The organism is Limnohabitans sp. MMS-10A-192 (genome assembly GCF_003063335.1).
In the GTDB taxonomy this organism is placed as follows: domain Bacteria; phylum Pseudomonadota; class Gammaproteobacteria; order Burkholderiales; family Burkholderiaceae_C; genus Limnohabitans_A.
In genome coordinates, this window is record NZ_NERX01000001.1 from 444116 (window position 1) to 501786 (window position 57671).

Genomic DNA, 57671 nt, shown 5'->3' on the forward strand with positions numbered 1-57671 from the left:
ATACGCTGCGCCACTACACCCGTGCCACCCAGATGTTGCCCATCGATGGCATCGTGCGCACCACCGCGCTGGCCGCCACCAAGGGGGCCAAAACCGACGAGCAAAAAGCCCGCGCCATTTACGACTGGGTGGTGAGCAATGCTTTCCGCGACCCCAAGACACGCGGCTGTGGCGAGGGCGACATCAAGACCATGCTGGAGACCGGCAACTTGGGCGGCAAGTGCGCCGACCTGAACGCCTTGTTTGTGGGCCTGTGCCGCGCCGTGGGCCTGCCTGCACGCGATGTGTATGGCATCCGTTTGGCCCCGTCGGCGTTTGGCTACAAAGAACTGTCTGGTAATCCGGCCAGCCTGAAGGGCGCGCAGCATTGCCGCGCCGAGGTGTATTTGCAAGCCTACGGCTGGGTGGCCATGGATCCGGCCGATGTGGCCAAGGTCATGCGCCTGGAAACCGCCGAGTGGATCAAGAAGACCAACCACCCCGTGGTGGCCCCGGTGTACAAACACCTGTTTGGCGGCTGGGAAGGCAACTGGATGGCCTGGAACACATCGCACGATGTGAGCCTGCCGGGTGCCAAGGGCGGGCCTGTCAATTTCTTGATGTACCCCGTGGCCGAAACGGCAGAAGGCCGTTTGGACTCTTACACGCCCGACGCGTTCAAGTACACGATCACGGCCACCGAAATCAAAGGCTGATTCACAGCGTGAGCTGCAGCTGGCTTTCAAACACACGGGCTTGTCCCGTGTGCGGGTCGGTGAACTGCACCGACTGGGCCAGCAGCTGCAAGGGTTGGCTGAAGTCTTCCGGCGCATCCGGTCCTCGCAGCACTGTGGGGTAAAACAAGTCGCCCTCGATGGGCATGCCCAAAGCGTTCATGTGCACCCGCAGCTGGTGGCGTTTGCCGGTGATGGGTTCGAGTTGGTACAGCGCCCGAGCCCCCTCGGTTTTGAGAACACGGATGCGGGTTTCGCTGTTGGCCTGTCCAGGCACTTCTTGCGTTCTGAAAAACGGCTCGCCGGGCACCAGACGGCTGGCGTAAACGGACGGTAAATCACGGCCCAGCGGCGCAGCAGCGACCGCGTGGTAAATCTTGTGGATGTCTTTGTCCCGAAACAGCGCGTGGTAGGCGTCGCGGTCTTGCAGGCGTTTGCCCAGCAGCACCAGGCCAGCGGTTTCTCGGTCAATGCGGTGCAGCGGCACCAAATCGGCGCAGCCCGTCAGGCGCTTGAGTTGCACCAGCAGGCTTTGCTGCACATACCGGCCCGAAGGCGTCACGGGCATGAAGTGCGGTTTGTCGGCCACCAGCAAGTGATCGTCTTCGAACACGATGTGCGCTTGCACGGGCAAGACGGGTTCATCGGCCAGGTTGCGGTAGTAGTAAAGGCGCTCGCCCGGCTGGCAGGCTTGGTTTGGCAGTGCGCATTTTCCGTTGGGGTGCAGCACCAGGCCTTGTTGCAAGCGATCGGCCCACTCACTGCGGGCGATGCCGGGCATGCGCTGGGCCAAAAAATCGAGCACGCTGGGCCAGTGGCCTGCGGGTACCGACACCACACTGGCGCTCACGCCATCGCGCATGGGCAGCTGAACGGTGTGCCCTGATGCGTTCATGTCAGACCCGGCGGAACACCAGATCCCACACGCCGTGGCCGAGTTTCAGGCCCCGGTTTTCAAACTTGGTCAAAGGCCGGTAGTCAGGTTTTGTTGCAAAGCCGTCGGCGGCAGTGCTGGTGTTGACCAGCAAGGGCTCGGCGCGCAGCACCCCCATCATTTGCTCGGAATAAGGCTGCCAGTCGGTGGCCAAGTGCAGGTAACCGCCGGGCTTGATGTGCTGGGCCAAGCGCTGAATGAAGGGCGACTGGATCAGGCGGCGCTTGTGGTGGCGGCTTTTGTGCCAAGGGTCCGGGAAAAAGATGTGCACGCCGTCCAGGCTGTCCGTGCCCAGCATGTGGTCCATGACCTCGATGGCGTCGTGGCGCACGATGCGGATGTTCTCGATCTGCTCTTCGCCGCAGCGCTTGAGCAAAGCGCCCACACCCGGCTCGTGCACTTCGCAGCACAAAAAGTTGTCATCCGGGCGCACTTGCGCGATCTTGGCGGTGGCGTCGCCCATGCCAAAACCGATTTCCAAAATCAGTGGTGCAGTGCGCCCAAAGGCGCCCTGCACATCGAGCCGCTCGGCGCTGTAGGGCACGAGGAATTGCGGTCCGAACTGCTCAAACGCCCGCACTTGGCCCGAGCCCATGCGCCCGGCGCGCAGCACATAGGTTTTGATGGTGCGCATGAAAGGGGCCTCTGCGGGCGCGGTGGCAGATGCGGTCGTGGTGTCTTCTGGCGTGGTCATGGGGCGGTCAGTGTTTCGCGTAAGCCCTGATTATCGCGGTTGCCCGGCTGCGTCTGGGCCGAAATCTGACGGGTGCGGTGCCCAACGCGAAGCCCAGTCGGTGCGCCAATGGCTCAGGGCTTGATCGAGGGGCGTGTCGGCAGGCTGTGTGCTCAGCCCCAAAGCCTGCGCCGCCTGGTTCAGCGCGGCCAGGGGGGCGCTCAGGTCCAGCGCCTGGGCACCGTTTTGTTTGCTCAGTTTTTCACCGTTCGCACCCAGCACCAAAGGGGTGTGCAGGTACTGCGGTGTGAGCAGACCCAAGGCGCGTTGCAGCACGATTTGGCGTGCGGTGTTGTCGGCCAGGTCTTCGCCCCGCACCACATGGCTGATGCCTTGCGCCGCATCGTCCACCACCACCGCCAATTGGTAGGCCCACAGGCCATCGGCACGGCGCAGCACGAAGTCGCCCACGGCTTCGCCCACGTTTTGCATTTGGTCGCCCAGCCGTCGGTCGTGCCATTGGGTGAGGGCGGGGATTCCCAACGCTTGTTGAACCGCTTGCACATTCAATCGCCAGGCCCGTGCGGTTTTGTCCTGCAGGCCTTGGCGGCAAGTGCCAGGGTACACCGCCGCATGGTGCCTGGCCACCGCTTGGCTTTGCGCGGCCTCAATCTCTTTGCGCGAACAGCCACAGGGGTAGGCCCAGCCTTGGGCAATCAGCGAGTCCAGAGCCGCTTGGTAGGCGTGATGGCGCTGGCTTTGCCAGAGCACGGCGCCGTCTGGCTGCAGGCCGCAAGCGCTCAGCTGCTGCAAGATGGCCTGATCGGCCCCGGCCACACAGCGCGGGCTGTCCACGTCTTCGATGCGCACCCACCAGCGGCCGTGCTGAGCCCGGGCGTCCAGCCAGCTGGCCAAGGCCGCCACCAGTGAGCCCGCATGCAAAAGGCCGGTTGGCGAAGGCGCAAACCGGCCTGTGTAAACCTCGCCCATCAATGATCAGCGGCCTTTGAGGACCGACAAGGCCAGCTCCAGTCCCGAGACAAAAGCGTTTTCGACCCGATGGCCCAGGCACCAGTCGCCGCACAGGCCAATGCCCTGGTCCTTGAACCACAGGTGGCTCTGGCCCAGAGGCTGCGCTGTCTTGGCGTACAGCCAGCGGTGCACTTCGGCATGGGCCGGGGTGGCGCGGATACCGGTGATTTCGGCAAAGGCCTTGAGCAGTTTGCCGCTGATGCGGTCGGCTGAGTCGTTGATGTGCTCGGCTGACCAAGGGGCGCTGGCTTGCACGGTCCAACGCTCGATGCGTTCACGGCCGGGCTTGGACGACTCGCGCGCCATCCACGCAATGCGGTGGTGGGTGCTGCGCGCGGCATTCCATTGGGGGCCAATGGTGATGAGGCCGGGTTGCACCGCTTGGGGGTAAGCCACCATGAGTGTCCAGCAAGGGTCCACGCGCACATCCTTCAGGGGCTCGGCCAGGGCGCTCAGTTTGGACGCGTTCAGCAGATCCTTGGCCTGCGCGGGGGGGATGGCCAGAATGACTTTGTCGAAGCCGCCATAGACATGCTGTGCGCCGTCATCGGCCTCGGTGTGCAGCTGCCAGCCGTTTTTCTGGAACGGGTCGGCGCTGATCTGCGTCACACGGGTTTGCAGTTGCACATTGTTGTCTTCCACCAGCGGCTCGGCCCAGGCTTTGACCAGGCCGTTCATGCCCGGGGTGGCCACCCAGTGGCGTTCGCCGCCGGGCAGGCCCGCTTCGATCACACGGCCATTGGGGTCGAGCACGCGCACCGCATTGGCGCTCCAGGGCTTGCACAAGCCGGGCACGGTGCCCAAGGCCAATTCAAAGCGCGGGTCACGCACCGTGAAGTACTGCGTGCCGTGGTCAAAGCTGCCAAAGGCGCTGGCGCGGGTCGACATGCGTCCGCCCAGCCCCCGGCTTTTTTCAAACAGGGTCACGTTGTGACCGGCCTGGCGCAATGTCCGTGCGCAAACCACGCCGGCCATGCCGACGCCGATGATGGCGATGTGTTGTGTGTTCATGGCTCACACTCTACACGCGATGGACGGGTTGCAGCAATGCGTTGCGTGTGCTGTCGCGTTCCAGTTGTGACAGCCACCACAGCAGCGCTTGGCCGGCAGGGGTTTGTTTGCTGTCACGCCAGGCGTAGTGGCAGGTGCTGATGCGTGGCTTTTGCACGGTTTTGGCCACCAGCAAACCGCTTTCGATGTAAGGCCGGGCCAGACTTTCCGGCAGAAAGCCGCCACCCAGGCCACGCAGTTGAGCTTCGAGCTTGCTTTGCATGTCGGGCACGGTGAACACGTCTTGCCCGCCCAGCAGACCGATGGTCAGACCGGCGCCTCGGCTGACCGAGTCGGCCACGGCCACGGCGCGGTGTTGCTGCAGCAATTCGTCGGTCAGGGGCTCAGGGGCTTGCGCCAGCGCATGGTGGCTGGCCACCGCATAGACAAACGGGATGGGCCCCAGCACCGCATGGTGGATGTCAGAGCCCAGGCCGTGTTCCATCACCGCGCCCAAGGCCAGGTCGGCTTGGCCCGAGGTGAGGGCGGCCAAAGTGCCCGACAAGGTTTCGTAGCGCAGCTTCAAGCGTGTGGTGGCGCCCAGTGCCAAAAAGCTGGCGCACAGGTCCATCACCACGGTGCGCGAGACCACACTGTCCACCGCCACCGTGAGCACCGCCTCCCAGCCGGTGGCGACACGGCGGACCCGGTTGGCCACCGCGTCCATGTCGCTCAGCAGGCGGGCGGCTTCGCGCAACAATTCTTGTCCAGCGGCTGTGGGCTTGGCTTGGCGCGAACTGCGGTCAAACAGCAGCACGTCCAGCGCATCTTCGATTTGGCGCACCCGGTAGGTCAGGGCGCTGGGCACCAGATCGAGCGCCCTGGCGGCAGCGGCAAAGCTGCCTTTTTGGCCGATGGTTTGCAGCATGGTCAGGGCTTCGGGGGTGAGCCAGTCGCGGGGTGTTTGCATGATGGATGATTGAGCGTTCAATTTATTTGAATGATGCCAGCAAACGGCAACAACGCACAAGTGGGCGGTGATGGGTAAAGTTCAGACATGGCTTGAGGCATGTGTCCCAAGCGTTTGAAACAGGAGATCGCCATGCTGACCATCCGCAAATCCGCAGAACGGGGCTACGCCGACCACGGCTGGCTCAAGTCCTTCCACAGTTTTTCGTTTGCCAATTATTTCGACCCGGCCCACATGGGCTGGGGCAATTTGCGCGTCATCAACGAAGACCGCATCGCGCCGGGCATGGGCTTTGGCACCCACGGCCACCGCGACATGGAAATCATCAGCTACGTGCTGTCGGGCAATCTGGCCCACCAAGACAGCATGGGCAACGTCAAGGGCATTCCGCCTGGCGATGTGCAGCGCATGAGCGCGGGCTCGGGCGTGCGCCACAGTGAGTTCAACCACGCCAAGGGCGAGGAAACCCATTTCTTGCAAATCTGGATCGAGCCCAACGTGACCGGCATCGACCCGGGTTACGAGCAAAAGTCCGTTCCTGAAGCGGCCAAGCGCGGTCACCTGGCTTTGGTGGCCGCACCCGAGGCGGGTGAATACACGGTCAAAATCCACGCCGATGCGCGTCTGTACGCGGGCCTCTTCAACGGCGCTGAAGCCGCGCAGCTGACGCTGAACGCAGCCCGCAAGGCCTATGTGTTCTTGATCCGTGGCACTTTGCAAGTCAACGGCCACGCCTTGCAAGCGGGCGATGCGGCCATGCTGCAGGGCGAAGCCGCATTGGCCTTGACGGCAGGCCAGGACGCAGAAGTCCTGGTGTTTGATCTGGCGGCCTGATTCTTTTCTCTCTCTTTCTACTTGTCTTTTTTAAGGAGCTTTTCTCATGGCTAAAACGGTTGTTGTTTACCACTCTGGCTACGGCCACACCCAGCGCGTCGCCCAATTCGTGGCCCAAGGCGCCAACGCTCAAGTCATCGCCATTGATGCCGATGGCAACATCACCGAAGCCGACTGGGCCGCGCTGGACGCCGCTGACGCGATCATCTTCGGCTCGCCCACCTACATGGGCATGGCGTCTTGGCAGTTCAAGAAGTTTGCCGACGCCACCTCCAAGCGCTGGTTCACCAGTGCCTGGAAAGACAAGGTCGCAGGCGGCTTCACCATCTCGGCCAGCCCCAGCGGCGACAAGCTGTCGACCATCCAGTACTTCATCACTTTGGCCATGCAGCAAGCCATGGTCTGGGTGGGCCAGCCCGCGATGAACGACGGCACCATCAACCGCATCGGCTCCAACTCTGGCCTGATGGCCCAAGTCGGCCCCACCAGCCCGGCGGAAGACATCCCCCAGGGCGACCTGGACACCGCCAAAGCCTATGGCGAGCGCGTGGCCGCGGTGGCCGCCAAGCTGCGCGGCTGATGTTTGGGGAGATGGCCTGAAGGTTCTCCCGTACCAGACATGCCCTGCAAATCAAGCCAGACCTGCATCGGTCTGGCTTTTTTCATGGTCTGGGTCCAATGCGGCTTGGCTCTTGCTAGGATGAGGGCATGAAAATCCTGACGATGATGCCCTGGGGCGACTGGCTGGCGCTGGTGTCTTTTTTCAGCCTGTGGGTGGGCTATGCCTGGTTTGCCCGCGTGCGCGGTCAGCGTGACCAGAGCCTGATCGCCACGACCAATGCCTACCGCGTGAAATGGATGTTGCAGACCACGGCCCGTGACCCGCGCATGCTGGATGGCCTGATCACGCAGAACCTGTCGCACACGCCGTCGTTTTTCTCGTCCACCACGATCATCATCATCGGCGGTCTGTTTGCGCTGCTGGGCACGACCGACAAGGCGGCCGAACTGGTGCGTGAAATCCCGTTTGCACACCCCACGCCCATGCTGGTGTTCGAGTTCAAGGTGCTGGTGCTGGTGGGCATCTTTGTCTATGCCTTTTTCCGCTTTTCCTGGTCGATGCGCCAGTACACCTTTGTGGCGCTGATGATTGGTGCCATGCCGCCACCAGAAACCTTCGACGAAGGCCTTCAAGACCGCCAGCAAGTGGCCGAGCGGGCCGGGCGCTTGGTAGGGGCGGCAGCGGAAACCTTCAACGACGGTTTGCGGGCCTATTATTTTTCCTTTGCCGCCATGGCCTGGTTTTTTTCGCCGCTGGCGCTGGTCCTGGCCACGGCCTTGGTGGTCATGATCCTGTACGGGCGTGAGTTTCACTCGGAAGTGTTGCAGGTTCTGCGCGACTGAAAACACCCTCAAATTTGCCGATTTGAGCCCCTCGGCCTTCTACAATGGGAGCTATGTTTGCCCACCTGCGCCTCCACTCTGAATTTTCGGTCGTTGACTCCACTTGCCGCATCGACGATGTGGTCAAAATGGCCGCCAAGGACGGGCAGCCCGCCTTGGCCATCACCGATCTGAACAACCTGTTTGGCGGGGTCAAGTTCTACAAGGAAGGCCGCGGCAAGGGGGTCAAGCCCATCCTGGGCGCGGAAATCAACCTCGAAGGTCTGGGTGGTGATGCGGGTGCACTGTCCCGTGTGATCTTGCTGGTGCAAAGCCACCAGGGCTACCTGAACATTTGCGAGTTGCTGGCGCGGGCCTGGACCCAAAACGTTGTCAAAGGCGTCGCGGTCGTCAAGTTGGACTGGCTCAAGGAGTTGTCCGAAGGCTTGATCTTGCTGTCTGGCGCACAGGCGGGGCCGGTGGGGCAGGCGATCGTGCAGGGCGACACCGACAAAGCGGCCGATGTGGCGCTGCAATTGGGCTCGATTTTCACGCACCGTTTTTACCTGGAACTGCAACGCGCAGGCCGCCCCGAGGACGAGACCCAGGTGGCGGGCGCGGTGGCTTTGGCGGCACGTTTGCATTTGCCGGTGGTGGCCACGCACCCGGTGCAGTTCCATGCGGCAGAAGACTACGAAGCGCACGAGGCACGCGTGTGCATTTCCGAAGGCGAGATCCTGGCCAATCCGCGCCGCGTGCGCAAGTTCACGCGCGAGCAGTATTTCAAGTCGGCCGAGGAAATGTGCGCCTTGTTCGCCGATGTGCCCAGTGCCATTGCCAACACGCTCGAAATTGCCAAGCGCTGCAACCTGAGCTTGGTTCTGGGCAAGCCGCAGCTGCCCAATTTTCCGATTCCGCCGGTCAATGGCGTGGTCATGTCGGTGGACGATTATTTCCGCCATGTCTCGTTTGAAGGCCTGGAGGCGCGTCTTGCGCACCTGTACCCGGATGAGGCCAAGCGCAATGCCGAGCGCCAGCGCTATGTGGATCGACTGGAATTCGAGCTGGGCACCATTTTGAAGATGGGTTTCCCGGGCTACTTTTTGATTGTGGGTGACTTCATCCAGTGGGCCAAGGCCAACGGCTGCCCGGTGGGCCCCGGCCGGGGCTCTGGCGCGGGCTCGCTGGTGGCTTATGCGCTCAAGATCACGGATCTGGACCCGCTGCAATACAGCTTGCTGTTCGAGCGATTTTTGAACCCCGAGCGGGTGTCTATGCCCGACTTTGACATCGACTTTTGCCAAGGCAACCGCGACCGCGTGATCGATTACGTCAAGGAAAAATATGGCCGCGATGCGGTCTCGCAGATCGCCACCTTCGGCACTATGGCCGCGCGTGCGGCCATCCGTGACGTGGGCCGCGTGCTCGACATGAGCTACATGTTTTGCGATGGCATCAGCAAGCTGATTCCCAACAAGCCGGGCATGTCGGTCACCTTGCAATACCCACCGGCCACGCCCAAAGAGGGTGACAAGAACAACTACGCGATCGCCATGGAGCCGATCCTGGCCGAGCGCATCGAGCGCGAAGAGGATGTGAAGACCCTGATCGAGCTGGCGCAAAAGCTCGAAGGCATGACCCGCAACATCGGCATGCACGCCGGGGGCGTGTTGATCGCGCCGGGCAAGCTGACCGACTTTTGCCCGCTGTACCAGCAGCCCGGCAGCGAGTCGGCCGTGAGCCAGTACGACAAGGACGATGTGGAGGCTGCGGGTCTCGTCAAGTTCGACTTCTTGGGCTTGGCCACGCTGACGATTTTGGAGATCGCCCGCGAGTTCATCATGAAGCGGCACAAGGGCCAGGAGAACTTCGCGTTTGAGAACATCCCGATCGACGATGCGGCGACCTACAAATTGTTCTCGGACGGCAAGACCGAAGCCGTGTTCCAGTTTGAAAGCCGAGGCATGCAGGGCATGCTGCGCGACGCCCGCCCGAGCCGCCTGGAAGACCTGATTGCGCTGAACGCCTTGTACCGCCCGGGCCCTATGGACCTGATCCCCAGCTTTGTGGCGCGCAAGCACGGACGCGAGGTGGTGGAGTATCCGCACCCGGCCGTGGCCGACATGCTCTCAGAGACCTACGGCATCATGGTGTACCAAGAGCAGGTGATGCAGACCGCGCAGATTTTGGGCGGTTACTCGCTCGGTGGCGCCGACTTGCTGCGCCGCGCCATGGGCAAGAAAAAAGCCGAAGAGATGGCCGAGCACCGCGAGAAATTCCGTGCGGGCGCATTGGCCACCCACAACATCCCGCAGGACAAGGCCGACGAAGTCTTTGACCTGATGGAAAAGTTCGCGGGCTACGGCTTCAACAAGTCGCACGCGGCCGCGTATTCACTGCTGGCGTACCACACGGGCTGGCTCAAGGTGCACTACACCGCCGAGTTCTTCTGCGCCAACATGACGGTGGAAATGGACGACACCGACAAGCTCAAGGTGCTCTACGAAGACGCCTTGAAGTTCGGCATCACCTTTGACCCGCCCGATGTGAACCGGGGCCACTACCGCTTTGAGCCGGTCACCGACAAGGTCATTCGCTACGGTCTGGGCGCCATCAAGGGCACCGGCCAGCAGGCGATCGAGGCCATCGTGGCCGCACGCAACGAAGGCGGCCCTTTCACCAGCTTGTTTGACTTTGCCGTGCGCGTGGACCGCACCCGCATCAACAAACGCACGGTGGACGCGCTCATCAAGGCAGGCGCTTTCGACTCGCTGCACATGAACCGTGCCGCCTTGTCGGCCAGCATCGACCGGGCCTTCGAGTTTTCGAACGCCACCACGGCCAACGCCAACCAAGGCGGTTTGTTCGACATGCTGGGCGACGATTCGCACGGCTCCAGCACGCAAGAGCCTGACTTGGTGGATGTGTTGCCCTGGGGCATCAAGGAGCGCTTGCTGCTGGAAAAAACTGCCGTGGGTTTTTACCTCTCAGGCCACCTGTTCGACGCGGTGGAGCGGGAAGTGCGTCAGTTCGCGCGCCGCAAGATCGACGACCTGATCGACAGCCGCGAGCCACAGCTGATGGCCGGTATCGTGAGCGATCTGCGCATCATCAACGGCCAGCGCGGCAAAGTGGCCATCTTCAAGCTCGATGACAAGTCGGGCGTGATGGAAGCCACCGCCGACGAAAGCCTGATCAACTCGGCCAAGCACCTGCTGAAAGACGATGAGCTCATCATCGTCACCGCCAAGATGCAAGCCGACCGTTTTTCGGGTGGCTTTCGCCTCAAGATGGAGCAGATCATGGATCTGGGTCAGGCCCGTTGCCGATACGGCAAATACCTGCGTGTGGCCGTGAATGGCCGCGCGCCGGACATTGCCCGCCTGGTCAAAGAGTTCCCGGCACAGCGCGAGCAAACCGAGCAGGGCGAGCTGGTGCGCGGTTTGCCGGTGCGCTTGCAACTGGAGCGACGCAATGAAGCACTGGGTGCACGGGCGGAGTTGGCGCTGGGCGAACAGGCCCGGTTCTTCCCCTCGGATGCGGCTTTGGCCAGCTGGATGGCCCAGGCCGATCAGGGTCAGGCGCATATCGTGTACGAGGACAACAACCCCATCCTGACTTTGCGCACGGTGTCGCAATAAGGCGTTGGGGACCAAGCCCGGGCTGGGGTTCAGACCACCGGCCTGCAAAAGTCCGGCCGCAAGGGCGGGCCGTTGTTCCGCTCAGTCCTGCGGCCTGAAGCCCAACACAATGACCGAGGGCACGCGGCCATCGGTGTCCTTGGGGAAGACTTCGGTTTTGTCGATCGCGCGCAGCACAGCATCGTCCCAAGCGCGGTTGCCGCTCGTTTGCACAATGCGGCGGCTGAGGATGGTGCCATCCGGGCTGACCTTGACTTCCACCTCGGCGCGCGGGTTGCCCGCCACATCGCCCGGGTAGCTGATGTTGGGCTTGATGCGGCCAACCAGGCGACCGGCATAACTGGACGAGGGGCCCGATGATTTGAGCGCGCTGCCGGTGGCATTCTCACCACCCGAGGCACCGGCCAGACCCTGCATGCGCTTGAGGTTTTCGTTGCGCATGGCGTCCATGCGGGCGGCATCGGCTTTGGCATCGGCCGCCTTTTTGGCATCGTCCTGCTTGCGTTTCTTGGCATCCGCCTCGGCTTTCTCGGCGGCCTTTTTCTTTTCAAGCGCTTTGTCTTCTTGCGCTTTTTTCTCTTTTTCGGCCTTTTCTTTGGCGGCTTTTTCTTCTTTTTCACGCTCTTTGCGCTTGAGCTCGGCTTTTTCCTTCTCCAGCTTTTCGGCCTCTTTTTTCTTCTCCAGCTGCTTTTTCTTTTCGAGCGCTATCTGCGCATCGCGGCGCTCGATTTCCGGATCGGGCGTGGGCGGTGGGGTCGGTTTGGCCTTCGGTTCAGGCTTGGGTTCAGGTTTAGGGGGCTCGGGTTCGGGCTGCGGTGCAGGTGGCGGCTCTTGCAAGCGAGGCGCTGCCGCTTGCGGCGTGGCCGACCACAGCTCGGCTTCAGCTTGCACGACTTGGGGTTGGGTGCGCCACTGGGTGGCCAAGGCCAGGGCCAGGAAGAGGGCCGCATGCGCTGCGATCGCGATCACCAGCGAACGCTGACGCCCCTCCGGTGCAGGCGGTGCAAACTCCAGGTGCGGTGCGGGGCGTTGGCTCACAGCCGAATTCCTCATGGAGACTTCAAGGGGCCAACTGCACAGACAAGCCCACGCGTGCAACGCCAGTGCGTTGCAGGCTGTCCATGACCTTGACCACGGTTTCGTATTTCACCGTGCGGTCGGCACTGATGACGACGGCGGTGTTGCCGTCTTGACCGATCATGTTTTTCACACTGGCTGCCACGCTGCTCAGGGTGGCGCTGTCGGTTTTGCCCTCGCTGACCAGCTCGAGCCGTTCGTCTTTCTGAATCACGACCTGGATGACTTTGTCGGGTTGTTTGGCGGCTTTGCCCACGCTGGGCAGGTCCACCATGCTGGGTGTGATCATGGGGGCGGTCACCATGAAGATGATCAGCAAGACCAGCATCACGTCGATGAAGGGCACCATGTTGATTTCTGCGATGGTGCGGCGACCGCGACCCCGGGATGAAACGGCGGGCATGCGGTGCTCCTTTCAGTGGCCAGACGCCGAGCTGCTGGTACCGGCTGAGCCCAGGCTGCGCTGCAGGATGTTGGAGAACTCTTCGATGAAGGTTTCCATCTTGATGGCGATGCGGTCCACATCGTGCGAGAAGCGGTTGTAGGCCAGCACCGCCGGAATCGCCGCGAACAGGCCGATGGCGGTGGCGACCAAGGCTTCGGCAATGCCGGGCGCCACGGTGGCCAAGGTCACTTGTTGCAAGCTGGCCAAGCCGGTGAAGGCGTGCATGATGCCCAACACGGTGCCGAACAAGCCGACATAGGGCGAGATCGAACCGACCGAGGCCAGGAAAGCCAGCTGGGCTTCGGCCACATCCATCTCGCGCTGGAAGCTGGCACGCATGGCGCGGCGTGCACCGTCGAGCAAGGTTCCTGCATCGCTGATGCGGCGCTCTCGCAGTTTTTGGTATTCGCGCATGCCGCTGGCAAAAATGCGTTCCATGGGGCCGGCCATCTTGGCGTTTTGTGTGGCGGCGTTGAACAGCTCATTGAGGCTGGTGCCCGACCAGAACACCCGCTCGAATTCTTCGTTGAGGTTTTTGATGCGCTTGAGCGCAGACAGTTTGCGCGCGATGGCCGCCCAGCTGGTGACCGAGATGGTCAGCAAGATGGCAACCACCAGTTGCACCACGAAGCTGGCGTGCAGCAACAAGGAAACGATGGACATATCTTGGTTCATTTCAGGGCTTCCAGAACGGGGGCCGGAATGCGGCCCGGTTTCAAAGTTTGGCTGTCCACCCAGCCCAGGCGGATCGTGCCTTCGGCCAGGAGTCGGTCGGTTTTGCCCGGCGTGCGCAGATACGCTCGCTGGGCAATGGTGAGGCTCACGCGACCGGCGTCTTGCAGCTCGGCGGTGACCACCAGGGTGTCGTCCAGCCGGGCGGGTGAATGGTATTTGACGGTGGTTTCACTCACCACGAACATGCCGCCCGATTCATCGCGCAGCACCTGTTGACCAAAGCCCAATGCGCGCAGCCATTCGGTGCGTGCGCGCTCAAAGAATTTGAGGTAGTTGGCATAGAACACGATGCCCCCGGCATCGGTGTCTTCCCAATAGATGCGGATCGGGAACTGAAAGGGTGTCATGTCGCTCATGGCTTTAACCAGGCTTTCAGGCGGGCGATGGCAGTTTGCAATTCGGCCATCGAGTTGGCGGTGGAAAAACGCACAAAGCGAGCGGTTTGGTCGGTGCCAAAGTCGCGGCCCGGTGTGATGGCCACATGGGCATTTTCCAGCGCAGCAAAAGCGAAGTCCCAGCTGTCTTTCAGGCCCAGTTGTTGGCAGGCGGCGGTGCAGTCAGCCCAGGCGTAAAACGCGCCATCGGGCGCCACGGGCACGGTCAAGCCCAGCTCGTTCAGGGCCGGAATGAAGTAGTCGCGCCGGGCTTTGAATTCCGCGCGGCGGCGCTCGTATTCGGCCAGGCTCTCGGGTTCAAAGCAGGCCAGCGCTGCTTGTTGGGCCACGGTGCTGGCACAGATGAACAGGTTTTGCGCCAAGCGCTCGAGCACCGGCACTAGGGCATCGGGCACCACCAGCCAACCCAGGCGCCAACCGGTCATGTTGAAGTACTTGCTGAAACTGTTGATGCTGACGATGTCATCGCCCAAAGCGAGGGCGCTCTGGCCAAACTGCTCGTCGTGGCTCAGGCCCAGGTAAATCTCGTCGATCAGGGTGATGCCGCCACGGCTGCGCACCACCTCATGGATGCGCCGCAACTCGGCCGGCTCGATGGACGTGCCCGTGGGGTTGGAGGGCGAGGCCAGCAACACGCCACGTGTGTGGGGCCCCCAGGCGCCAGCCACTTTGTCCGCACTGAGCTGGAAGCGCTCTTCGGCGGTGGTGGGGATCAACTTGGCCACACCTTCTGCGGCGCTCACAAAGTGGCGGTTGCAGGGGTAGCTGGGGTCCGGCATCAGGATTTCATCGCCGCGATCGATCAAGGCCAGGCAAGCCAATTGCAAAGCGGCCGAGGCGCCTGCGGTGATGACGATGCGGTTGGCAGGCACCTGCACGCCAAAGCGAGAGCCGTACCAATCGCTGATGGCTTGGCGCAAAGGTTCCAGACCCAGAGCGGGGGTGTATTGGGTTTGGCCTGCATCGATGGCCGCTTGTGCGGCTTGCTGCACCAGGGGCGGGGCGGTGAAGTCGGGCTCGCCGATGTTGAGGAACACCACCGGGCGGTCGGTGTGGGCCACTTCGCGGGCTTTTTGCGAGGCGGCCTTGGCCACCTCCATCACGTAAAACGGCTCGATCCGCTCGGCACGCTGAGAGATGCGCATGTTCGGCGTGTGGCGTTACTTGATGCGACCGGCCTGGCGGTCGGCTTGCACTTCGGCGGCACGCAGCTCGGGGGCCAAGCCACCCAGCACGGCGTTGACGTATTTGTGACCGTCGGTGCCGCCAAAGTCCTTGGCCAGCTCGATGCACTCGTTGAGGACCACGCGCCAAGGCACGTCGAGGCAGTGTTGCAATTCGTAGACGCCGATCCACATCACGGCGTGTTCAACAGGCGAGATCTCGGCAAAACTGCGGTCCAGCTTCGGCGCAATCAGGGCGTCCAGGGCTTGCGCTTGTTCGGTGCAGCCGTAGAGCAGGGCGTCGTAGTGGGCCGAGTCGGCTTTGTGAAAGCCAGACAGGTCACGGGTGAAGACGTCGATGTCCGAGGCTTCGTTCTTGCCCACAATATGTTGGTACAGCGCCTGCAGCGCAAATTCGCGCGAGCGGCTGCGGGCTGGCTTGGCCGAGGACTTGCGCGTGCCTGCAGCGACTGTCGTGTCGCTTGTGGAGGTCTGATCGTTCATCAGGCGTTCTCTTCGTCGTCAAGTTCTTCGGCCAGATCGGCCGACAAGTCGTCCATGATGCAGGCCATCTCGACCGCCACGCGGGCAGCATCGCGGCCTTTTTCGGTCTGGCGCACGATGGCTTGTTCCAGGTTTTCAGTGGTCAAAATCGCGTTGGCGATCGGCAGGTTGTAGTCCAGCGACACGCGGCTCACGCCGGCACCGGATTCGTTGGCCACCAGCTCAAAGTGGTAGGTCTCGCCACGGATGATGCAGCCAAGAGCGATCAATGCGTCGTATTCGGCCCGCTCGGCCATGGCTTGCAGGGCCACAGGCACTTCCAGCGCGCCGGGCACCATGACGTGGTCGATGCTGGTCACGCCCAGTGCTTCGAGTTCGGCGATGCAGGCTTTGGCCAGGGCGTTGGTGATGTCTTCGTTGAATCGGGCTTGCACGATACCGATGTGCAGGAATTGCCCGTCGAGTTCTTGTTCTTGACCTTTGTTCGCTTCGAGCATGTTCATTCCTTGGGGATGTAGCCGGTGATTTCGAGGCCGTAGCCGGTCATGCTGGGCATGCGGCGGGGTTGACCCATGAGTTTCATTTTGTGCACGCCGCATTCGCGCAGGATTTGGGCGCCGACGCCATACGTGCGCAAGTCCATCTTGCCGCGCTCGGGTGCTTGGGCCGAGCGGGCGCGGCCTTCAAACTGGGCCAGCAGCTGGTCGGCCGATTCGCCGCAGTTGAGCAGCACGGCCACGCCGCAGCCTTGGGCGTTGATGTATTGCAAGCTGGTGTCCAGGCTCCAGGAGTGCATGGCGCGGTTGACTTCCAGGGCATCCAGCACCGACAGCGGCTCGTGCACGCGCACAGGCACTTCCTGGTCGGCCGACCATTGGCCTTTGACCAAAGCCAAGTGCACGGTCTGGCTGGGTTGGTCGCGAAACGCGTGGGCGGTGAATTCGCCGTGGGCGGTTTGCAGCGTGCGGCTGCCGATGCGCTCGACCAGCGATTCGTTGCGGCTGCGGTATTGGATCAGGTCGGCGATGGTGCCGATTTTGAGGCCGTGTTCGGCGGCGAAGATTTGCAGATCAGGCAGACGGGCCATGGTGCCGTCGTCTTTCATGATCTCGCAGATCACGGACGATGCGCTGCAACCGGCCATGGCGGCCAGGTCGCAACCGGCTTCTGTGTGCCCTGCGCGCATGAGCACGCCGCCATCCACCGCTTGCAGCGGAAAGATGTGACCGGGCTGCACCAGGTCGGTGGGCTGGGTGTTGCGCGCCACGGCCACTTGCACGGTCTTGGCGCGGTCGGCGGCGGATATGCCGGTGGTCACGCCTTCGGCCGCTTCGATGGAGACGGTGAACGCGGTGCTGTACACGGTGCCGTTGCGCGCTGCCATGGGCGGGAGCTTCAAGAATTCGCAACGCTCGCGGGTGAGGGTCAGGCAAATCAGGCCACGGCCAAAGCGGGCCATGAAGTTGATGGCTTCGGGCGTGACGTGGTCAGAGGCCAGCACCAGATCGCCTTCGTTTTCGCGGTCTTCTTCATCGACCAGGATCACGATGCGACCGGCTTTCATCTCGGCCACGATCTCTTCGACAGGCGAGATCGCCACGGGGGTCAGTGTCGCGGGGGCGTTCATGCGGTGTCTTTCTGGATCAGGCCAGCGCTGAGCATGCGCTCAACATATCTGGCCACGGTGTCGATTTCGAGGTTGACCCGGCTGCCTGCTTTGAGGCTACCGAGGGCGGTGTTTTCAACGGTGTGCGGGATCAGGTTGATGCTTATTTCACAGCCTTGCGCCAAATCGGCCACTTTGTTCACCGTCAGGCTCACGCCATTGACCGTGATGGAGCCTTTGTAGGCGAGGTATTTGGCCAGCGCATGAGGCGCTAGGATGCGCAGCTCCCAGCTTTCGCCAATTTGCTCGAAATGGCTGATTTGGCCTACACCGTCGACGTGACCGGACACGATGTGTCCGCCCAGACGGTCGTGGGCGCGCAGCGCTTTTTCCAGGTTGACGGTGCCTTCTTGGTCGAGACCGCTGGTCTTGTCCAGCGATTCGGCCGAGATGTCGATCGTGAATTGACGGCTCTCGGGGTGGAAGGTGGTGACGGTCATGCAAGCGCCGTTGAGGGCGATGCTGTCGCCCAAGCCCACATCGTCGAGGTACCCGGCGGGGGCCTCGATGGTGAGGCGCTTGCCATGGTGTAAAGAGCGACCCAGGTCGTGAATGGCGACGATTCGCCCCACGCCGGTGATGATTCCGGTAAACATAGCTGTCTATTTTCGCAGGGATTGCGCTGGAATCGGGCTGTACGGCAAGAAAAACCTTGATCGGTGCGTATTTCCCCGATGTCAGGGGTGGCTGGAAGCACTTATCAGGGTAAACCGCGTTTGCCCCGTTCCGGTGCATGCCTAGAATGTGTTGCAGTGCAGCACAATGTTCAGCTGCCTGTGCTTTTCTTGGAGCCTTTCTGTGCCGAACCCGTCTTCTTCTCGCGATAAATCGTCTGAGTCCACTTCGGCGGCTTCTGTGCGCACGATCAAAAAATACCCCAACCGCCGTTTGTACGACACACAAAGCTCGAGCTATGTCACCTTGGCCGAGGTGAAAAAGCTGGTGATGGACGCTACGCCCATGGTGGTGCGCGATGCCAAAACTGGCGAAGACCTGACCCGGTCGATCTTGCTGCAAATCATTTTGGAGGAAGAGACGGCAGGTGTGCCCATGTTCAGCGAGGCGGTCTTGTCCAACATCATCCGCTTTTATGGCCATGCCATGCAGGGTTACATGGGCTCTTATTTGGAGAACCATGTCCAATCCTTCATGGATTGGCAATCCAAATTGGGGGCCAACAGCCAGCCTCTGAGCCCAGAGGTGTGGGCGCAGTTCATGCAGTGGCAAAACCCGATGATGCAAAACATGTTCTCTGGTTTGGCCAATCCCTCCCAGAACATGGTCGCGCAAATGCAAGAGCAGATGCAAAAACAGATCCAGAAGAACGCCGAGCAGATGCTGGGCGTGCTGGGTTTGAGGACTTGATGGGCGTTGGATGCCCTTTTGTCACAGCGCAGTCGTTTTTGCGCGGACAATCGGGGGATGAGCGAAACGATTTCCACACCCGCCCCCAAAGTGGGCTTTGTCAGCCTGGGTTGCCCCAAGGCTTTGACCGACTCCGAGTTGATCCTCACGCAATTGAGCGCTGAGGGTTACCAGACCTCCAAAACTTTCGACGGTGCCGACCTGGTCATCGTCAACACCTGCGGCTTCATCGACGACGCAGTCAAGGAAAGTCTGGACACGATTGCCGAAGCCCTCAACGAAAACGGCAAAGTGATCGTGACGGGCTGCCTGGGCGCCAAGACCGGCGAGGGCGGTGGCAACATGATCCGCGAAATGCACCCCAGCGTGCTGGCCGTCACGGGCCCGCATGCCACGCAAGAGGTGATGGACGCTGTGCACACCCATTTGCCCAAGCCGCACGATCCTTTCATGGACTTGGTGCCGGGTGGCTTTGGCGAAGCCGGTTTGAAGCTCACGCCGCGCCACTATGCGTATTTGAAAATCAGTGAAGGCTGCAACCACCGCTGCACGTTTTGCATCATCCCATCCATGCGCGGCGATTTGGTTTCGCGCCCGATTGGCGATGTGCTCAAGGAAGCCAAGGCTTTGTTTGAAGGCGGCGTCAAAGAACTCCTGGTCATCAGCCAGGACACCTCGGCCTATGGGGTGGATGTGAAATACCGCACGGGTTTTTGGGACGGCAAGCCGATCAAGACCCGCATGTTGGAGCTGGTGCGCGCTTTGGGCGAGATGGCCCGCGAGCACGACGCCTGGGTGCGTTTGCACTATGTGTACCCGTACCCCAGCGTGGACGACATCATTCCCTTGATGGCCGAGGGGCTGGTCTTGCCTTATCTGGATGTGCCGTTTCAGCACAGCCACCCCGATGTGCTCAAGCGCATGAAGCGGCCCGCCAGTGGCGAGAAGAATCTGGAGCGCATCCAGCGCTGGCGCGAGCTGTGCCCCGAGCTGGTGATTCGCAGCACTTTCATTGCCGGCTTCCCTAGTGAGACCGAAGAAGAGTTCCAGCATTTGCTCGACTTTTTGCGCGAAGCGCAAATCGACCGCGCCGGTTGCTTTGCCTACAGCCCGGTCGAGGGCGCCACAGCCAACGAGTTGCCAGGCATGCTGCCCGATGAGGTGCGTGAAGCGCGCCGAGCCCGCTTCATGGCCGTGGCCGAAGAAGTGTCGATTGCCCGCTTGCAGCAGCGTGTGGGCTTGACCATGCAAGTGCTGGTCGATTCGGCGCCAGCGATGGGCCGACGCGGTGGTGTGGCACGCAGCTACGGTGATGCGCCCGAGATTGATGGCGTGGTGCGTTTGTTGCCGCCCGAAAAAATCAGCAAGACATTCAAGGTGGGTGAACTCATCCGCGCACGCATCGTGGCCGTGGAAGGCCACGACCTGGTGGGAGTGCCGGTTTGATTGGCGGCCTGATGCCGATCAGCCGCAAGGCTGACGGCGCGGGCCATCGTTCATCGCTTTGTGAAATGGGCAACAAAAAAGCCGTTGATCGGAAATCAACGGCTTGCAATGCATCTTATTCGATAAGAATGGTGCCCAGAAGAGGACTCGAACCTCCACGATGTTACTCGCTAGTACCTGAAACTAGTGCGTCTACCAATTCCGCCATCTGGGCATCTCAGGAAGCTTTGAATTATAGGGCATCCACATCGTCTCTTCGGGCTGGACGTGAAGAAAAGTGCAAATTTATCGCGGCAACAGTCAGACGCAAAAACAAAAAAGCCGATGACTTGCGTTCATCGGCCGATATGGGTTTGTGTTTGTTTAAGATGGTGCCCAGAAGAGGACTCGAACCTCCACGATGTTACTCGCTAGTACCTGAAACTAGTGCGTCTACCAATTCCGCCATCTGGGCATCTCAGGAATCAAGGATTGTATATTAAAAAATTAGCTCCAACCAGCGGGATGCTGGATGAAATCGAAGGTCAGGTGCAAGGGCACCGTGATGGCCATGGCTTCCTGATTCGTGACAATGGCGAGTCGGATATTTACCTTTCGCCCAACGAGATGCGCGCGGTGCTTCACCGCGACCGGGTCAAGGTGCGCATCGTGCGCCAGGACCGCAAAGGTCGGCCCGAAGGGCGCATTGTCGAAATCGTTGAGCGACCCGAGCAGCCCATCATTGGCCGCTTGTTGCAAGAAGCTGGTTTGTGGCTGGTGGCCCCTGAAGACAAGCGTTACGGCCAAGATGTGATGATCCCCAAAGGCGCCACGGGCACGGCCAAGCCGGGCCAGGTGGTGGTGGTCGAATTGACCGAGCCGCCCGCCTTGTTCGGACAGCCAGTGGGCCGCGTGAAAGAAGTGCTGGGCGAGATTGACGATCCAGGCATGGAGATCGAAATTGCGGTGCGCAAATACAGCGTGCCGCACGAGTTCTCTGCAGGCTGCCTCGAACAGGCCAAGGGCTTGCCCGACAAGGTGTTGGCCAAGGACCGCAAGGACCGTGTGGACTTGCGCGATGTGCCGCTGGTCACGATCGATGGCGAAGACGCCCGTGACTTTGACGACGCGGTGTATTGCGAGCCGGCCAAAGTGGGCCGAGGCAAGGGCTGGCGTTTGTTGGTGGCGATTGCCGACGTGAGCCACTATGTGCAAACCGGCAGTGACATCGACATCGATGCCTACGACCGTGCCACCAGTGTTTATTTTCCGCGCCGGGTCATCCCGATGTTGCCGGAGAAACTCTCTAACGGCTTGTGTTCCTTGAACCCGGATGTGGACCGCTTGTGCATGGTGTGCGACATGCTGGTCAACGCCAAGGGCGATGTGCATGCCTACCAGTTTTACCCGGCGGTGATGCACAGCCATGCGCGCTTCACTTACACCGAAGTGGCTGCCATTTTGGCCAACACCCGTGGGCCAGAAGCGGCCAAGCGCAAGGCGCGCGTGACCGACCTGATGAACTTGCAGGACGTGTACAAGGCTTTGCTCGCTTCGCGTGCGGTGCGCGGTGCGGTGGACTTTGAAACCACCGAAACCCAGATCGTGTGCGACGAAAGCGGCCGCATTGAAAAAATCGTGCCACGTGTGCGCAACGAAGCGCACCGCCTGATTGAAGAAGCCATGTTGGCGGCCAACGTTTGCAGTGCGGATTTCATCCAGCAGGGCAAGCACCCTGGTTTGTTCCGGGTGCACGAAGGTCCCACGGCCGAGAAAAAAGACATCCTGCGCAATTACCTCAAGGCCCTGGGGTTGGGCTTGAGCATCAGCGACGACCCGCACACCAGCGAGTTCCAGAAGATCGCACAAGCGACCAAGGACCGCCCGGACGCGCAGCAGATCCACACCATGCTGCTGCGCTCCATGCAGCAGGCCATTTATACGCCGGTGAACAGTGGCCACTTTGGCTTGGCTTACGAGGCCTACACCCACTTCACCAGCCCCATCCGGCGTTATCCGGATTTGCTGGTGCACAGGGTCATCAAGTCCATTTTGTTGGGTCGTAAATACCAGTTGCCCCAATTGCCGGTGCCAGGCGAGGCGCATGCCAAGCTGACCAAGCGGCTGGAAAAAAACAAGGCCGCTAAAGGCGCTTCTGACGCGAATGCCCCTCGCGTGCGCATGTCGGCCGCCGACCAGCAAGCCTGGGAAGCCGCAGGCCTGCATTGCAGCGCCAACGAGCGCCGAGCCGACGAAGCCAGCCGCGACGTGGAAGCCTGGCTCAAGTGCAAATACATGCGCGAGCATTTGGGTGAGGAATACGGCGGTGTCGTGTCTGCTGCGACCAGCTTCGGTATTTTTGTGACCTTGGACGCTCTGTATGTGGAGGGTTTGGTGCACATCACCGAGCTGGGCGGTGAGTATTTCCGCTTCGATGAATTGCGTCAGGAGCTGCGCGGAGAGCGCACGGGTATCCGCTATGCCATTGGCACGCGGGTGCAGGTGCAGGTCAGTCGGGTGGATCTGGATGGTCGCAAGATCGACTTCCGACTGGTGCACCCCGGTGATGATTTGCTGCCGCGCGCCATGCGCGACAAAGGGTTGTCGGCACCAAGCTCTCCTGAAGGCGTGCATGGCAAAAAGCATGGGGGGCCTGCCCGAGGCGATCGCGCCGCGGACCGCCGCATGGCCGATGCGGAGCGCAACCGCTCGCCGATTCAGGCGCTCAAAGCTTCGGTCAAAAAGGCTTCTGCCAAGAAAACCAGCGCCAAGAAGAAGGGCCCTCGGACCAGCAAATCGCGCCGTTGAGCCGATGGTGCCCTGAAGCGGCCATGCACCGAGGTGCATGGCCGTTTTGCATGGTGCGTTTCAGTACAAGGCCCGAGCCAGTTGGCTGGCCGTGAGCGACTGGCCTGCAGGCCAGTCATCCGCCACTTGGCCGTGTTGGTGCACAGCGGCGCAAGCGGCATCAAAGGCGCTCAGGCTTTGTGCCATGCGAGCGCCAATGAGGCCGGCCAGCACATCGCCTGTGCCACCGATGGCCAATTTGCCGTTGCCGGTGGTGTTGATGCGCGGGGTCTGCCCGGGTGCTGCGATCACGCTGCCTGAGCCTTTGAGCACCACAACACAATCGAACAATGCCGCCAGATCTCGGGACGCTTGCAAGCGATTGCTTTGAATGCTCGCGGTATCGGTTTTCAAAAGCCTTGCAGCTTCCAGGGGGTGTGGTGTGATCACCGTGGCCTGTTGGAGGCCACGGCCGCGCAAGGCCTTGGCCAGTGATTCGTCTTGTGCCACCGCGTTCAGCCCATCGGCGTCCAACACCAGTTGCGCGCTGCGTGCCAGCACTTCGGCAAGGAGGGGCTGGATGGCTTGTCCGCCACCGCAGCCACACACGACATGCAGTTTTTCCAGGTCCAGTTGCGTCCAGGGGCGTTGCATCAGATCCGGCGGTACCGACACGGCGGACTCACCCAGCAGACTGAGCATCACCCGGCCAGCGCCTGCGTGAAGCGCGGCCGTAGCGGCCAATACAGCCGCGCCGCTCATGCCCATGCCATGCAGGGCCATCGGTTCGCCGCCGATGATGGCAACATCGCCGTGACTGCCCTTGTGGCTGGCGTGGGCCTTGGGGCCTTGTTCGCCAGGCGTGTTGAGCCAAGCCTGCGGCTGAAGACGGACGGGCTCTTTGGCGTCTGAATCGAGGCTTTCCAACCAGATGTCTCCGCAGACATCTCGGCCATGACCCATGAACAGTCCCGGTTTGGCCGCAACAAAAGTCAGTGTGTGATGGGCTCGTACGGCCCGCGACGGTGTCTGTGCATCCGCGCCCAGAAGTTGGCCAGACTGCGCATCCAGCCCTGTGGGCAAATCCAGCGCCAGAACTTGTGCCCGGGACTGGTTGATGGCGTCGACCCAAGTTTGGATTTGAGGGCTCAGTGGCCGGGATGCGCCCAAGCCCAACAAGGCGTCGATGCACAGGTCTTGCGGACCCATGCCTGCGATCCAGTCCTGCGGTATCTCGGTTTGTACCGTGAGCCCTGCTTGCAGTGCTCTGGCCAGTGCCGCTTGTGCATCGGCGGCTTGTTGGTCCCGGTCGATCAGCAGGCTGACCCGCACCGTTTTGCCTGCCAGGTGCAAGTGCATGGCAGCCTCCAGGCCATCGCCTCCGTTGTTGCCGGGGCCTGCTGCGACCCAAATGCGCTGGGCATGCGGGGCCACGGCAAGGGCCAGTTGTGCCGCGGACAGGCCTGCAGCTCGCATCAAGGGCGTTGGACTGCGGGCCTGAAGTTGTCGCTCCAGGCTTTTCAGTGGGTCGCGTTGAAAAACAGGCCAGTTGGAGGTGGGGGCCAAGCGTTGCATGGTGTTCAGGCTTTTTGAAGCAGGGGCTCGAGCAGCAAGGCCAGCTGAAGGATGGTGTCGTCGTGCATGGCACCGTGCCAAGCCATCAGGCCCACGGGCAGTTCACCCGGGGCGTGGCAGGGCAGACTGATGCCGCAGCCATCCAGCGTATTGACGGCGGCGGTGTTGCGCAACAACAGGCTATTGACCCGGAAGAATTCGGCATCGCGTTCTGGCCCCGGTGCTACATCGCGCAAGAGTGGCGCCACGATGGGGGTGGTGGGGGAGAGCACGGCATCGTGCTGGCGCAAGGCGGCTTCGACCCGCTGTATCCAATCGGCGCGGGCATGCAGCAGGTCGATGTATTCGTGGGCCATCATGCCTGCGCCAATGCGGATGCGTTGTGCCACCCGTGGGTCGTAAAGTTCAGCGTTTTGGGCCAGGTGTTGCCGGTGCCAAGCGTAGCTTTCCGCTGGGCTGAAGCCGCCGGTGCGCATCATGGGGCCGATTTCAAGCAGCTCGGGTAAAGCGATTTCTTCAATTTGAGCGCCTGCCGCACGCAGTGTTTGCAAGCTGCGCTCAAAGGCACGGCTCACCGGGGCGTCCATGCTGTCTTGCATGAAGTCTCGAACCACCGCAAGCCTGTAGCTCGACAAAGGCTTGTCGGTTTGGGGTACCCGGCGGCCCGACAGGATTTCGTGTGCCAGGATGGTGTCGCGCACCGTGCGTGTCATGGCGCAGACGGTGTCCAGTGTGGTGGACAAGGGCAGGGTGCCCTGTGTGGGGACCCATCGGGCCGTGTTTTTGAAACCCACGATGCCGTTGAGTGCCGCCGGAATGCGGATGGAGCCGCCGGTATCTGATCCCAGGCCGATGAAGGCCGCGCCAGTGGCCACGGAAACGGCTGCGCCAGAGCTGGAGCCGCCTGGCACCCTCGGGTCTTGGGCATCGCCAGCAGCTGTGTCGGTCAAGGCATCCCAGGCAGCAGGGGTGCCGTGGTGCGGGTTGACACCCACGCCAGAGAAGGCGAATTCGACCATGTTGGTGCGTCCGATCAAGCCAGCCCCAGCAGCGCGCAAGCGCGCCACGGCTTGCGCATCCTTTTGTGCCAGCGGCTGATCGCGCAAAACCACCGATCCGGCGGCGGTGCGTTGCCCTTGCACATCAAACAAGTCCTTGACCGAGACCGCCAGACCGGCCAAAGGACGGGTCTGGATGGCGACCTGACTGGCCGTTTGCTCAAATGTTTCAGGGGTCAACAGCAAGAAGGCGTCGCGGCATTGCGCCCCTTGCGCGATGTCCAAACAGGCTTCGGCCACGCTTTGCGGATGGATTTCGCCATTCAAAATGGCTTGACGGGTGGCGATCAGGTCTTTTTTCATAAGAGGCGGCTGTGTTCAGGAGGTGTCAGGATGCTATAATCCTAAGGCTTTGTACAGCGCGATGGCTGTCTCTTGGGTAGCTTTCCCAAAGGGCAGATCGGCCGCGTTGTCAGAGCACATCCGCAAACCCGCCCCATCAAGGTGTTGCGCCGACTCGTTGGCGTGATCAGTGGGCTGGATTTAAGACACAACCTTTGGAGTACTTTATGTCCGTTACCATGCGCGAAATGCTGGAAGCCGGTGTCCACTTCGGTCACCAAACCCGCTTCTGGAACCCCAAGATGGCCCCCTTCATCTTCGGCCACCGCAACAAAATCCACATCATCAACCTGGAAAAATCGCTGCCGATGTTCCAGGATGCGATCAAATTCGCCAAGCAGTTGTCTGCCAACCGCGGCAACATCCTGATGGTCGGCACCAAGCGCCAAGCCCGTGAGCTGGTGGCTGCTGAAGCCCAGCGCGCTGGTGTGCCTTTCGTTGACCAACGCTGGTTGGGCGGCATGCTCACCAACTTCAAAACCGTCAAGACCTCGATCAAGCGTCTGAAGGACATGAAGGCTCAGCAAGAAGTCGGCCTCGACAGCCTGAGCAAAAAAGAGCAGCTGATGTTCAAGCGCGAGATCGAAAAGCTCGAAAAAGACATCGGTGGTATCCAGGACATGGCCACTTTGCCTGATGCGATCTTCGTGATCGACGTGGGCTACCACAAGATTGCCATCGCCGAAGCCAAGAAATTGGGCATCCCATTGATCGGTGTGGTGGACTCCAACCACTCGCCTGAAGGCATCGACTACATCATCCCCGGCAACGACGACTCGGCCAAGGCCGTGGCTTTGTACGCCCGTGGTATCGCTGACGCCATCATCGAAGGCCGTGCAAACGCCGTCAACGACGTGGTCAAGGCCGTGACTGAAGGCGCTGACGAGTTCGTCGAAGAAGCCAACGCTTCTGCTTGAGTCCCCAAGACTCGATGAAAGGGGCTTTGTGGCCCCTTTTTTTTAATCTGACTTTTAGACTGAATACGGAGAAATCAAATGGCTGCAATTACCGCAAGCATGGTCGCTGAACTGCGCGCAAAAACCGACGCCCCCATGATGGAGTGCAAAAAAGCCCTGACCGAGGCCGATGGCGACATGGCCAAGGCGGAAGAGCTGCTGCGCGTCAAGCTGGGGACCAAGGCTGGCAAGGCCGCATCCCGCGTGACCGCTGAAGGCGTGGTGACCAGCTTTGTCAATGGCACCACAGGCGCCATGATCGAAGTCAACTGCGAAACCGACTTCGTGACCAAGAACGACAGCTTCCTGGCTTTGGCCAACGCCGCCGCCAAGCTGGTGGCTGAGCACAACCCTGCCGACATCGCTGCTTTGGGCGAGTTGCCTTACAGCCAAGACGGTTTCGGCCCCACGCTGGAAGAAGTGCGCAAAGGCCTGATCGGCAAGATCGGCGAGAACATGAGCTTCCGCCGCTTCAAGCGTGCCGCTGGTGGCGCCAAGATCGCCAACTACCTGCACGGCACTCGCATTGGCGTGTTGGTCGAGTACGAGGGTGACGAAACCGCTGCCAAAGACGTTGCCATGCACGTGGCCGCGATGAAGCCTGTGTCCTTGACCAGCGCCGAAGTGCCTGCCGAGTTGATCGAGAAAGAGCGCTCAGTGGCTGCTGCCAAGGCCGTTGAGTCGGGCAAGCCTGCCGACATCGCCACCAAGATGGTCGAAGGCTCGGTGCAGAAGTACCTGAAAGAAGTGTCTTTGTTCAACCAGTCTTTCGTCAAGAACGACAAGCAAACCGTGGAGCAGATGCTCAAGGCTGCAGCCACCACGGTGAGCGCATTCACCCTGTACGTGGTGGGTGAAGGCATTGAGAAGAAAGTCGACGACTTTGCCGCTGAAGTGGCCGCCCAAGTGGCTGCTGCGCAAGCTGCAGCTTAAGTTGAACCCATCGCGTCATCCCATCGTTCGTTCCCATATTGAAGGAGTCCATCATGTCCCAAGCCAAGCCAGCCTTTAAGCGCATCTTGCTCAAGCTGTCCGGCGAGGCCCTGATGGGGGATGATGCTTTCGGTATCAATCGCGCCACCATCGTGCGCATGTCGGAAGAGATCGCGGAAATCACGCGTCTCGGCGTCCAAGTGGCGGTGGTGATCGGTGGCGGCAACATTTTCCGGGGTGTGGCGGGTGGCTCGGTCGGTATGGACCGTGCAACCGCCGACTACATGGGCATGCTGGCCACGGTGATGAACTCTTTGGCCCTGGCTGACGCCATGGACAAGGCCGGTTTGACAGCGCGTGTCATGTCGGCCATCGGGATCGACCAAGTGGTCGAGCCCTATGTTCGCCCCAAGGCTTTGCAGTACCTCGAAGAAGGCAAGGTGGTCGTTTTTGCAGCGGGCACTGGCAATCCTTTCTTCACCACCGACACCGCGGCTGCCTTGCGTGGCGCAGAGATCGGTGCCGAAATGGTGCTCAAGGCCACCAAGGTGGATGGCGTGTACACCGCTGACCCCAAGAAAGACGCATCGGCTACCCGCTACAGCAAAATCAGTTTTGACGAAGCCATTTCGCGCAACCTGGGCATCATGGATGCCACCGCTTTTGCCTTGTGCCGCGACCAGAAGCTGCCGATCAAGGTGTTTTCGATCATCAAGAACGGCGCCTTGAAACGCGTGGTGATGGGTGAAGACGAAGGCACCCTGGTTTATGCTTGATCCTGTTCTGACGAGGAGAACCCCATGACGATTGCTGACATCAAAAAAACCACCGAAACCAAGATGGATCAGTCCATCGCGGCATTCAAGAACAACCTGACCAAAATCCGCACAGGCCGTGCCAATCCGGCTTTGCTGGACACGATCCATGTCGATTACTACGGCTCACCCGTGCCTTTGTCGCAAGTGGCCAACGTGTCTTTGATGGATGCCCGCACGATCAGCGTTCAGCCTTGGGAAAAAGGCATGGGCGCCAAGATTGAAAAGGCCATCCGCGAGAGCGAATTGGGCTTGAACCCCGCCTCCATGGGCGATCTGATCCGTGTGCCGATGCCGCCCATGAGCGAAGAGCGTCGCAAGGAAATGACCAAACTGGCCCGTACCGAAGGTGAGAATGGCAAGATCGCCATCCGCAACCTGCGCCGCGATGCCAATGAATCGGTGAAAAAGCTGGTCAAGGACAAGCTGGCCTCTGAAGACGATCAAAAGCGCGCTGAAGCCGATGTGCAAAAATTGACCGATAAGCGCATGACCGAGATTGATCAACTGGTGGCCGCCAAAGAACAAGAGATCATGGCGGTCTGAGTTTGCACACGATGCCGTGGCCATCCACGGTCTGAATGGCCGCCCTTTGGCGGCCTTTTTTTCTGGAGAACGCATGCTCAAGCAAAGAGTCATCACTGCACTGGTCTTGCTGGCCTTGTTGCTGCCCGCCTTGTTTGCGGTCAATCCCTGGCCCTTCATGGCTTTGACGGTGGTGTTGATTGCTGCTGGGGCATGGGAGTGGGGCCGCTTGAATGCCATGGGACCGCTGTGGTCATGGGTGGGGGCGCTCGTTGCGCTGGCCTTGTGTGGTCTGGCGCAGCGCTGGGGCTGGGTACAGGCGAGTCCTCCGCAGGTTTGGTTGCTGGCAGGCGCGGGTTGGGTCTTGTTGGGGGCTTGGATGATTGGTCGTGGTGTTGCGGCATGGGCCTTGTGGCCGAAGACCTTGCGTTGGGTGGTTGGTTTGTGCCTCCTAGTTATCGCTTGGTTGGCCATGGCGCAAGCCCATCAGCGCGGTGTGAATTTCTTGTTGTCGGTATTGGTTCTGGTGTGGGCGGCTGATGTGTTTGCCTATTTCTTTGGGCGTGCTTTTGGGGGGCGTCTGGTGGGCGTGAAACTGGCACCCAGCATCAGTCCCGGCAAAAGCTGGGAAGGTGTGTTTGGCGGCATGCTGGGGGTGATGCTGGTGGCACTGGTTTGGACTGAAGTCGATCGCCGTTGGGCGCTGCCCAGTCAGAGCTTTTATTCCTTGCTGTTTGCCAAAGGCGCCTGGGTGGCTTGGCCCGCTTTGCTGTTCATGTGCGCCCTGAGTGTGGTGGGTGATCTCGTGGAGTCGCTGGTCAAACGCAGCGCAGGCATGAAGGACAGCTCGGGTTTGTTGCCAGGGCATGGCGGCGTGCTCGACCGTGTCGATGCTTTGCTGCCCACCTTGCCATTGGCCATGATGTTGGTGACCTGGATTTGAAGGCCGATCGATGAACAAGAAGCAAAGTATCACCATTTTGGGTTCTACCGGTTCCATCGGGACCAGTACCCTGGACGTTTTGGCACGTCATCCCGAGCAGTTTTCGGTCTATGCCCTCACGGCTTCCAGCCAGGTGGACCTGATGTTGGCCCAGTGTGCGCAGTTCAAACCTCAAATCGCCGTGATGGTCCGTGAGGACGCTGGGCGTTTGCTGGCAGATCGGGTGAAGGCCGAAGGCTTGCCCGTGGAGGTGCGGTGGGGCGCACAGGCCCTCGATGAGGTGTCGTGTGCGCCTGAAGTCGATGCTGTGATGGCGGCCATTGTGGGCGCAGCAGGTTTGTCACCCTGTTTGGCTGCAGCACGTGCGGGCAAGCGATTGCTGCTGGCCAACAAGGAAGCCCTGGTGGTGGGTGGCGAGGTCTTTTTGTCGGCTGTGCGCGAGGGTGGGGCAACGCTGCTGCCCATCGACAGTGAGCATTCGGCCATTTTCCAGTCTCTGCCCGAAGACCCCACAACCTGGCAGCGTCGTGTGCACAAGATCATCCTGACGGCTTCAGGAGGGCCGTTTCGTGGTCGTGATCCTTCTACCCTCAAGGATGTGACCCCCGAGCAGGCTTGCGCCCACCCCAATTGGGTCATGGGGCGCAAAATTTCGGTGGATTCCGCCACCATGATGAACAAGGCGCTGGAGGTGATCGAGGCGCGTTATTTGTTCGGCATGTCCCCGGATCAACTCGAAGTGGTCATCCATCCCCAGAGCGTGATCCACTCGATGGTTCAGTACAAGGACAATTCGGTGGTCGCTCAGTTGGGCACGCCAGACATGCGTGTGCCCATTGCTTACGGCTTGAGCTGGCCTGAGCGCATGACGTCTGGCGCCTCGGCGCTGGATTTTCACGCGCTGGCGGCCATGACTTTTGAAGCCATGGACGGACATGGCCATCCGCAGCGTTTTCCAGGCATCCAACTGGCGTGGGAGACGCTCAATGGCGCACCTGGCAGCTGTGCCTTGCTGAATGCGGCCAATGAAATTGCGGTGGAGGCTTTTTTGAATCGGCAAATTCGCTTTGATCAGATCCACGTGGTGAACCGGGCAACGCTGGATGAGCTGAGCTGTCCTGCACCGAAGGATTTGCAAGATTTGATGACGCTTGATCGTCAAGGTCGTGAAATGGCCCGATCCATTGTTTTGAGATTGGCTGCTTAACAAACAGTCTTTTACCCCGATGGCGTCTCTTCTTGTCTTGGGTGTGCAGATGTCTGAGATATGATCTTTGCAGCCTTGTTGCAGGCTTGCCCGTCATGAGTTCTGCATTCCCATTTTCAATGGATCATCCATGAATTTTTCTTTTCTTCCATCGCGCATGAACCAGACTGCATTGGGTCTGCTGGTGTCTGCTGTCGTTTGTTCGCCTGCCTGGGCCGTCGACCCTTTTACAGTTCGGGATATTCGCGTGGAAGGACTGCAGCGGATTGAGCCTGGAACGGTCTTTGCGTCTTTGCCATTTCGTGTTGGTGACCAATACACCGATGACAAAGGCGCGTCAGGCATTCGTGCCTTGTTTGCCTTGGGCCTCTTCAAAGACGTTCGCCTTGAGACGCAGGGCGATGTTTTGGTCGTCGTCGTGGAAGAGCGTCCTTCTGTGGCTGCGGTGGAATTCATTGGCTTGAAAGAGTTTGACAAGGATGTTCTGCACAAGGCACTCAAGGAGGTGGGCCTGGCAGAAGGGCGGCCTTACGACAAAGCCTTGGCAGACAAGGCTGAGCAAGAGCTCAAGCGCCAGTACATCAGCCGCAGTCTCTATGGTGCTGAAGTGGTCACCACCGCCACGCCCATTGACCGAAACCGCGTCAACTTGTCTTTCACCATCACCGAGGGCGGTCCTGCCAAGATCGCCAATATTGAGATCGTCGGGAACAAGACTTTTTCAACAGACACCTTGCGGGATCAATTCAATTTGGATACCGGCGGTTGGATGAGCTGGTACACCAAGTCGGATCGTTATTCCCGCACCAAGCTCAACGGTGATCTGGAGGCTTTGCGCTCTTACTATCTGGCACGAGGATTCTTGGAGTTCCGCATCGACTCCACCCAAGTGGCCATGTCACCAGACAAACAAAAAATGACCATCACCATCAACATCCATGAAGGTGAGCGCTTCGTGGTCTCGGGGGTCAAGCTGGAGGGCAACTATTTGGACAAGGAGTCTGAATTCAAGCCACTCGTGAAGATCGCCTCGGGTGAGCCCTACAACGCTGAAACAGTGGCTGAAACCACCAAGGCCTTCACGGAATATTTCGGCAAATTCGGCTTTGCTTTTGCCCGCGTAGAGGCCAAGCCCATCATCGACCGTCAGAACAACAGGGTGCAGTTCGTGTTGGTGGCGGAGCCATCGCGCCGAGCTTATGTCCGACGCATCTTGTTGGCGGGCAATAACCGAACCCGAGATGAAGTCATCCGCCGAGAGTTCCGTCAGCTGGAGGCGGCTTGGTATGACGGCGACAAGATCAATCTGTCGCGCGATCGGGTGAACCGTTTGGGTTATTTCACCGATGTCAATGTGGATACCCAAGAAATCGCAGGATCTCCGGATCAGGTGGACTTGCTGTTCACCGTCGCTGAAAAGCCGACCGGCAGCGTGTCTTTGGGCGCTGGTTTTTCCTCCACAGAAAAAGTGGCCCTGACTTTCGGTATCCAGCAAGAGAACGCATTCGGGTCGGGCAATTATCTCGCTGTGCAGGTCAATACCAGCAAATACAACCGCAATTACGTGGTGAGCACAACCGACCCGTACTTCACTCAGAACGGTATCTCACGCTCGATTGATTTGTTTCATCGGACCACACGGCCTTATTTGGGTGATTTGAATGCCTACAGCCTGGTGAACTCTGGCATTGGCTTGCGCTTTGGCGTACCTGTGACCGAGACAGACCGCGTGTTCGTCGGCGCTAATTTCGAGCAGACGCAAATTGTTGCCGGCACAGGTTTGCCCACAGCCTATAAAGACTATGCGGCTAAATTCGGTTCAACCAGCACAGCCTTACCATTGACATTGGGCTGGGCGAGAGACGGCCGTGACAGTGCTTTGGTGCCGACGAGAGGATCTCTTCAAAGCTTCACGGCGGATGTGAGTGTTGCCGGTGATGTGCGCTACGCCAGATCCAACTATAAATTCCAGCAATACATTCCTTTGAGTAAAAAATACACCTTTGCTTTCAATACCGATTTGGGTTGGGGTCAAGGTCTGAAGGGTCAGGAGTACCCGTTGTTCAAAAACTTCTATGTGGGTGGCTTGGGCAGTGTGCGTGGTTTTGAACAATCAACCCTTGGTCCAAAGTCTGATGGCGTCTATCTTGGCGGTGCTAAAAAGATGGTCTTCAATGCTGAGTTCATCACGCCATTTCCTGGGGCAGGTAACGATAAAACTTTGCGCATGTTCGGCTTCATGGACGCCGGTTACGCTTTCAAGGACACAGAAAATGTTTCATTCAGTGCGCTCAGGGCATCTGCAGGTATCGGTTTGAGCTGGATCTCACCCATGGGCCCATTGCGCTTTTCATATGCTGTGCCGGTCCGTCAACAGACTGACGATAGAATTCAAAAACTTCAATTCCAAATCGGAACTTCTTTCTAATGAAAACGCTTCCTCAACATTTCACACTTGCAATGATTGCTGGTGTCGCCGCTTTTTCTACCATGGCTCAAGCTCAGGAGTTCAAGCTGGGCTTTGTGAATACCGAGCGGATCTTCCGCGAGGCTGCAACAGCCAAACAGGCACAAGCCAAGCTTGAGCAAGAGTTCTCGCGCCGCGAGAAAGAGTTGGTGGATGCGGGCAACGCCTTGAAGCAAGTCTCGGAGAAGTTTGAGCGCGAAGCGCCCACTTTGGCCGAGTCACAGCGGACCGCTCGTCAAAAACAGCTGATTGAACAAGACCGCGAATTTCAGCGCAAACGCCGTGAGTTCCAGGAAGATCTGAATGCTCGCAAAAATGAAGAGCAACAAGTTGTGGTGGAGCGCGCCAACCGTGCGGTCAAGCAAGTTGCTGAATCCGAAAAATACGATGTGGTCTTCCAGGAAGCCGTGTACATCAACCCCAAGCACGACATCACTGAAAAAGTGATCAAGGCACTCAACGCCTCTGCAGGCAAATAACAGGTTCTGACCTGTTGGAAATGGTGGCATTGAAGCTTGGATCAATTGTTGAGGCACTCGGTGGCCGCTTGTTGGGGCCAGCCGAATTGCAGATCGCCGGCCTAGCACCTTTGCAAACGGCGCGTGCCGATCACATCAGCTTTCTGAGCCATCCCCGTTATCAAAACCAGCTGGCCAACAGTTTGGCTGGCTGCGTCATTGTGGCCCCCGCGTTCGAGGCGATGGTGGCAGATCGCCAAGCCGCCATCGTCACCGATGATCCCTACCTTTATTTCGCACGCTTGACCCGTTTGTGGAAGAGCGCACAGCACCCTTCCCGTGGACCGCGCATTCACCCCAGTGCCGTCATCGATCCTGATGCCTCGGTCGCGGCTGATGCTGTGATTGGGCCTTTGTGTGTGGTCGAGCGTGGTGCTCGGGTTGGCTCGGGGTCTGTGCTCAAGTCACGTGTCACGCTGGGTGAGGACTGCCGCATCGGCGATCGCTGCATTGTTCATGCTGGCGTAGTCATCGGTGCGGATGGTTTTGGCTTCGCACTGCACAAAGGGCAGTGGGAAAAAATTGAGCAACTGGGTGCAGTGCGCATTGGCGATGATGTGGAAATTGGCGCCAACACCTGCATTGATCGCGGGGCATTGGACGATACGGTCATCGAAGATGGCGTCAAGCTCGACAACCTGATTCAGATTGGCCACAACGTTCACATTGGCAAACACACGGCCATGGCCGGCTGTGTCGGGGTGGCTGGCAGCGCCCACATTGGTGCGCACTGCACCGTGGGCGGTGGTGCGATTGTGTTGGGTCATTTGACGGTGGCCGACCATGTGCACATTTCTGCCGCCTCTGTGGTCACGCGCTCGATTGCTCAGCCAGGGCAATACACGGGCATGTTTCCGCTGGATACCAATGCCAATTGGGAAAGAAACGCCGCCAGCCTCAAACAATTGTCCCGATTGCGTGATCGCATCAAAGCGATCGAGACCCGTATTCAAGATAACAAGGAAAATTGATCATGATGGACATTCACCAAATTCTCAAACAGTTGCCACACCGCTATCCCATCTTGCTGGTCGATCGCGTACTGGAACTCGAAAAAGGTGTGCGCATCAAGGCCCTCAAGAATGTCTCCATCAACGAGCCGCACTTCCAAGGGCACTTTCCGCATCGTCCCGTGATGCCGGGCGTGCTGATGCTCGAAGCCTTGGCCCAGGCGGCAGCCTTGCTGGCTTTTGATACTTTGGGAGAGACGCCTGATGACCAGACGGTGTACTACTTCGCCGGCATCGATGGCGCCCGCTTCAAGCGTCCTGTGGAACCCGGTGATCAACTGATTTTGGAAGTGGAGTTGGACCGCATGAAGGCCGGTATCTTCAAATTCAAGGCGCGCGCCAAGGTGGGTGACGAGATCGCCACAGAAGCCGAGTTGATGTGCACCATGCGGAAAATCCCTCAGGCCTGAACACCATGAGCAAGATCCATCCAACGGCCATCATCAGCCCTGGCGCTGAGCTTGACAGCTCGGTGACTGTCGGACCTTACACCGTGATCGGTCCACATGTGCGCATGGGCGCGGGCACGACGGTGGCCAGCCACTGTGTGATCGAAGGCCACACCACGATCGGCCGTGACAACCGGATTTTCCAGTTCAGCTCTTTGGGCGCCGTGCCACAGGACAAAAAATACAACAACGAGCCATGTGAACTGGTCATTGGAGACCGCAACACGATCCGCGAGTTTTGCACCTTTAACATCGGCTCGCCAGGTGACCGCGCCGTGACGTCGGTGGGCAATGACAATTGGATCATGGCGTATGTGCATCTGGCACATGACTGCATGGTCGGCAACCACACCATCTTTGCCAACAACACGCAATTGGCAGGCCATGTGGTGGTCGATGACTGGGTCATTCTGGGCGGCTTCACGGTGGTCCACCAGTTTTGCCGCATCGGTGCGCACAGCTTCACGGCCATGAACTCCTTGCTGTTCGCGGATTTGCCGCCTTTTGTCATGGCGCAAGGGCAACCTGCCCAAGCGCGTTCGATGAACTTTGAAGGCTTGCGCCGCCGTGGGTTCACACCTGAGCGCATCAGTGCGGTCAAAGCCATGCACAAGGCGCTTTACCGCGACGGCTTGTCTTTGGCCGATGCCATGGCACGCATTGCCGGTTTGACCGAGAAGACCCCTGAGGCGGCAGACGACGTGAAGATGATGATGGATTTCCTGTCGACCGCATCCCCTCAACGCGGCATCGTGCGTTGATCCTTTATGGTTGATCTGGTCGCTCATGCACAGCAGGCCCCTTCGGGGGCCTTGTCCTTTGGCATGGTCGCCGGTGAAGCTTCGGGCGATTTGCTGGCGGGTCTGCTGATTCAAGGTTTGCGACAACGTTGGCCACAGGCCCAGGGCTTTGGCATTGGCGGCCCACGTATGGCTGCCTTGGGCTTTGATGCCTGGTGGCCTCACGAACGCCTGGCGGTCCGGGGCTATGTCGAAGTGCTGCGCCACTACCGTGGGATTGTGGCCATTCGTGAACAACTCAAGCAGCGCCTGTTGGCATCCCCGCCCGACGTGTTCATCGGGGTGGATGCCCCTGATTTCAATCTGGATCTGGAAGCCCATCTCAAAGCCGCAGGCATTCCCACGGTGCACTTTGTGTGCCCCTCCATCTGGGCGTGGCGACCCGAGCGCATTGAAAAGATTCGGCGCAGTGTGGACCACATGTTGTGCATTTTTCCATTTGAACCCGAGTTGCTGGCATGCGCTGGCATTGATGCCACTTATGTGGGGCATCCTCTGGCGCAAACCATTCCCATGACGCCAGACCGTATGGCCGCACGCCAAAGCTTGGGCCTGGATCAGGATCGTCCGGTGGTCGCCTTGTTGCCCGGCAGTCGCCAATCCGAGATCGAGCATTTGGTGCCGCGTTTCATTCAGGCCGCGCACATCATGCAAAAGAAGCAGCCCCTTCTGCAGTTCGTGTTGCCTGCGATCCCGAGCTTGCAAGCGGTGGTTCAAAGCCTGGTCGATGCGCAAGGCGGTTTGAGCGGACTGCATGTTCTCAAGGGTCAATCGCATCAGGCTTTGGCGGCCTGTGATGTGACCTTGATCGCCAGTGGCACTGCCACGCTGGAGGCTGCTTTGTTCAAGCGCCCTATGGTCATTGGTTACCACATGAATTGGCTCAGCTGGCAGATCATGAAGCGCAAGCAGTTGCAGCCCTGGGTAGGCTTGCCCAATATCTTGTGTCAGGATTTTGTGGTGCCAGAGTTCATCCAAGATCAATGCACGCCTGAATCCCTGGCAAAGGCCACACTCGAATGGCTTGCGCAAGCTGACCGTGTGGATGCGTTGCAAACCCGTTTCAAGCTGCTGCACCAGACCTTGCAGCGCGATACCGCAGATTTGGCGACCCATGCCCTCGAAAAAGTCCTGGGCGCTTGATCAGGCGCCATTGAATTTTGATGTGCCCGGCCTGATGGCCGGTGTGGACGAGGCTGGTCGCGGCCCTTTGGCGGGGCCCGTCGTGGCTGCGGCCGTGATTCTGGATGACTTGCATCCGATCGCCGGTCTCAATGACTCGAAAAAGCTCAGCGCCAAGCGCAGAGAAAAATTGTTCGATGAAATCAAAGCCAAGGCCTTATGCTTTTCGATCGCCGAAGCCACAGTGCAGGAGATTGACGAGATCAACATCCTGCAAGCCACCATGCTGGCCATGAAGCGGGCGGTGGAAGGTCTGCGCCTCAAGCCCGTGAAAGTTCTGGTGGACGGCAACCGTTTGCCCGCCATTGACATCCGCGCAGAAGCGATTGTTCAAGGCGATGCCTTGGTGCCCGCTATCTCGGCGGCATCCATCTTGGCCAAAGTGCACCGTGATCGGCTTTGCGAGCAAATGCACGCACAGTACCCGCAATACGGCTTTGACCAACACAAGGGCTATGGCACGGCTGTCCATCTGGCGGCGTTGCAAGCCCATGGCCCCGCCGAATGCCACAGACTGACTTTTGCCCCGGTGGCCAGGAGTGTTCGATGAATCTGATCACCTCGCGTGACAACCCTTTGGTCAAGTCCATACGCCGCTTGGCGCAAGACAGCTCGGCCTACCGCAAGGCCGGGCAATTCTGGCTCGAGGGTGATCATTTGTGCCGCGCAGCTGTGCAACGCGGTGTACGGCCTTTGCAGGTGGTGCTGACGGAGTCCTTTTGGCAAGAGCAAGGCGCCCAATGGGCACTGCAGGGCGACCAGTTGATCGTCATGCCGGATGCTTTGTTCGCCACTTTGAGCGGCCTGGAGTCACCCGCCCGCATGGGCTTTGTGGTGGCCTGGTCGGACCAAGCGGCAGTCTTGCCTGATGCATCCACGGTCATCCTGGACCGTTTGCAAGATGCAGGCAATGTCGGCGCCATTTTGCGTTGCGCATCTGCTTTTGGTTATCGGCAGGTTTTGGCGATCAAAGGCACCGCTGCACTGTGGTCGCCCAAAGTCCTTCGGGCGGGCATGGGTGCTCACTTTGGATTGCATTTGGTGGAGTCGGCGAGCGAGGCTGATGTGGCCGCCTTGGCGGTGCCTGTCCTGACCACCAGTTCCCATGCAGGTTCTTTTTTGCACGAGCTTTTGAAAAATGGGCAGTTGAAATCCCAGTGTGCCTGGCTCTTTGGCCATGAAGGGCAGGGCGTCAGCGAGGCTTTGATGCTGCATGCTCGGCAAATGGTTCGCATTGCACAACCGGGGGGCGAAGAGTCGCTGAACGTGGCGACCGCGGCGGCCATTTGTTTGCATGCCAGTGCGACGGCTTAAATTTGATTATTTTTGTGTACGTGTAGCGGGTTTGTGGAAGGTGCATGTCAGGGTTTTCGAGATGCTCCTCGGCTATAATAGGAGGCTTTCCCGCATCAACCCGTACGCCACAGTCCATCCCAGGCCCAATCCTCGAACAAGCAGCCAAAAAGAGACCCGATCTCTGATGCGCGCTGAGGCGTACCCGAACTATTCCGGAGAACCCAGTGCTTTTGTCTCTTCAGGGAACCTTCCCGCCCGCCATCTTGGCGCTCGCAGACGGCACGGTCTTTATCGGCAACTCGATTGGAGCCACCGGCTCCACAGTCGGCGAAGTGGTGTTCAACACCTCGCTCACCGGCTATCAGGAAATCCTCACTGACCCCAGCTACTGCCAGCAGATCGTCACTTTGACGTACCCGCACATCGGTAACTACGGCGTCAACGTGGAAGACATCGAAGCTGACAAAGTCCATGCTGCTGGCTTGATCATCAAAGACTTGCCTTTGGTTGCAAGCAACTTCCGCTCTAGCCAAACCTTGTCGGCCTATTTGGCTGATGCAGGCACCGTGGCCATTGCCAACATCGACACCCGTCAACTCACACGCATCTTGCGCACCAAAGGCGCGCAAAACGGCGCCATCGTGGGCTTGGCCAAAGGTCAAGAAGTCACACAAGCTGTGATCGACCAAGCGGTGGCAGCAGCCAAAGGCGCACCCAACATGGCTGGCCTCGATCTGGCGCAAAAGGTCACCGTGTCCAAGTCGTATGAGTGGACACAAACCGAGTGGACCTTGGGCAAAGGCTACGACACTTTGACCGAGCCCAAATTCCATGTGGTCGCGTACGACTTTGGCGTCAAGAAAAACATCTTGCGCATGTTGGCCGAGCGCGGTTGCAAGGTCACTGTCGTGCCCGCCAAAACGCCTGCGGCTGAAGTGCTCAAGCACAAGCCCGACGGCATCTTCTTGTCGAATGGCCCAGGCGACCCACAGCCTTGCGATTACGCGATTGCAGCTGCGGCCGAGTTGATCGAAACCGGCATTCCCACATTTGGCATTTGTTTGGGACACCAAATCATGGCCTTGGCCAGTGGTGCGAAAACTTTCAAGATGAAGTTTGGCCACCATGGTGCGAACCACCCCGTGAAAGACCTCGACTCCGGCCGCGTGTCCATCACCAGTCAAAACCACGGTTTTGCGGTGGACGAAAAATCATTGCCTGCCAATTTGCGTGCCACGCACGTGTCTTTGTTTGACGGCACCTTGCAGGGCTTGGCCCGCACCGACAAGCCCGCGTTCTGCTTCCAGGGTCACCCCGAAGCATCGCCTGGCCCCCACGACATTGCTTACCTCTTTGACCGCTTCATCCACCTGATGGAGGCGAAATAACATGCCAAAGCGCACCGACCTCAAAAGCATCCTCATCATTGGCGCAGGCCCGATCATCATTGGTCAGGCTTGCGAGTTCGACTACTCTGGCGTGCAGGCTTGCAAAGCTTTGCGTGAAGAGGGCTACAAAGTCATCTTGATCAACAGCAACCCAGCCACGATCATGACCGACCCGGCCACAGCCGATGTCACCTACATCGAGCCCATTACTTGGCAGACGGTTGAGAAGATCATTGCCAAAGAGCGCCCAGATGCCATCTTGCCCACCATGGGTGGCCAAACCGCACTGAACTGCGCTTTGGACTTGTGGCACAACGGCGTGCTCGAGAAGTACAAGGTTGAGCTGATCGGCGCGACGCCTGAAGCCATCGACAAAGCCGAAGACCGCCTGAAGTTCAAAGATGCCATGACCAAGATTGGTCTGGGTTCCGCGCGCTCGGGCATCGCCCACAGTATGGAAGAAGCTTGGGATGTGCAAAAGACCTTGGGTTTCCCAACAGTCATCCGCCCCAGCTTCACGCTGGGTGGTACGGGTGGCGGCATCGCCTACAACCCTGAAGAATTCGAAATCATTTGCAAGCGCGGCTTGGAAGCCTCGCCCACCACCGAGCTGTTGATTGAAGAGTCTTTGCTCGGCTGGAAAGAGTACGAGATGGAAGTGGTGCGCGACAAGGCGGACAACTGCATCATCATTTGCTCGATTGAAAACCTGGACCCCATGGGCGTGCACACGGGTGACTCGATCACCGTGGCCCCTGCACAAACCTTGACCGACAAGGAATACCAAATTTTGCGCAACGCCTCTTTGGCTGTGTTGCGTGAAATCGGGGTGGACACGGGTGGCTCGAACGTGCAGTTCTCGATCAACCCCAAAGACGGCCGTATGGTTGTCATTGAGATGAACCCACGCGTGTCGCGTTCATCGGCATTGGCTTCCAAAGCCACGGGTTTCCCGATTGCAAAAGTCGCGGCCAAGCTGGCTGTGGGATACACGCTCGACGAGTTGCGCAACGAAATCACAGGTGGTGCCACCCCCGCGTCGTTCGAGCCTTCGATCGACTACGTGGTCACGAAGATCCCACGTTTTGCGTTCGAAAAATTCCCGACGGCCGACAGCCGCCTGACCACCCAAATGAAATCGGTGGGCGAGGTGATGGCCATGGGCCGGACCTTCCAGGAGTCCTTCCAGAAAGCCCTGCGCGGCCTAGAAGTCGGCGTGGATGGCATGAACGAAAAAACCCAAGACCGCGAAGTGCTCGAAAAAGAACTGGGTGAGCCTGGTCCTGAGCGCATCTGGTACGTGGGCGATGCATTTGCCATGGGTTTGAGCGTGGACGAGGTGTTTGCCTTGACCAAGATCGACCCTTGGTTTTTGGTGCAGATCGAAGAGATCGTCAAGATCGAACTGGAATTGGAAACCACGACGCTCGAAGCCATCACGGTAGACGAGTTGCGTGCGCTCAAGAAGAAAGGCTTCTCGGATCGCCGCTTGGCCAAGTTGCTCAAGACCACCGAGCATGTGGTGCGTTCCCGTCGCCATGCCTTGAACATTCGTCCCGTCTACAAACGTGTGGACACCTGCGCGGCCGAGTTCTCCACCGACACCGCCTACATGTACTCGTGCTACGAAGGCAACGGCGACGGTGAGTGCGAAGCCGAACCCACGACCAACAAGAAAATCATGGTCTTGGGTGGTGGTCCGAACCGCATTGGTCAAGGCATTGAGTTCGACTACTGCTGTGTGCACGCCGCTTTGGCCATGCGCGAAGACGGTTACGAAACCATCATGGTCAACTGCAACCCCGAGACCGTGTCGACCGATTACGACACCTCGGACCGTTTGTACTTTGAACCCGTCACCTTGGAAGACGTGCTTGAAATCGTCGACAAGGAAAAGCCAACTGGCGTGATCGTGCAATACGGCGGTCAAACGCCTTTGAAATTGGCGCTGGATTTGGAAGCCGCTGGCGTGCCCATCATTGGCACCAGCCCCGACATGATCGACGCGGCCGAAGACCGCGAGCGTTTCCAGAAATTGCTGCAAGACCTCGGTCTGCGCCAGCCGCCTAACGCCACGGCCCGCACCGAGCCAGAAGCCTTGGAAAAAGCCGCCGCCTTGGGTTACCCCTTGGTGGTGCGCCCCAGCTACGTGCTGGGTGGTCGCGCCATGGAAATCGTGCATGAGCAACGTGACCTCGAGCGCTACATGCGTGAAGCGGTCAAAGTCTCGCACGACTCGCCCGTGCTGCTGGACCGTTTCCTGAACGACGCGATCGAGTGCGATGTGGACTGCCTGCGCGACCCCGAAGGCAAGACCTTTATCGGTGGCGTGATGGAGCACATCGAACAAGCGGGCGTGCACAGCGGTGACTCGGCTTGCTCTTTGCCGCCTTACTCTTTGTCGTCTGCCACGGTGGATGAGCTCAAGCGCCAATCAGCGGCCATGGCCGGTGCTTTGAACGTGGTCGGTTTGATGAACGTTCAGTTCGCGATTCAAAACATCGATGGCAAAGATGTCATCTATGTGCTGGAAGTGAATCCCCGCGCTTCCCGCACCGTGCCTTACGTGTCTAAAGCCACTGGTATCCAGTTGGCCAAAGTGGCTGCACGCTGCATGGCGGGCCAAACTCTGGCATCGCAAGGCATCACCAAAGAAGTCACGCCCCCTTATTTCAGCGTGAAAGAAGCGGTGTTCCCGTTCGTGAAGTTCCCAGGCGTGGACACCATTCTCGGCCCAGAGATGAAGTCGACCGGAGAAGTCATGGGCGTGGGCAAGACCTTTGGTGAAGCTTTTGTGAAGAGCCAAATGGGTGCAGGCACCAAGTTGCCGCGTCCTTCCAAAGCCGACGGCACGCCTTCGGGCAAGGTGTTCATTTCGGTCAAAAACAACGACAAGCCTCGCGCCATTGAAGTGGCTCGCCAATTGGTGGCCCAAGGCTTTGAATTGATCGCGACCAAAGGCACGGCGGTGGCGATCAATGCCGCTGGCGTGGCCTGTGCCACAGTGAACAAGGTGACCGAAGGTCGCCCGCACATTGTGGACATGATCAAGAACAACGAAGTGGTGCTGGTCATCAACACGGTGGAAGAGCGCCGCAATGCGATCGCCGACTCACGCCATATCCGCACCTCGGCTTTGCTTAACCGCGTCACCACCTTCACAACCATCGCAGGCGCGGAAGCGGCTGTTGAAGGCATGAAGTACATGGACCAGCTGGACGTGATTTCTGTTCAGGAAATGCACGCTCAATTGACGGCTTGATGCCCAAGCCCTGCAAAACATCGCAGGGCATAATGGCAAATACCACCGCCGAGAGATAACTCTCGGCGGTTTGCTTTTGGAGAACCCCTTATGTCGACCATCCCAATCACCAAACGCGGCGCCGAGAAGCTCAAAGAGGAGCTGCACCGCTTGAAAACCTCGGACCGTCCTGCTGTGATTCAGGCGATTGCTGAGGCACGTGCGCAAGGTGACTTGAGCGAAAACGCCGAATACGATGCTGCTAAAGACCGGCAAGGTTTCATTGAAGGTCGAATTCAAGAAATCGAAGGGAAGCTGTCGGCTGCACAGATCATTGATCCTGCGACAGTGGATGCTGGTGGCCGTGTGGTTTTTGGCACAACCGTAGAGCTGGAAGACGAAAGTACGGGCGATGCCGTGACCTACCAGATCGTCGGTGAGGACGAGGCCGATTTGAAACTTGGGCTGATCAACATCAGCAGCCCAATTGCCCGCGCCTTGATTGGCAAAGAAGAGGGTGATGTGGCAGAAGTGCAGGCCCCAGGTGGTGTGCGCCGTTACGAAATCGTTGGTGTTTCCTACATCTGATTGCCATGAAAAAAGCCTGATTCTCCGTAGGCAGAATCAGGCTTGAGGGTTTCAGGCAAGCCTGGTGGCTTGTCTGCAGTTCAATCAGTCCAGGCGGCCTTTTTTGACCGACTTTTGCTTGGGCTTGGCGCGTTTGATCTGTCCGCCAGCGGTCAGGCGCTGGTTGCCCAAAACGCGCAGGGTTTTGACTTCCGGACGTTGGCCTCCGCGCTTGCTGTATTTCAGGATTTTGAAGTCACGTGGACCCGCTTTACGATCTTCGTCAAATTCCTTGGCTTTTTCGGCTTGTGGTCGCCACAGGATCAGCAGTTTGCCGATGTGTTGGATGGGGGCCGCATTGAGTTGATCTGCCAACTGTATGAACATGGCTTCGCGGGCAGCGCGATCGTCGCCCAGAACCCGGATCTTGATCAGGCCATGGGCATTGAGCGCCGCTTCGGTTTCCTTGATCACGGCGGCCGACAGGCCATCGCCGCCGATCATGACGACGGGATCAAGGTGGTGTGCATCTGCGCGGTAAACCTTACGCTCTGCTGGAGTGAGTTGAATTTGAGGCATAGCGCTATTATCCTCGCAAGGACGGACAGGAATGAAAGTAAAAACACAAAGTAAAAAGGTCAATAAAGCTTGGTTAAATGACCATGTCAACGATCCGTATGTGAAGTTGGCCCATAAAGAGGGCTATCGGGCGCGTGCCGCTTACAAACTCAAAGAGATCGATGAGACCATGGGCTTGATCCGTCCGGGGCATCTGGTTGTGGATCTCGGTTCTGCCCCGGGGGCTTGGAGTCAGTACCTGCGACGTCGCATGTCGCCCGATGGCGCTGCAGTTGGCGAGCTCAATGGCACGATTGTGGCGCTGGATCTACTGCCGATGGACCCGATTGAAGGCGTGCAGTTCATTCAAGGAGATTTTCGAGAGGAAGAGGTTCTGGCGCAGCTGGAGACGGCCATGGCTGGTCGCCATGCCGATGTGGTTGTATCCGACATGGCCCCTAATTTGTCGGGTATCGATTCCACCGATGCAGCCCGCATCGCTCATTTGATTGAATTGGCTTTGGACTTTTCACAAAACCACCTCAAGCCTCAAGGGGCGCTGGTGGTCAAACTCTTCCATGGCAGTGGCTACAGCCAGTTGGTCAAGCTGTTCAAAGCCACTTTCAAAGTGGTCAAACCGATCAAGCCCAAATCATCTCGTGACAAGTCATCTGAGACTTTTTTAGTTGGTGTCGGCCTGATCTCACCTCGGGCAGAGTAATTCCCGTGTTTTACAGGGTCAAAACACCGTCTGGCGCAAGGAAACGTCAGTGCACAGGCCTAAAATGACAACAGTACTTTTTTTAATTGGAGCCTCGCTTGAATAACCCCTGGTTTTCCAAGATTGCCGTTTGGATGGTGATTGCCATGGTGCTGTTTACTGTGTTCAAACAGTTTGACGGCCGTGGCGTTGCGGGCGCGAATGCCGTCGGGTATTCGGACTTTCTAGAAGAAGTGCGCGGTAACCGCATCAAGACCGCGACCATTCAAGAAGGTCCTGGCGGGACAGAAATCCTTGCGACCACCAACGACGATCGACGCATCAAGACGACTGCCACCTACCTGGACCGTGGTCTTGTGGGTGACCTCATCAACAGCGGTGTCAAATTTGATGTCAAGCCTCGTGAAGAAGGCTCTTTGCTCATGAGCTTGCTCGTCAGCTGGGGTCCCATGTTGTTGCTGATCGGTGTCTGGGTGTATTTCATGCGCCAGATGCAAGGCGGCGGCAAAGGTGGTGCCTTCAGCTTTGGCAAGTCCAAGGCGCGCATGCTCGACGAAAACAACAACCAGGTCACGTTTGCGGATGTGGCTGGTTGCGACGAGGCCAAGGAGGAAGTCAAGGAGGTCGTGGACTTTCTGAAAGATCCCCAAAAGTTTCAAAAGCTCGGTGGTCGTATTCCCCGTGGTTTGTTGCTGGTTGGCCCGCCGGGTACAGGTAAAACCTTGCTGGCCAAGGGCATCGCCGGTGAAGCGAAGGTGCCTTTCTTCAGCATTTCGGGTTCCGATTTTGTGGAAATGTTCGTCGGTGTGGGTGCCGCCCGCGTCAGAGACATGTTCGAAAACGCCAAAAAGAATGCGCCTTGCATCATCTTCATTGATGAAATCGATGCGGTCGGTCGCCAGCGTGGTGCCGGTTTGGGCGGTGGCAACGATGAGCGTGAGCAAACCCTCAACCAGATGCTGGTCGAGATGGACGGTTTCGAGACCAACTTGGGTGTCATCGTGGTCGCTGCCACCAACCGCCCCGACATCCTGGATGCCGCTTTGCTGCGTCCAGGTCGTTTTGACCGTCAGGTGTACGTGACGCTGCCCGATATCCGCGGCCGTGAGCAGATTCTGAACGTGCACATGCGCAAGGTGCCGATTGGCCAGGACGTGAATGCCGGTGTGATCGCACGTGGCACCCCCGGGATGAGCGGCGCTGATTTGGCCAACCTGTGCAACGAAGCGGCCTTGATGGCAGCTCGACGTAACGCGCGTGTCGTCGAAATGCAGGATTTCGAAAAGGCCAAGGACAAAATCCTCATGGGCCCCGAGCGCAAGAGCATGGTGATGCCAGAGCATGAGCGGCGCAATACCGCCTACCACGAGGCGGGTCATGCCCTGATTGGCAATCTGCTGCCCAAGTGTGATCCGGTTCACAAGGTCACCATCATTCCTCGTGGGCGCGCCCTGGGTGTGACGATGAGTCTGCCTGAGCAAGACCGCTACAGCTATGACAAGGAGTTCATGCTGAACCAGATCAGCATGTTGTTCGGTGGCCGCATTGCCGAAGAAGTCTTCATGAACCAGATGACGACCGGCGCCAGCAATGACTTTGAGCGTGCCACATCAATTGCCCGTGACATGGTGATGCGCTACGGCATGACCGATGCGCTGGGCCCTATGGTCTATGCTGAAAACGAAGGGGAAGTGTTCCTGGGCCGTTCCGTGACCAAGACCACCAACATGAGCGAATCGACCATGCAAAAGGTGGATGCCGAAGTGCGCAGCATCATCGATGCGCAGTACAAACTGGCTCGCCGCTTGATTGAAGAGCACAGCGTGCAGATGCATGCCATGGCCAAGGCCTTGCTGGAGTGGGAAACCATCGACAAGGACCAGCTTGATGACATCATGGCCGGGCGCGAGCCGCTTCCGCCCAAGGACTGGACACCTCGCAACCCGCCTTCGGGTGGTGGTTCTGCGGGCGGTACACCAGCGGTTCAAGCAGAACCTGCCACCACAGCTGTTTGATTCACAACAAGCTGCATGCAAACGGGGCCTTGTGCCCCGTTTTGCATGGTGGGCAAGAAATCAAGGAGTTTTTCATGGACATGCGTTGGCAAACCACACGTTTTGATCTCGATTTGTCCCGCCCACAGGTGATGGGCATTGTGAATGCGACGCCAGATTCTTTTTCTGATGGTGGCCGTTACAAGGACACGCGGGCTGCACTGGAGCATGCCGAGCAATTGCTGAAAGACGGTGCCGCCATTCTGGACGTGGGCGGTGAGTCCACGCGGCCCGGTGCCGACGTGGTACCTGCCGAGCAAGAGTTGGCTCGTTTGACGCCTGTTTTGAAAGAGCTGGTTCGTTGGCAGGTGCCGATTTCTGTAGACACCTACAAGCCCGAGGTGATGCAAGCCGTGCTGGATTTGGGCGTGGACATTGTCAACGACATCTGGGCTTTGCGCCAACCAGGCGCCGAGGCCGTTGTAGCAGCGCATCCGACCTGCGGGGTGTGCTTGATGCACATGCATCGCGACCCCCAAACCATGCAATTGCACACAATGGACGGCAATGTGATGGAGGTTGTCATAGCGTTCTTGGCGCAGCGATTGCAGAGCCTTCAGGCATTGGGCGTGGCTGCGCAGCGCGTGGTTCTGGATCCCGGCATTGGTTTTGGTAAAACGGTGGCGCAAAATTTCCGTTTGCTCGCGCGTCAGGCCGATCTGCAGCGTCTGGGGCGGCCGGTTTTGGCGGGGTGGTCGCGCAAGTCCTCCTTGGGGGCGGTGCTCGTGCAAGAGAGCCAGGCCCCGGAACCTTCACAACGTCAAACAGCCAGCGTGGCTGCCGCTTTGCTGGCGGTAGAGCGGGGCGCTGCTGTGGTCCGTGTGCACGACGTGAAAGACACGGTGGATGCACTCAAAGTCTGGCGTGCCATGCAAGAAAATGCTTGATGGTGTGCAGTGGCGAACATTGACGCTTTAAGTATGCTTGTCGGACATAAAATCGACGATTGATTACAAATTTCAGGACTGTTGACATGGCTCGGCAATATTTCGGCACAGATGGCATTCGCGGCACGGTAGGGCAAAAGCCCATCACCCCAGACTTCATTTTGCGGCTGGCGCATGCGGTGGGGCGGGTGCTGAAGTCTCAAGAAGCGCACCCGACCGTGTTGATTGGCAAGGACACACGCATTTCGGGCTATATGCTCGAGAGTGCGCTGGAGTCCGGTTTCAATTCTGCGGGTGTGGATGTGGTTTTACTGGGCCCCGTTCCTACGCCTGCCGTCGCCTATTTGACACGTGCCCAAAGGGCATCCTTGGGTGTGGTCATCAGCGCCAGTCATAACCCGTTTGCTGACAACGGCATCAAGTTTTTCAGCGCCCAGGGCACCAAGTTGTCCGACGCTTGGGAAGAGGCTGTTGAAGCCGCATTGTTGGAAGAGCCGGTGTGGGTGGATTCGGCCGCATTGGGCAAAACACGTCGTTTGGACGACGCGGCTGGCCGATACATCGAGTTTTGCAAGAGTACTTTCTCCAACGATCTGACCCTCAAGGGTTTGAAGATCGTGGTCGATGCCGCACACGGCGCCGCCTACCAAATCGCCCCCAAGGTGTTTCACGAACTGGGCGCTGAGGTCATTTCAATGGGATGTTCTCCTGACGGTCTGAACATCAACAAGGGTGTGGGGGCCACCCATCCCGAAGCCTTGGTTCAACTGGTCAAGGACCATCAGGCCGATTACGGTGTGGCCTTGGACGGTGATGCCGATCGATTGCAACTGGTGGATGCCTCGGGCCGCTTGTTCAATGGTGATGAGTTGTTGTATTTGATGGTGGCCGATCGCTTGGCACGCGATGAAGCCGTGCCGGGGGCCGTGGGCACCTTGATGACCAATATGGCGGTCGAAGTGGCTCTCAAAAAGAAGGGCGTTCAGTTCGTGCGGGCCAAGGTGGGTGATCGCTACGTGCTGGAGGTCTTGCACGACAAAGGCTGGTTGCTCGGCGGTGAAGGTTCGGGCCATTTGCTGGCCTTGGACAAGCACACCACAGGCGACGGCTTGGTCAGTGCACTGCAGGTCTTGCAGGCCTGTGTGGGCAGCGGCCAGACCATGGCGCAGTTGCTGCACGGTATTGATCTGTTTCCACAAACCTTGATCAATGTGCGCTTGCAGCCGGGCTTTGATTGGCAAGGCCACAAGCCTTTGTGGGATGCCACCAAGTCAGCGGAAACCGAGTTGGGTGACGCCGGGCGGGTGTTGATCCGGGCCAGTGGTACAGAGCCTTTGGTGCGCGTGATGGTGGAGGCTCGGGATCCTGTTCAGGCTCGCCAGTGGGCGGAGCGCATTGCCGCCACATTGGCCCAGTGATGGCTCCAGCCAGTCGTACCCGCCTGTAGCGGGCGACTCAATAAATGAGCCTTTCGGGGCGGATTTCCTGCAAGATGGTGGTGGCGATTTCTTCGATCGACTTGGTCGTGGTGGACAGCCAACGAATGCCTGATCGGCGCATCATGGCCTCGGCTTCTGAGACTTCCATGCGGCAGTTTTCAAGGCTCGCATAGCGTGAGTTGGGGCGGCGTTCTGAGCGAATTTCGGCCAGGCGTTCTGGTTGAATGCTCAGGCCAAAAATCTTTTTGCGGTGCGGCACCAGGGCAGGCGGCAGTTGCCGGCGCTCAAAGTCTTCCGGAATCAAGGGGTAGTTGGCAGCCTTCAGGCCATGCTGCATGGCCAGATAAAGGCTGGTGGGGGTTTTGCCGCTGCGGCTGACACCGACCAGGATCACTTCAGCCGACTCCAAATCCCGGTTCGATTGCCCGTCGTCATGGGCCAGCGAGAAGTTGATCGCTTCGATCCGGTCGTGGTATTCCTTGCTTTTGCTCACATCTGAAAACCGACCAACACGGTGGTGAGATTTGATGCCCAGTTCGTTTTCCAAAGGGTTCACAAAAGTGCCAAACATGTCCAAGAGCATGCCTTGGCAATGTTCCTGGAGTACTTTGAGCACATCCATGTTGACCAAGGTCGTGAACACAATGGGTTTATTGCCTTCGGCTTCTGCCGTGTGGTTGATCTGGCGTACCGCCTGATGCGCTTTGTCGATCGTATCGGTGAAGGGCAGACGAACATGCCTTGTTTTCATGTCGAACTGGGCCAGGATGGCATTTCCAAAAGTTTCAGCAGTGATGCCGGTGCCGTCGGAGACAAAAAAAACGGTGCGTTTGGACATGTTGATCAGAAAATATTTCAAAGGGCAGGGGCGGACAAGCCCCTAAAATGAAATGATTATCCATGGCCCTCAGGTTTGCGGTTCCATCCAAAGAACAACATTACCCTGCCTGACACATGGAGCCCAGTTTTTAACTTTGGAGCTTCTCATGTCTGTTTTGTTTGATGCGGCCGCTTTGGTCGTCCCGTTTGAAAAGTTACGCATGACCGATGTGGAGTCGGTTGGGGGCAAAAACGCCAGTCTGGGGGAGATGATTTCCCAGCTGCCTTCGGGTGTCCGCGTGCCCACCGGTTTTGCAACCACCGCCCATGCTTTCCGTGAATTCCTGAAGTTCGATGGCTTGACGGACCGCATCAATGCGCGCTTGGATGCGCTGGACACCGAAGATGTCCGCGCCTTGGCCGCAGTCGGTGCCGAGATCCGTGCCATGGTGGAGGCGCAGCCTTTTCCCGCGGACCTGGAAAAAGCCATCCGTGAAGAATTCATCCGTCTGCAAGGCGGCAATGCGCAAGCCTCTTTCGCCGTCCGCTCTTCCGCCACAGCCGAAGACTTGCCGGATGCTTCTTTTGCCGGTCAGCAAGAAACATTCCTCAATGTGGTGGGCATCGAAGATGTGCTGCACAAGATGAAAGAGGTGTTTGCCTCCTTGTACAACGACCGAGCCATCAGCTACCGTGTGCACAAAGGCTTTGCTCACGCCGATGTGGCCTTGTCGGCGGGTGTGCAGCGCATGGTGCGTTCTGATCTGGGCGCCGCCGGTGTGATGTTCACCATCGACACCGAGTCTGGTTTTGAAGAGGTGGTTTTCATCACGTCCAGCTATGGCTTGGGTGAAACCGTGGTGCAAGGTGCGGTGAACCCCGACGAGTTTTATGTGCACAAGCCCATGCTGGCTGCTGGTAACCGCGCCGTCATTCGCCGCAATCTGGGCTCCAAATTGATCGAGATGGTTTTTGCCAGTCCCGAAGAAAAAGCCGCTTCGGGCAAGTTGGTCAAAACCGTTGATGTGCCTGCTGAATTGCGCAACCGTTACAGCCTGACCGATGCCGAAATCGAGCAATTGGCCAAATATGCGCTGGTCATTGAGCAGCACTATGGCCGTCCGATGGACATCGAGTGGGGCAAGGACGGGACGGATGGCCAGCTGTACATCTTGCAGGCACGTCCCGAGACCGTGAAGAGCCAAGCCAAGGGCACGCCAGAACTGCGTTACAAGCTCAAGGGCAAGAGCACTGTGCTGGCCGAAGGCCGTGCCATTGGTCAGAAGATCGGTACGGGCCCCGTGCGCTTGGTGCACAACATCAGCGAGATGGACAAGGTTCAGCCCGGTGACGTGCTGGTGACCGACATGACCGACCCTAACTGGGAACCCGTGATGAAGCGCGCCAGCGCCATCGTCACCAACCGAGGCGGGCGCACCTGCCACGCCGCCATCATCGCGCGCGAGTTGGGCATTCCCGCTGTGGTGGGCTGCGGCAACGCCACTGAGCAATTGAGCGAAGGCACCTTGGTCACCGTCAGCTGTGCAGAGGGCGATACCGGTCACATTTACGATGGCCTGCTGGAAACCGAAATCAGCGAGATCCAGCGCGGCGTGCTGCCCGAGATCAAAACCAAGATCATGATGAACGTGGGCAACCCTCAGCTGGCATTTGATTTTGCGCAGCTGCCCAATGCAGGTGTGGGCTTGGCCCGCCTGGAGTTCATCATCAACAACAACATCGGTGTGCACCCCAAGGCGATCCTGGACTATCCGGCCATCGATGCGGATTTGAAGAAAGCAGTGGAGTCTGTGGCCCGGGGTCACGCCTCGCCACGTGCTTTTTATGTCGACAAAGTGGCAGAAGGTGTGGCCAGCATTGCGGCTGCGTTCTGGCCCAAGCCGGTGATCGTGCGCTTGTCGGATTTCAAGAGCAACGAGTACCGCAAGCTGATCGGTGGCAGCCGTTACGAGCCTGAAGAAGAAAACCCGATGTTGGGTTTCCGGGGCGCTGCGCGTTACATCAGCGAAGATTTTGGCGAGGCCTTTGCCATGGAGTGCGAAGCCCTCAAGCGGGTGCGCGGTGAAATGGGGTTGACCAATGTGCAGGTCATGGTGCCTTTTGTCCGTACTTTGGGTCAGGCAGAGAAGGTCACCAAGCTGTTGGCCAGCCAAGGTTTGCGCCGTGGCGAGAACGGTCTGAAGGTCATCATGATGTGCGAGGTGCCCAGCAACGCCATTCTGGCCGAGCGCTTCCTTGAATTCTTTGATGGTTTCTCGATCGGCTCCAACGATTTGACCCAGCTCACGCTGGGCCTGGATCGGGACTCTGGCATGGAATTGCTGGCGGTGGACTTTGATGAGCGTGATCCTGCCGTGACGGCCTTGATCGAGCAAGCCATCAAAGCTTGTTTGGCGCAGGGCAAATACATCGGCATTTGCGGTCAGGGTCCCAGCGATCATCCTGACTTTGCGCACTGGTTGATGGACCGTGGCATCAGTTCGATTTCGCTGAACCCTGATACGGTCATCGAGACTTGGACGTCGTTGGGTTCTTAAACCCTTCTCAGGGCATGCGATGAGCAAGTTGGCGCAAGCAGATATCACCACAGCTTACCGTTGGCGAATTCATCGCAATGTCCTCATTTACATCGTCATCTTGCTCAGTTTGATGGGGGCGATGGCTTGGGCTGAGCAATGGGGCCTGTCACGCAACCTGATCGGCCCCATTTTTTTGTTCAGCACGGTGATGATTTACGCCCTGATCGGCATATCGGGGCGAACTTCCGATCAGGATGAATACTATGTGGCCGGGCGACGCATTCCGGCCATGTACAACGGCATGGCCACCGCTGCTGATTGGATGAGCGCCGCCTCTTTCATCAGCTTGGCCGGTGCGCTTTACTTGCAAGGGTTTTCGGGCAGTGGTCAGCAGCCCGGTGGTTTGGCCTATGTGATGGGCTGGACGGGAGGCTTTTGCCTGGTGGCCTTTTTGATCGCGCCGCAATTGCGTGCCATGCAGCTGTATACATTGCCTGACTATTTCGACCGCCGTTTTGGTGGGCGCTGGCCCCGCATCATTGCGGCCCTGGCCTCGGTGCTTTGTTCGTTTACCTATGTGGTCGCGCAAATTTATGGCATTGGCCTGATTGCATCGCGCTTGACGGGTGTTCAGTTCGAGATCGGCATTTTGCTTGGACTGGGCGGGGTGTTGTTGTGCTCATTCTTGGGTGGCATGCGTGCCATCACTTGGACTCAGGTGGCGCAATACATCATGCTCCTTCTGGCTTTTCTGATCCCCGTGTCCTGGTTGTCTTACCAACAATTGGGTTCACCTGTGGCGCCGCTGGCCTATGGAGCGCAGCTTTCTCGCATTGAAGCCATTGAGAAAAGGCTGATCCATGATCCGGCTGAAATCGAAGTTCGTGAGGAGTATGCACGCCGAGCCCGCGTGTTTGAGGCCCGATTGGTCGACGTAGACCGTGCCATGGTCGACCTTCGCCAATCACTGGAAGATGAGATCCGTGAATTGAAATCACAGGGGGCCGACTTTGCGTCGATCGCCAAAGCGCGCCGAGAATTGTTGGCGGTGCCCAAAGATCCCGCTGCAGCCAAAGAGCAGTGGACCAAGGCCATGCTGGACAACCAAGAGCGGTCATTGCCGCTCGGGGGCATGCCGCCGCATGCCCAGGCTTTTCAGGGGCAACCAGACGGCAATCCCCAGCAGGTCAAGCAATTCAACGAGTCCAGGTTGAATTTCATGGCCTTGATTTTCTGCTTGATGGTGGGGACTGCAGGTTTGCCGCATTTGCTGACCCGCTTTTACACCTTGCCATCGGTGGCTGAAACCCGTTCTTCGGTGGCGTGGTCTTTGTTTTTCATTGGTTTGCTGTACCTGAGCGTGCCGGCATTGGCCGTGCTGGTGAAGTTCGAAGTGCTGAACAACTTGGTGGGCAGCAGCTTTGAGGATTTGCCCAGCTGGATAGCGCAATGGGCTCGCGTGGATTCAGGCTTGCTGGAAATCTCGGACGTCAATGGCGATCGGGTTTTGCAATTGGGTGAGCTCAAGCTCGGTGCGGACATGATCATGCTGGCGACCCCCGAATTGGGCGGGATGCCGTTTGTTGTTTCGGGTTTGGTGGCAGCCGGGGGCTTGGCCGCAGCCCTGTCCACGGCAGATGGTCTGTTGCTGACCATCAGCAATGCATTGGTGCACGACATTGGGCCGGGCAGGGCGCGCAAGCCCAAATCGGCGGAAGGGCGTGTGATCCTGTCTAAATTCGCCTTGCTGGCGGTGGCCATGCTTGCGGCGGTGGTGGCCGCTTTCAAGCCAGCCCAAATTCTGGCGTTGGTTTCTGCCTCGTTTTCTTTGGCTGCAGCAGCGTTCTTCCCGGGCATGGTGCTGGGCATGGTCTGGCAACGCGTACACCGCAAAGCCGTTGTGGCTGGCATGTTGTCTGGTCTGGCCGTGACCGTTTATTACCTCGTCTCGAACGCCCAAGGCTTGCGACATGCGCTCGGCTTGGACCCTCTTGGAGGTTTGTGGTTCGGCATTCAGCCTTTGTCTGCGGGGGTTTTTGGTGTTCCCGTCGGATTTGCGGCCATGATTTTGGCCACCTGGCTCTTGTCTCCTCCAACGGGGTCCCATGTCCCATCAGCGCAGGATGCTGCCCCTTCGCTTGGACGCTATCCGGGACTGTGAATTTGACGCTATAATCTGAGGCTTCGCCTTGCTGCACCCCGACAGACGCTGGGGGCAGCTTTTCCAACCTTTTGGGTTAACCGCAAGGAGTCTCAATGCGTCATTACGAAATCATTTTGCTGATCCATCCCGATCAGTCCGAACAAGTTCCAGCCATGCTGGAGCGTTACAAAGGCATGATCACTGCCGGCGGTGGCAATATCCACCGTGTTGAAGACTGGGGCCGCCGTCAGTTGGCATACCAGATCAACAAGCTGGGCAAAGCCCACTACCTGTGCGTGAACATCGAAGCCGACCAGGCCGTGATGGCTGAACTGGAACACGCGTTCAAGTTCAACGATGCCGTTTTGCGTCACCTGACTGTGCAAAAGAAAAAGGCCGACACCGCTCCTTCGTCCATGATGAAGACTGTTGAGCGCGAAGAAGCCCGCAAGTCACAACAAGCCGAATTCGCCGCTTGACACGTGCCTGTTGAGGAGTGAACCGTACCGAACTGACCGCCTGTATTGCCGAGCAAGCCGCTTTGCGATACACACCTGCCGGTTTGCCTGCTCTGGATGTGATCCTCGAGCACGCCTCTGAAGTTCAAGAGGCTGGGCAAAACCGAAAAGTCCAGTTGAAAATTCGCGCTTTGGCCATCGGGTCCATTGCCGAAAGACTGGTCAAGCAAGCGGTGGGCAGTGTCTGGACGTTCAAAGGCTTTTTGGCCACCCCTCGACAAGGCAAAAGTGTCGTGTTGCACATTCAAGAGTTTCAGCAAGATTAATTTCAGGAGGCCCCATGGCCACGTTCAAAAAATTCAACAAAGACAAGCGCCCAAAGCGCAACACCCAGTCGCTGCTGTTCAAGCGCAAGCGTTTTTGCCGCTTCACAGTGACCGGCGTCGAAGAAATCGACTACAAAGATGTGGACACATTGCGTGACTTCATCGCCGAAAACGGCAAGATCATTCCTGCTCGTTTGACTGGCACCCGCGCCATCTTCCAGCGTCAGCTCAACACCGCCATCAAGCGTGCACGCTTCTTGGCCATGTTGCCCTACACCGACCAGCACAAAGTCTAAGGAGAACAACCATGCAAATCATTCTGCTCGAAAAGGTTGTGAACCTGGGTAATCTGGGTGAGATCGTCAAAGTCAAGGACGGTTACGCACGTAACTTCCTGATCCCCCAAGGCCGCGCACGCCGTGCCACTGAAGCCAACAAGGCCGAGTTCGAAGCTCGCCGTGCTGAGCTCGAAAAAGCTGCTGCCGCCAAGTTGGCCGAAGCCCAAGCCCAAGGCGAAAAGCTCGCTGGCCTGGTGGTCAAGTTGACTCAAAAAGCCGGTGTGGATGGCCGTTTGTTTGGTTCCGTGACCAACCACGACATCGCCGAGGAATTGAACAAACAAGGTTACGCCTTGGTCAAGTCCCAAATCCGCATGCCTCACGGTCCCATCAAGGTCGTGAGCGATTCCACTGTGTCCGTGGCTTTGCACACCGACGTGGTGGTGGATGTCACTGTGACGGTTTACGGCGAAACAGCCTGATCGTCCGGTTCATCCCGGCAAGAGCCGCCAGCGAAAGCTTGGCGGCTTTTTTATTGCACTGTGGTCTTTGGTAGTCATATGCCAGTTTTCCCTCATTGATCACCGGATTCCCCGTGCTTATCCACAGACTTATCCCGTGACGGGCTGGCTGGGCCCGAGTACCATGATCTTTTAAGTTGTGTCCTGATGTCTGCTGTATTTTCAAACCACCTGAACGAATTCCCTGCCGATCTGTCAGCCGACAGCCAAGTGGCCAAATTGCGGGTGCCACCGCACTCGATCGAGGCTGAATCCAGTGTCTTGGGCGGGCTTTTGCTCGACAACGGGGCCTGGGACCGCGTGGGTGATTTGCTGGTCGACAACGACTTTTATCGGCATGAACACAAGCTGATTTACAGCGCCATTGGCGGCTTGATCAATGCCTCAAAGCCCGCTGATGTGATCACAGTCAGCGAGTATTTGCAAAACCAGGGCAAATCCGAAGAAATGGGTGGCTTGACCTACCTGAACTCTTTGGCGCAATACGTGCCCAGTGCCAGCAACATTCGCCGCTACGCCGAGATCGTTCGTGAACGCTCCATTTTGCGCAAGCTGGTGACGGCCAGTGATGAAATTTCGACCAACGCCTTCAACCCGCAGGGCAAGGCGATTGACCGCATCCTGGACGAAGCTGAACAAAAGATTTTCAACATCGGCGAGGAGGGCTCGCGGATGAAGCAGGGTTTCCAGTCGATGGATACCCTGGTGGTGGAGTTGCTGGACCGCGTTCAGGAGATGGCCGACAACCCCAATGACATCACTGGCGTGCCCACAGGGTTTTACGACCTGGACCGCATGACCTCGGGCCTGCAGCCTGGCGACATGGTGGTGTTGGCGGCGCGTCCTTCGATGGGTAAAACCGCTTTTGCGATCAACATTGCGGAGCACGTGGCGCTGAATGAAGGCTTGCCTGTTGCTGTGTT

The 57671-nt window shown here is 58.8% G+C and carries 54 protein-coding genes and 2 tRNA genes (2 of these 56 running past the window's edge); 36 read left to right on the top strand and 20 right to left on the bottom strand.

The window, feature by feature from the left end; genetic code table 11:
• Positions 1-695, top strand: the 3' portion of a protein-coding gene (locus B9Z43_RS02270) for a transglutaminase-like domain-containing protein (RefSeq protein WP_108322520.1). It extends 421 nt beyond the left edge of the window; the window shows 695 of its 1116 coding nt (coding positions 422-1116); the start codon falls outside the window, past its left edge; the stop codon is at positions 693-695.
• Between the two features lies 1 nt (position 696).
• Here the strand turns inward: B9Z43_RS02270 and B9Z43_RS02275 are convergent, their stop codons facing one another.
• From B9Z43_RS02275 to B9Z43_RS02295, 5 genes are read right to left on the bottom strand one after another with little or no spacing between them, the layout of a single operon-like run.
• Positions 697-1608, bottom strand: coding sequence for a pseudouridine synthase (locus B9Z43_RS02275; protein WP_108322521.1), 912 nt, complete (start codon positions 1606-1608; stop codon positions 697-699).
• 1 nt (position 1609) lies between these two features.
• Positions 1610-2341 carry a tRNA (guanosine(46)-N7)-methyltransferase TrmB gene (gene trmB / locus B9Z43_RS02280; protein ID WP_108322522.1) on the bottom strand — a complete coding sequence of 244 codons (732 nt, stop codon included), beginning with the start codon at positions 2339-2341 and terminating at the stop codon, positions 1610-1612.
• A gap of 30 nt (positions 2342-2371) precedes the next feature.
• Positions 2372-3310 (bottom strand): tRNA glutamyl-Q(34) synthetase GluQRS, encoded by a 939-nt coding sequence (gene gluQRS, locus B9Z43_RS02285; protein WP_108322523.1) that lies wholly within the window; start codon positions 3308-3310, stop codon positions 2372-2374.
• A gap of 6 nt (positions 3311-3316) precedes the next feature.
• Positions 3317-4363 (bottom strand): NAD(P)/FAD-dependent oxidoreductase, encoded by a 1047-nt coding sequence (locus tag B9Z43_RS02290; RefSeq protein WP_108322524.1) that lies wholly within the window; start codon positions 4361-4363, stop codon positions 3317-3319.
• A gap of 10 nt (positions 4364-4373) precedes the next feature.
• The gene (locus B9Z43_RS02295; RefSeq protein ID WP_108322525.1) at positions 4374-5312 is read right to left on the bottom strand and encodes a LysR family transcriptional regulator; all 939 of its coding nucleotides are present in this window, start codon (positions 5310-5312) and stop codon (positions 4374-4376) included.
• A gap of 132 nt (positions 5313-5444) precedes the next feature.
• Here B9Z43_RS02295 and B9Z43_RS02300 point away from each other — a divergent pair, with 132 nt between their 5' ends.
• From B9Z43_RS02300 to dnaE, 4 genes are all read left to right on the top strand, one after another.
• A complete protein-coding gene (locus B9Z43_RS02300; protein ID WP_108323154.1) occupies positions 5445-6146 on the top strand; it encodes a pirin family protein in 702 nt (233 codons plus the stop codon).
• A 46-nt stretch (positions 6147-6192) separates the two neighbouring features.
• Positions 6193-6726, top strand: coding sequence for a flavodoxin family protein (locus B9Z43_RS02305; protein WP_108322526.1), 534 nt, complete (start codon positions 6193-6195; stop codon positions 6724-6726).
• Positions 6727-6854: 128 nt separating this feature from the next.
• Positions 6855-7550 carry a DUF599 domain-containing protein gene (locus tag B9Z43_RS02310; protein WP_108322527.1) on the top strand — a complete coding sequence of 232 codons (696 nt, stop codon included), beginning with the start codon at positions 6855-6857 and terminating at the stop codon, positions 7548-7550.
• 53 nt (positions 7551-7603) lie between these two features.
• Entirely contained in the window at positions 7604-11170 is a 3567-nt protein-coding gene (gene dnaE / locus B9Z43_RS02315; RefSeq protein WP_108322528.1) for a DNA polymerase III subunit alpha, read from the top strand.
• 81 nt (positions 11171-11251) lie between these two features.
• On the opposite strand, the gene tolA is transcribed toward dnaE, so the two are convergent.
• Genes tolA through B9Z43_RS02360 form a run of 9 tightly spaced genes read right to left on the bottom strand, consistent with a single transcriptional unit; the run spans position 11252 to position 17751 of the window.
• The gene (gene tolA / locus B9Z43_RS02320) at positions 11252-12208 is read right to left on the bottom strand and encodes a cell envelope integrity protein TolA (protein WP_233249993.1); all 957 of its coding nucleotides are present in this window, start codon (positions 12206-12208) and stop codon (positions 11252-11254) included.
• A gap of 22 nt (positions 12209-12230) precedes the next feature.
• Positions 12231-12650, bottom strand: coding sequence for a biopolymer transporter ExbD (locus B9Z43_RS02325; protein WP_108322530.1), 420 nt, complete (start codon positions 12648-12650; stop codon positions 12231-12233).
• Positions 12651-12662: 12 nt separating this feature from the next.
• A complete protein-coding gene (gene tolQ / locus B9Z43_RS02330) occupies positions 12663-13367 on the bottom strand; it encodes a protein TolQ (RefSeq protein ID WP_108322531.1) in 705 nt (234 codons plus the stop codon).
• Entirely contained in the window at positions 13364-13783 is a 420-nt protein-coding gene (gene ybgC / locus B9Z43_RS02335; RefSeq protein WP_369910043.1) for a tol-pal system-associated acyl-CoA thioesterase, read from the bottom strand. The genes tolQ and ybgC overlap by 4 nt, the downstream gene beginning before the upstream one ends.
• Complete coding sequence (locus B9Z43_RS02340) at positions 13780-14967, bottom strand: pyridoxal phosphate-dependent aminotransferase (RefSeq protein WP_108322532.1); 1188 nt, start codon at positions 14965-14967, stop codon at positions 13780-13782. The genes ybgC and B9Z43_RS02340 overlap by 4 nt, the downstream gene beginning before the upstream one ends.
• 15 nt (positions 14968-14982) lie before the next feature.
• Entirely contained in the window at positions 14983-15489 is a 507-nt protein-coding gene (gene nusB / locus B9Z43_RS02345; protein ID WP_108322533.1) for a transcription antitermination factor NusB, read from the bottom strand.
• Positions 15489-15986 carry a 6,7-dimethyl-8-ribityllumazine synthase gene (gene ribH, locus B9Z43_RS02350; RefSeq protein ID WP_108323159.1) on the bottom strand — a complete coding sequence of 166 codons (498 nt, stop codon included), beginning with the start codon at positions 15984-15986 and terminating at the stop codon, positions 15489-15491. The genes nusB and ribH overlap by 1 nt, the downstream gene beginning before the upstream one ends.
• A 2-nt stretch (positions 15987-15988) precedes the next feature.
• Positions 15989-17116, bottom strand: a complete 1128-nt coding sequence (gene ribBA, locus B9Z43_RS02355) for a bifunctional 3,4-dihydroxy-2-butanone-4-phosphate synthase/GTP cyclohydrolase II (protein ID WP_108322534.1) — start codon at positions 17114-17116, stop codon at positions 15989-15991.
• Positions 17113-17751 carry a riboflavin synthase gene (locus tag B9Z43_RS02360; protein ID WP_108322535.1) on the bottom strand — a complete coding sequence of 213 codons (639 nt, stop codon included), beginning with the start codon at positions 17749-17751 and terminating at the stop codon, positions 17113-17115. Before B9Z43_RS02360 ends, ribBA begins: the two co-directional genes overlap by 4 nt.
• Positions 17752-17917: 166 nt before the next feature.
• Here B9Z43_RS02360 and phaR point away from each other — a divergent pair, with 166 nt between their 5' ends.
• The gene (gene phaR, locus B9Z43_RS02365; RefSeq protein ID WP_108322536.1) at positions 17918-18520 is read left to right on the top strand and encodes a polyhydroxyalkanoate synthesis repressor PhaR; all 603 of its coding nucleotides are present in this window, start codon (positions 17918-17920) and stop codon (positions 18518-18520) included.
• A 57-nt stretch (positions 18521-18577) separates the two neighbouring features.
• Positions 18578-19966, top strand: coding sequence for a 30S ribosomal protein S12 methylthiotransferase RimO (rimO, locus tag B9Z43_RS02370; protein WP_108322537.1), 1389 nt, complete (start codon positions 18578-18580; stop codon positions 19964-19966).
• Between the two features lie 129 nt (positions 19967-20095).
• Here the strand turns inward: rimO and B9Z43_RS02375 are convergent.
• Both B9Z43_RS02375 and B9Z43_RS02380 read right to left on the bottom strand, forming a co-directional pair.
• Positions 20096-20180 (bottom strand) — tRNA-Leu (locus tag B9Z43_RS02375).
• 155 nt (positions 20181-20335) lie between these two features.
• Positions 20336-20420 (bottom strand) — tRNA-Leu (locus tag B9Z43_RS02380).
• Between the two features lie 50 nt (positions 20421-20470).
• Between B9Z43_RS02380 and rnr the strand changes: the two genes are divergently transcribed.
• Positions 20471-22753: a ribonuclease R gene (rnr, locus tag B9Z43_RS02385; protein WP_108322538.1), complete on the top strand. Its 2283-nt coding sequence runs from the start codon at positions 20471-20473 to the stop codon at positions 22751-22753.
• Positions 22754-22813: 60 nt separating this feature from the next.
• Here rnr and B9Z43_RS02390 read toward each other — a convergent pair whose 3' ends face one another.
• On the bottom strand, positions 22814-24307 hold the full coding sequence (locus B9Z43_RS02390; protein WP_108322539.1) for an NAD(P)H-hydrate dehydratase: 1494 nt from the start codon (positions 24305-24307) through the stop codon (positions 22814-22816).
• A gap of 5 nt (positions 24308-24312) precedes the next feature.
• On the bottom strand, positions 24313-25668 hold the full coding sequence (locus tag B9Z43_RS02395; protein ID WP_108322540.1) for an amidase: 1356 nt from the start codon (positions 25666-25668) through the stop codon (positions 24313-24315).
• Between the two features lie 206 nt (positions 25669-25874).
• On the opposite strand from B9Z43_RS02395, the gene rpsB reads away from it, so the two are divergent.
• From rpsB to greA, 17 genes are all read left to right on the top strand, one after another.
• On the top strand, positions 25875-26624 hold the full coding sequence (rpsB, locus tag B9Z43_RS02400) for a 30S ribosomal protein S2 (protein WP_108322541.1): 750 nt from the start codon (positions 25875-25877) through the stop codon (positions 26622-26624).
• Positions 26625-26702: 78 nt separating this feature from the next.
• On the top strand, positions 26703-27596 hold the full coding sequence (tsf, locus tag B9Z43_RS02405) for a translation elongation factor Ts (protein WP_108322542.1): 894 nt from the start codon (positions 26703-26705) through the stop codon (positions 27594-27596).
• Between the two features lie 53 nt (positions 27597-27649).
• Positions 27650-28372: a UMP kinase gene (gene pyrH / locus B9Z43_RS02410; RefSeq protein ID WP_108322543.1), complete on the top strand. Its 723-nt coding sequence runs from the start codon at positions 27650-27652 to the stop codon at positions 28370-28372.
• A 24-nt stretch (positions 28373-28396) separates the two neighbouring features.
• Positions 28397-28957, top strand: coding sequence for a ribosome recycling factor (frr, locus tag B9Z43_RS02415; protein WP_108322544.1), 561 nt, complete (start codon positions 28397-28399; stop codon positions 28955-28957).
• 73 nt (positions 28958-29030) lie between these two features.
• Positions 29031-29879, top strand: a complete 849-nt coding sequence (locus tag B9Z43_RS02420; protein ID WP_108323161.1) for a phosphatidate cytidylyltransferase — start codon at positions 29031-29033, stop codon at positions 29877-29879.
• Between the two features lie 10 nt (positions 29880-29889).
• A complete protein-coding gene (ispC, locus tag B9Z43_RS02425) occupies positions 29890-31086 on the top strand; it encodes a 1-deoxy-D-xylulose-5-phosphate reductoisomerase (protein WP_108322545.1) in 1197 nt (398 codons plus the stop codon).
• Between the two features lie 157 nt (positions 31087-31243).
• Positions 31244-33514 (top strand): outer membrane protein assembly factor BamA, encoded by a 2271-nt coding sequence (bamA, locus tag B9Z43_RS02430; RefSeq protein ID WP_108323163.1) that lies wholly within the window; start codon positions 31244-31246, stop codon positions 33512-33514.
• The gene (locus B9Z43_RS02435) at positions 33514-34032 is read left to right on the top strand and encodes an OmpH family outer membrane protein (protein WP_108322546.1); all 519 of its coding nucleotides are present in this window, start codon (positions 33514-33516) and stop codon (positions 34030-34032) included. The genes bamA and B9Z43_RS02435 overlap by 1 nt, the downstream gene beginning before the upstream one ends.
• Positions 34033-34055: 23 nt before the next feature.
• A complete protein-coding gene (gene lpxD / locus B9Z43_RS02440) occupies positions 34056-35042 on the top strand; it encodes a UDP-3-O-(3-hydroxymyristoyl)glucosamine N-acyltransferase (RefSeq protein ID WP_108323166.1) in 987 nt (328 codons plus the stop codon).
• A gap of 2 nt (positions 35043-35044) precedes the next feature.
• A complete protein-coding gene (fabZ, locus tag B9Z43_RS02445; protein ID WP_108322547.1) occupies positions 35045-35491 on the top strand; it encodes a 3-hydroxyacyl-ACP dehydratase FabZ in 447 nt (148 codons plus the stop codon).
• 5 nt (positions 35492-35496) lie between these two features.
• Entirely contained in the window at positions 35497-36291 is a 795-nt protein-coding gene (gene lpxA, locus B9Z43_RS02450; RefSeq protein WP_108322548.1) for an acyl-ACP--UDP-N-acetylglucosamine O-acyltransferase, read from the top strand.
• A 6-nt stretch (positions 36292-36297) separates the two neighbouring features.
• The gene (gene lpxB / locus B9Z43_RS02455; protein ID WP_233249994.1) at positions 36298-37473 is read left to right on the top strand and encodes a lipid-A-disaccharide synthase; all 1176 of its coding nucleotides are present in this window, start codon (positions 36298-36300) and stop codon (positions 37471-37473) included.
• Positions 37445-38062: a ribonuclease HII gene (gene rnhB / locus B9Z43_RS02460; RefSeq protein ID WP_108322549.1), complete on the top strand. Its 618-nt coding sequence runs from the start codon at positions 37445-37447 to the stop codon at positions 38060-38062. Before lpxB ends, rnhB begins: the two co-directional genes overlap by 29 nt.
• A complete protein-coding gene (locus B9Z43_RS02465; RefSeq protein ID WP_108322550.1) occupies positions 38059-38826 on the top strand; it encodes an RNA methyltransferase in 768 nt (255 codons plus the stop codon). Before rnhB ends, B9Z43_RS02465 begins: the two co-directional genes overlap by 4 nt.
• A 206-nt stretch (positions 38827-39032) precedes the next feature.
• Positions 39033-40196, top strand: coding sequence for a glutamine-hydrolyzing carbamoyl-phosphate synthase small subunit (gene carA, locus B9Z43_RS02470; protein ID WP_199222234.1), 1164 nt, complete (start codon positions 39033-39035; stop codon positions 40194-40196).
• A gap of 1 nt (position 40197) precedes the next feature.
• Positions 40198-43458, top strand: a complete 3261-nt coding sequence (gene carB, locus B9Z43_RS02475) for a carbamoyl-phosphate synthase large subunit (RefSeq protein WP_108322551.1) — start codon at positions 40198-40200, stop codon at positions 43456-43458.
• Between the two features lie 90 nt (positions 43459-43548).
• Complete coding sequence (gene greA / locus B9Z43_RS02480; RefSeq protein WP_108322552.1) at positions 43549-44025, top strand: transcription elongation factor GreA; 477 nt, start codon at positions 43549-43551, stop codon at positions 44023-44025.
• 84 nt (positions 44026-44109) lie between these two features.
• Here the strand turns inward: greA and B9Z43_RS02485 are convergent, their stop codons facing one another.
• Positions 44110-44583, bottom strand: a complete 474-nt coding sequence (locus B9Z43_RS02485; RefSeq protein ID WP_108322553.1) for a YhbY family RNA-binding protein — start codon at positions 44581-44583, stop codon at positions 44110-44112.
• 31 nt (positions 44584-44614) lie between these two features.
• Between B9Z43_RS02485 and B9Z43_RS02490 the strand changes: the two genes are divergently transcribed.
• From B9Z43_RS02490 to glmM, 4 genes are all read left to right on the top strand, one after another.
• Positions 44615-45283 (top strand): RlmE family RNA methyltransferase, encoded by a 669-nt coding sequence (locus tag B9Z43_RS02490; protein WP_108322554.1) that lies wholly within the window; start codon positions 44615-44617, stop codon positions 45281-45283.
• A gap of 98 nt (positions 45284-45381) precedes the next feature.
• Positions 45382-47298: an ATP-dependent zinc metalloprotease FtsH gene (ftsH, locus tag B9Z43_RS02495; protein WP_108322555.1), complete on the top strand. Its 1917-nt coding sequence runs from the start codon at positions 45382-45384 to the stop codon at positions 47296-47298.
• Between the two features lie 80 nt (positions 47299-47378).
• Positions 47379-48224, top strand: a complete 846-nt coding sequence (folP, locus tag B9Z43_RS02500) for a dihydropteroate synthase (RefSeq protein ID WP_108323177.1) — start codon at positions 47379-47381, stop codon at positions 48222-48224.
• Positions 48225-48310: 86 nt separating this feature from the next.
• Positions 48311-49642 (top strand): phosphoglucosamine mutase, encoded by a 1332-nt coding sequence (gene glmM / locus B9Z43_RS02505; protein WP_108322556.1) that lies wholly within the window; start codon positions 48311-48313, stop codon positions 49640-49642.
• Positions 49643-49679: 37 nt separating this feature from the next.
• Here glmM and B9Z43_RS02510 read toward each other — a convergent pair whose 3' ends face one another.
• Positions 49680-50501: a pyruvate, water dikinase regulatory protein gene (locus B9Z43_RS02510; protein WP_108323179.1), complete on the bottom strand. Its 822-nt coding sequence runs from the start codon at positions 50499-50501 to the stop codon at positions 49680-49682.
• Between the two features lie 148 nt (positions 50502-50649).
• On the opposite strand from B9Z43_RS02510, the gene ppsA reads away from it, so the two are divergent.
• From ppsA to dnaB, 7 genes are all read left to right on the top strand, one after another.
• Entirely contained in the window at positions 50650-53040 is a 2391-nt protein-coding gene (gene ppsA, locus B9Z43_RS02515; protein WP_108322557.1) for a phosphoenolpyruvate synthase, read from the top strand.
• A 19-nt stretch (positions 53041-53059) separates the two neighbouring features.
• On the top strand, positions 53060-55183 hold the full coding sequence (locus B9Z43_RS02520) for a VC_2705 family sodium/solute symporter (protein ID WP_108322558.1): 2124 nt from the start codon (positions 53060-53062) through the stop codon (positions 55181-55183).
• 95 nt (positions 55184-55278) lie between these two features.
• Positions 55279-55644 (top strand): 30S ribosomal protein S6, encoded by a 366-nt coding sequence (gene rpsF / locus B9Z43_RS02525; protein WP_108322559.1) that lies wholly within the window; start codon positions 55279-55281, stop codon positions 55642-55644.
• A 17-nt stretch (positions 55645-55661) separates the two neighbouring features.
• Positions 55662-55949, top strand: coding sequence for a primosomal replication protein N (gene priB / locus B9Z43_RS02530; protein ID WP_108322560.1), 288 nt, complete (start codon positions 55662-55664; stop codon positions 55947-55949).
• Positions 55950-55963: 14 nt separating this feature from the next.
• Positions 55964-56245 (top strand): 30S ribosomal protein S18, encoded by a 282-nt coding sequence (rpsR, locus tag B9Z43_RS02535; RefSeq protein WP_019427495.1) that lies wholly within the window; start codon positions 55964-55966, stop codon positions 56243-56245.
• A gap of 11 nt (positions 56246-56256) precedes the next feature.
• On the top strand, positions 56257-56709 hold the full coding sequence (gene rplI, locus B9Z43_RS02540; protein ID WP_108322561.1) for a 50S ribosomal protein L9: 453 nt from the start codon (positions 56257-56259) through the stop codon (positions 56707-56709).
• Positions 56710-56895: 186 nt separating this feature from the next.
• A protein-coding gene (gene dnaB, locus B9Z43_RS02545; protein WP_108322562.1) for a replicative DNA helicase crosses the window boundary here: on the top strand, positions 56896-57671 show its 5' portion. The gene runs 649 nt beyond the window's last position; the window shows 776 of its 1425 coding nt (coding positions 1-776); its start codon is at positions 56896-56898; the stop codon falls past the right edge of the window.

Coding starts and splice junctions, on each gene's coding strand:
- rplI (WP_108322561.1), top strand. CDS start 56,257: ATGCAAATCATTCTGCTCGAAAAGGTTGTGAACCTGGGTAATCTGGGT.
- phaR (WP_108322536.1), top strand. CDS start 17,918: ATGTTCAGCTGCCTGTGCTTTTCTTGGAGCCTTTCTGTGCCGAACCCG.
- rimO (WP_108322537.1), top strand. CDS start 18,578: ATGAGCGAAACGATTTCCACACCCGCCCCCAAAGTGGGCTTTGTCAGC.
- ribBA (WP_108322534.1), bottom strand. CDS start 17,116: ATGAACGCCCCCGCGACACTGACCCCCGTGGCGATCTCGCCTGTCGAA.
- rpsB (WP_108322541.1), top strand. CDS start 25,875: ATGTCCGTTACCATGCGCGAAATGCTGGAAGCCGGTGTCCACTTCGGT.
- folP (WP_108323177.1), top strand. CDS start 47,379: ATGCGTTGGCAAACCACACGTTTTGATCTCGATTTGTCCCGCCCACAG.
- B9Z43_RS02325 (WP_108322530.1), bottom strand. CDS start 12,650: ATGCCCGCCGTTTCATCCCGGGGTCGCGGTCGCCGCACCATCGCAGAA.
- tolQ (WP_108322531.1), bottom strand. CDS start 13,367: ATGAACCAAGATATGTCCATCGTTTCCTTGTTGCTGCACGCCAGCTTC.
- B9Z43_RS02390 (WP_108322539.1), bottom strand. CDS start 24,307: ATGCAACGCTTGGCCCCCACCTCCAACTGGCCTGTTTTTCAACGCGAC.
- gluQRS (WP_108322523.1), bottom strand. CDS start 3,310: ATGGGCGAGGTTTACACAGGCCGGTTTGCGCCTTCGCCAACCGGCCTT.
- ribH (WP_108323159.1), bottom strand. CDS start 15,986: ATGCTCGAAGCGAACAAAGGTCAAGAACAAGAACTCGACGGGCAATTC.
- B9Z43_RS02290 (WP_108322524.1), bottom strand. CDS start 4,363: ATGAACACACAACACATCGCCATCATCGGCGTCGGCATGGCCGGCGTG.
- B9Z43_RS02275 (WP_108322521.1), bottom strand. CDS start 1,608: ATGAACGCATCAGGGCACACCGTTCAGCTGCCCATGCGCGATGGCGTG.
- rpsR (WP_019427495.1), top strand. CDS start 55,964: ATGGCCACGTTCAAAAAATTCAACAAAGACAAGCGCCCAAAGCGCAAC.
- ispC (WP_108322545.1), top strand. CDS start 29,890: ATGAACAAGAAGCAAAGTATCACCATTTTGGGTTCTACCGGTTCCATC.
- B9Z43_RS02295 (WP_108322525.1), bottom strand. CDS start 5,312: ATGCAAACACCCCGCGACTGGCTCACCCCCGAAGCCCTGACCATGCTG.
- B9Z43_RS02435 (WP_108322546.1), top strand. CDS start 33,514: ATGAAAACGCTTCCTCAACATTTCACACTTGCAATGATTGCTGGTGTC.
- rpsF (WP_108322559.1), top strand. CDS start 55,279: ATGCGTCATTACGAAATCATTTTGCTGATCCATCCCGATCAGTCCGAA.
- B9Z43_RS02465 (WP_108322550.1), top strand. CDS start 38,059: ATGAATCTGATCACCTCGCGTGACAACCCTTTGGTCAAGTCCATACGC.
- tsf (WP_108322542.1), top strand. CDS start 26,703: ATGGCTGCAATTACCGCAAGCATGGTCGCTGAACTGCGCGCAAAAACC.
- trmB (WP_108322522.1), bottom strand. CDS start 2,341: ATGACCACGCCAGAAGACACCACGACCGCATCTGCCACCGCGCCCGCA.
- lpxA (WP_108322548.1), top strand. CDS start 35,497: ATGAGCAAGATCCATCCAACGGCCATCATCAGCCCTGGCGCTGAGCTT.
- carB (WP_108322551.1), top strand. CDS start 40,198: ATGCCAAAGCGCACCGACCTCAAAAGCATCCTCATCATTGGCGCAGGC.
- B9Z43_RS02310 (WP_108322527.1), top strand. CDS start 6,855: ATGAAAATCCTGACGATGATGCCCTGGGGCGACTGGCTGGCGCTGGTG.
- pyrH (WP_108322543.1), top strand. CDS start 27,650: ATGTCCCAAGCCAAGCCAGCCTTTAAGCGCATCTTGCTCAAGCTGTCC.
- frr (WP_108322544.1), top strand. CDS start 28,397: ATGACGATTGCTGACATCAAAAAAACCACCGAAACCAAGATGGATCAG.
- B9Z43_RS02340 (WP_108322532.1), bottom strand. CDS start 14,967: ATGCGCATCTCTCAGCGTGCCGAGCGGATCGAGCCGTTTTACGTGATG.
- B9Z43_RS02420 (WP_108323161.1), top strand. CDS start 29,031: ATGCTCAAGCAAAGAGTCATCACTGCACTGGTCTTGCTGGCCTTGTTG.
- nusB (WP_108322533.1), bottom strand. CDS start 15,489: ATGAACGATCAGACCTCCACAAGCGACACGACAGTCGCTGCAGGCACG.
- B9Z43_RS02300 (WP_108323154.1), top strand. CDS start 5,445: ATGCTGACCATCCGCAAATCCGCAGAACGGGGCTACGCCGACCACGGC.
- rnhB (WP_108322549.1), top strand. CDS start 37,445: ATGCCCTCGAAAAAGTCCTGGGCGCTTGATCAGGCGCCATTGAATTTT.
- lpxB (WP_233249994.1), top strand. CDS start 36,298: ATGGTTGATCTGGTCGCTCATGCACAGCAGGCCCCTTCGGGGGCCTTG.
- B9Z43_RS02490 (WP_108322554.1), top strand. CDS start 44,615: ATGAAAGTAAAAACACAAAGTAAAAAGGTCAATAAAGCTTGGTTAAAT.
- B9Z43_RS02485 (WP_108322553.1), bottom strand. CDS start 44,583: ATGCCTCAAATTCAACTCACTCCAGCAGAGCGTAAGGTTTACCGCGCA.
- rnr (WP_108322538.1), top strand. CDS start 20,471: ATGCTGGATGAAATCGAAGGTCAGGTGCAAGGGCACCGTGATGGCCAT.
- dnaE (WP_108322528.1), top strand. CDS start 7,604: ATGTTTGCCCACCTGCGCCTCCACTCTGAATTTTCGGTCGTTGACTCC.
- fabZ (WP_108322547.1), top strand. CDS start 35,045: ATGATGGACATTCACCAAATTCTCAAACAGTTGCCACACCGCTATCCC.
- B9Z43_RS02395 (WP_108322540.1), bottom strand. CDS start 25,668: ATGAAAAAAGACCTGATCGCCACCCGTCAAGCCATTTTGAATGGCGAA.
- ppsA (WP_108322557.1), top strand. CDS start 50,650: ATGTCTGTTTTGTTTGATGCGGCCGCTTTGGTCGTCCCGTTTGAAAAG.
- greA (WP_108322552.1), top strand. CDS start 43,549: ATGTCGACCATCCCAATCACCAAACGCGGCGCCGAGAAGCTCAAAGAG.
- B9Z43_RS02520 (WP_108322558.1), top strand. CDS start 53,060: ATGAGCAAGTTGGCGCAAGCAGATATCACCACAGCTTACCGTTGGCGA.
- B9Z43_RS02360 (WP_108322535.1), bottom strand. CDS start 17,751: ATGTTTACCGGAATCATCACCGGCGTGGGGCGAATCGTCGCCATTCAC.
- B9Z43_RS02510 (WP_108323179.1), bottom strand. CDS start 50,501: ATGTCCAAACGCACCGTTTTTTTTGTCTCCGACGGCACCGGCATCACT.
- ybgC (WP_369910043.1), bottom strand. CDS start 13,783: ATGAGCGACATGACACCCTTTCAGTTCCCGATCCGCATCTATTGGGAA.
- glmM (WP_108322556.1), top strand. CDS start 48,311: ATGGCTCGGCAATATTTCGGCACAGATGGCATTCGCGGCACGGTAGGG.
- bamA (WP_108323163.1), top strand. CDS start 31,244: ATGAACCAGACTGCATTGGGTCTGCTGGTGTCTGCTGTCGTTTGTTCG.
- B9Z43_RS02305 (WP_108322526.1), top strand. CDS start 6,193: ATGGCTAAAACGGTTGTTGTTTACCACTCTGGCTACGGCCACACCCAG.